Below are 57,671 nucleotides of genomic sequence, written 5' to 3'. Positions count from 1 at the left end.
CGCCGCGGACCTCGGAACGCGTCCGGCTGTCTCCGCAACCACTTGGTCACCGGGACTTTGGTCCGCGATCGCCGAACCGTTCATGGCACTTACGATCGTCGACCGCTCTGATACGGGACCGTCGCCGTGCTGACACGTCCGCTGACACGGCATCGCCTCAGACTTGATGGCTGACGGGACCGGGTCGGGGACGCGTGGTTCGTGGGTTCCGTCACTCCGGTCGAGTGGCTTGAACTGCGGTTATCGGGGAACGGCTGGTACGAGGAGGATGTGTACGGGCAGGAGCGGAGTCCGCCCCCGCCGGGAGCGGGCCGGTCACCGGAGCTCGCGGAAGGCGCGGCCTTGAGGCCGGGCCGTGGTTGCGGCGGGCCGCCGGGGGAGTGGCACGGCGGCGTTTCGTCGCGGGGGCCGGAGTACGGCCGGGGGATGTGATCGCTGTGCTGTGCGCACCGGGTGGGGCGCGGACGACGCAGGCGTTCAAAAGATGTCGGTGGTACGGGCTGCGCCGGGCTGATCTTCGGTGGTGTCCTGGGGGCTGTCCGGCGGCGCGCGTCGCATTCGGCGATCAGGGGGAGGGGTCATGGAGATCGTCGTCGGGGTGGACGGCTCGCCCGCGGGGCTGAACGCGGTGGGCTGGGCGATGGCGGAGGCCGTGGTTCGGCGGCTGCCGGTCCGGCTGGTGCACGTCATGCCGGAGTGGGCCTACTCCATGCCGGAGACGGCGCGGCACGCGGAGATCGGGAAGTGGAAGCGGGACAGCGCCGGCGCGGTGCTGGAGGAGGCGGCGTCGCGGGCGCGGGCCGAGGAGCCGGGCGTGGAGGTCGTCTCCCAGCTGATGCCGGGCGATCCCCGGAGCGCGCTGCTGCTGGTGGCGGAACGGGCGTCGCTGCTGGTGGTGGGGAGCCATGGGCTGGGCGGGTTCCGCGGGCTGCTGCTGGGGTCGGTGGCGCTCGGGGTGTCGGGTCAGGCGGCCTGCCCGGTGGTGGTGGTGCGGACGATTCCGGGGCCGCCGAAGGGCGAGATCGTGGTGGGGGTGGACGGCTCGGATCTGTCGGCGGCGGCGCTGGATCTGGCGTTCGAGGAGGCGTCGCTGCGGGGGAGCACGGTTCGCGCGATGCACGCGTGGATCCGGCTGTCGGCGGGCCCGAAGGACGGAGAAGTGCCTTTGATCTACGATGTAAAGGCCACGGCCGCCCGGAACGCCGAGATGCTCACCGCGACCGTCGCGAAGTGGCGGACCGAGTACCCGGGCGTGCCCTGCGTCGAGCAGGTGGTGCACGACCACCCGGTGGACGCCATCGTCGACGCGTCGGCGAGCGCCGATCTGGTGGTGGTCGGGTCGCGGGGGCGGGGCACCGTCCGCAGCCTCATCCTCGGCTCGGTCAGCCACGGGGTGCTGCACCACGCCCACTCCCCGGTGGCGGTCGTCCCCGTGCCCAAGAAGTGACCGACACTGGGTCCATGGGTCCACGGGTGTTTCTGGTGAAGATCTCGGTGTCGGCCGAGGAGTTCGCGACACGGCTCGACGGGGTACGGGGAGCCCGGTTCGTCCGCGTTCTCCCCGGTGGCCACGTCAGCGTGATCGTGGAGGCGGACGAATCCGGCGGTGGAAAGACCGTGGCGTCGCTCGCCGCCCTCGACGGCGTCGAGTCGGTCCACGAGGATCTGCGCCGACCCATGGACTGAACCGCCGCGTCCGCCTGCCGGATCACGTCAAGGGTGTTCCGGCCTCTGCCACGCCCTGACGGCCGGTCGAAGTTCCGGGCTGCGGCCGTCCCCGTCGTGGGGGTGCCGACGACGGTGCGGGAGTTGCCGGAAGCCGAGCGGGGCATCGGCGACCTGGGCGTGCGGTGCCGACGCGCGGGACGCCGCCGGGGCGCCCGAGGAGGTTCAGCACGGGGCGGGATTTCGGGGGCCGGTGGCGGGCGCTGGACACCAGGGCCGTCGCGAGCTGGGCGGCCGACCGGGAGACGCCGGCCGGTTGAGCCGCCTGACGGCCGTACCGGGCTCAGGCGATCCCCGTGGGACGGCACGGGGATCGCCTGAGGTCAGGCGGCTATTGCACGGTGATCTTGTCGACCTCCACGGTCACGCCGCGGACCAGCGGCGTCGAGGTCGCAGTGCGCACCGTACCGACTCCGGTGGCCACACCCTGCACCTCAAGGGTGTAGGTGTGCGACCCGCCGGGGGTGCCGGGGGTGCTCACCACGACGAGGTCCTGGGTCGGGGGTCCGGCGATCTGGGCGCCGGCCGAACCGTCGTCGTTCTCCGCGCCGACGGTGAGGCCGTAACCGGCCGGGGGCGCGGCCGGCAGGTTCGCCGGGTCGTAGGTGAAGGAGATGTCCTCGGCTCCGTTGACGCCGATCCACTGCTGGAACACGCGTCCGCTCGCCGTACCGTAGACGTTGACCCGCCACTCCACCACGATCCAGGAGCTGACGCCGTCGGTGAGGGTCGCGGCGTAGACGCCGGGCGCCCCGGTTCCGTCGAGGTCGGTCCAGAACGTGGCGAGTTCCCCGTTGGGCGGGCTCGGGTCGGGCAGGTTCTGCGGCAGGTAGCTGATCTGGTCGCCGCTGGCCCCGCCGGCGACGGAGTAGCCGTTGGAGACGATGCCGAGGGAGTTGTACGTCTTCCCGGCGAACCGGAACCCGGGCACGTTGAAGTTGAGCGCCTGCTCGTCCCCGATGGGGACCGGGGTGACGCCGAAGGCGTCGAGCGGCAGGTAGCCCGCCGGGGTCGGCCCGGGGGCGATGGTCGGCCGGTCGGGCTGCCGTCCCGCCAGGGTCGCCTGGGCGACCGCCGTCCGCGGTCCGGCCTGGGTGGCGCCGGTGACCGAGGTGAGCCTGATCCGCGAGTCCAGGACGCTGGTGGCGGTGACGTCGGCGGTGCTGAGCGAGTTGTTCTGGATCTTCACGGTGCAGGTGGATCTGCCGGTGTTCCGGGCGATCGTGCTGGGGACGCAGGTCTGGTCGATCGGGACGACGCCCTCCTGGCGGTAGAACGCGACCGGTAGGTGCAGGTCACGGGGTCCGCCGACCTGGTCCAGGTTGACCTGGCCGAAGTACTGGCCGTCCGGCAGGTCGGTGGCCGTCACGATCACGGTGAGGTCGATGCTCGCGCCCGGCTGGAGCGTGAACACCGGGGGCACGACCACGACGGCGGCGCCGCTCGGCGCGGTGCCCGTCGCGTTGTAGGTGAGCGCCTGGCCCGTGACGTTCTTCGCGGTCCGCTTGGCCGTGATGATGCCGGGCATGGTCGGGGCGTTGATCGACGGCAGGTTGAGGTCGATCCGGTTGAGCGGGTCGGTCGCCGAGGCGGTGAAGTCGGCCGCGGTCTCGTCGAAGGTCAGGCCGGGGTTTCCGGCCTTGGTGAGGTCGACGCGCCCGCCGCCGAAGTCGAACGGGTCCGCGGGGGTGGTGCCGTTCTCCTTGAACACCGCGGTCCTGGCCGTGGTCTCCAGCGCGGACTTCACCTGCCCGGGGGTCCAGGTCGGGTGGAGCGCGAAGAGCAGTGCGGCGGCTCCGGCGTTGTTCGGCGAGGACATGGAGGTCCCGGCGATGGCCTGGTAGTACTGGCCCGTGGGGCCGCCGGAGGCGTCCTCCAGGACGGGGGTCTGGCCGGCGAGGATGTGCAGGCCGGGTGCGGTGACGTCCGGCTTGAGGAAGTCGCCGCCGGGTCCCCGGGAGGAGAACGAGGTCATCCGGTCGCCCTGCCAGGTGGTCTGCGTCCCCTGGGTGAGGGTCGCGGTGGCGGCCGGGTTGGCGGTGAGGAAGTTCAGCAGGGTCGTGGTGGCCGGCTGGTCGATGTGGACCGTCGGTAGCCAGTGGTTGTCGGTCATGACGTCGAGCGGGGTGGTGTTGTACAGGATCATCCCGGCGGCGCCGCCCTGCCGGATGTTGAAGCCCTTGATCACCCGTCCGGGACCCCGCTCACAGGCGACGATCTTACCGGTGAACAGTCCGGGCGGGGCGGGGGTGGTGCAGAGAGCGTTGTTGTACGGCGGTGCGGACGCCCGGACCACCTGCCGCGGCGAGGCCACCCCGGCGGTGACGGAGGCGCCCTTCACCGTGGCGACGGAGCCGCCGGAGCCGTTCAGCGTGACGGTCGACTCATAGGTCCGGGTCTGGGTGGACGCGGCGACGGTGGTCACCCAGGGGCTGCGGTGGGCGACGGTGTCCGGCCCGGGCCCCGAGTTGCCGGCCGACGCCGAGACCAGGACGCCCGCGGCGTAGGCGTCGAGGAACGCCAGCTCCACCGGGTCGCTGTAGGGGTCCTCGCCACCGGAGATGGAGAAGTTGATCACTCGGACCCGGTCCAGGATGGCGCGGGCCACCGCGGCGGCGGAGTCGGACTGGTAGCAGCCCTGCGCGCCGCAGACCTTGTAGACGGCGACGTGCGCCGCGGGGGCGATGCCCTGGATGTTGCCGCGGTTGATGCCGAGCGGGTTGGCCCCGGAGACCGGGCCGCCGGCCGCGGTGGTCGAGGTGTGGGTGCCGTGCCCGTTGGAGTCCCGCGCGCTGTCCGGGAAGACCTCCCCGCCGACCTGGGCGTTGTAGGTGTCCAGGAACGGCTGGCCGGAGATGAGCTTGCCGGTGCAGACGAAGGGGTCGTTCGCCGGGGTCAGCGGGTTGTCCCCGAAGTCGCAGACCCGCGGGGACCCGTCGGCCGTGGGCGGGGGCGCGGGCAGGGTGCCGGGGTCGTTGTAGGAGGGGTGCTCGGGCCAGGAGCCGCTGTCCAGGATGCCGACGATCACGCCCTTGCCGGCGTTGGCGCTCCCGCCGAGCTGGCTGTAGATCGTGGGTGCGCCCATGAACGCCGGGGTGGAGTCGGTGGTGGGCTGCGCCAGCCGGTCTTCCTGGACCGCGGCGACGCCGGGCAGCTTGAGGAGTTCGGCCGCCTTGTTCGCGGGGACGGACAGCGCGATGCCGCCGTACACCAACCGGAGCCGCTGTCCGGCCTTGGCTTCGGGGACGGCCTTGGCGAGCGCCGTCAGGAAGGTGTTCTCCACCGACGCGATGTGGCTCTCGTACCGGCGGACCGGGTCGCTCTTGAGGGTGAAGTCCCTGCCGGTGGCCGCCGGGCTGGTCGCGGCGAAGCCCTTCAGCCCGCCCTTGTAGGCGGCGACGGAGTCGTAGTCCAGTTTGACGACGACGCGGACCGGGGCCTTGGAGGTGCTCCGCAGCAGCGCGGCGTCGCTCTTGGCGAGCCGCCCGCTGGGGGACTTGGCGCCGTTGACCACCTGCGGGGTGCCCAGCGGGGTGGCCTTCCACTTTCCGGACACCGCTCTGACGTCCGGTTTCAGGGTGGTCGAGGACGGGGTGGGTTCGGCGGATACGGGAGTTCCCGGGGCGATCAGCGCCAGGGCACTCAAGGCGGCGACGAGAGCACTTCGTTGTCGTCGTGGGGTCACGACACCTCCCGGAGGCGTTTTCGGACACGGGAGAAGCCGCGCTCGCCCGCATGCCAGGCGGGGCCGAGGACACGACCCTCCCCGCGGGGCGACGGACTGTGCCCACCCGGTTCGGCGGACGCCTCGAAAGCCTAACTTCAGTTATCAAAGTCGCCTAGGACTCAATTTTTAATGATTTAACGAGTTCAAGTCGGACAAAAATGTCAGAAATAGTCAGAAATCAAGGTGAATGGATTGGGGACCGTCGGTGGCGGGTCGGGCCGTGGCCGGGGCTTTACCCGCTCAAGCAGGGACGCTGTCCCCCGCTTCGCCGCCGGGGCCGGACCGCCGTTTTAGGCTGCCCTCAAATCCGATAAGGAGCGTCCATGCGCGTCGGTGACACCGTACCTGAATTCGAACTCCCGGATGAGACGGGAACCCCGCGGCGGCTTTCCGGTTTTCTCGGCGACGGCCCGGTCGTCCTCTTTTTCTACCCGGCCGCGCTGACCGCCGGGTGCACCCTGGAAGCGTGCCATTTCCGCGACCTCGCGGTGGACTTCAAGGAACACGAGGCGCAGCGGGTCGGGATCAGTCCGGACCGGATCGAGCGGCTGCGGCTCTTCGCCGACCGGTACGGGCTCGGCTTCCCGCTGCTCTCCGATCCCGGCAAGGCGGTGGCCGCGGCCTTCGGCGCCCGGCGCAGGTTCGGCTTCGGGGTCCGGCGGATCACCTTCCTGATCGGCCGGGACGGGGTGGTCGCCGACGTCAACGCCAGCGAGGTCAACATGATCACCCACGCCGACCGGGCCCTGTACGTGCTCCGACGCAATTCCGGTCCGTGATCGTTGTGGTGTGTGCTCCCGCCGGGGTGCGTACATCGCGATGATCACCGGTGTCCGCCGGTGCGGTCGGCGATGCCGACGTCGGCGCGGTCGACATGATCGTTCATACGGCTCGGGCGGTCTGCGTGCTCCGGCGCGGTTCCGGTTCGTGATCGTTGTGGTGTGTGCTCCCGCCGGGGTGCGCATTGCGCATCGATCATCAGGGTGGTGGCGTAGGTGTGGGCGCTCCGCGTGCTCCGGTGTGGTTCCGGTTCGTGATCGTTGTGGTCTGCGTCCCTACTGGGGTGCACACCTCGCAATGATCAGGGGGAGCGGGAAACCCGCTGGGTGCGTGCGGGTGACGGGAGCTTTATGATCGCGGCCGGGGGTGGTCGATGAGCAGCGCGCTCGCCGCGGGGGAGACCCCCGCCTATCTCGGACCCATCGTCGTCTTCATCGGCGCGGCGGCGCTGATCGGGTTCCTCAGCATCCGGATGCGCGTGGTGCCGATCGTCGGCTTCCTCCTCGCCGGGGTGGTGATCGGCCCGAACATGCTGGGTCTGGTCGGCAACGAGGAGACCGTGACGGCCGCCGCAGACATCGGGATCATCCTGCTGCTGTTCACGATCGGCATCGAGTTCTCCCTGGAGCGCTTCGCCCGGATGCGGCGCCACGTGCTGCTCGCCGGGGGGATCCAGGTGCTCACCACGGTCGCGGTGACCGCGTCGGCGGTCCTGGTCTTCGGCGCCGGCTGGCAGGACGCGGTGTTCACCGGCTTCCTGGTCTCGCTCTCCTCCACCGCCATCGTGATCAAGATGCTCGCCGCATCCGGCCGTACCAACCTCCCCTCGGGCCAGGCCGTCGTCGGGATCCTGATATTTCAGGATCTGGCGGTGGTGTTGATGGTGCTGCTCGTGCCGAGCCTGAGCATCCGCGGTGGGGCCGGCGGCGGACCGTTGGAGATCCTCAAGGCGCTCGGGATCGCCGCGCTGGTCCTCGTCTTCGTCCTGGTCGTCGCCCGTAAGGTCATGCCGGTCGTGCTGGAGGTGGTGGCGCGGACCTGCTCCCCCGAGGTGTTCCTGCTCGCCGTGGTGGCGATCGGGCTCGGCACCGCCTGGCTGACCTCGCTGGCCGGGGTGAGCGTCTCCCTCGGCGCCTTCCTCGCCGGGCTGGTGGTCAGCGAATCCCGGCACAGCGTGCACGCCCTCGGCGAGATCCTGCCGTTGCAGATCCTGTTCAGCGCCACCTTCTTCGTCTCCATCGGGATGCTGCTCGACCTGCGGTTCGTTCTGGCGAACCTCTGGCTCATCCTGGGCCTGGCCCTCGCCGTGGTGCTGATCAAGGCGGCCACCGGGCTGGTCGCGCTCCGCGTCGCCGGGCTGGGCACGGCGACCGGGATCTGGGGCGCCCTGCTGCTGGCCCAGATCGGCGAGTTCTCGTTCGTGCTCCAGTCCACCGCGGCCGGCACCGGCCTCAGCGTCGCGGGGCTGGGGGAGAAGGGGCCGCAGGCGCTGATCGCGGTGACCGTGCTCCTCATGGCGGGCACCCCGCTCCTGGCCGGCCTCGGTGAGCGGCTGGGACGGCTGACCGGGGTACGGGGCAAGGCGGCCCGGCCCGCGGAGCCCGAACCCGGCGAAGGCGGGGTGAAACGGGGCCCGGTGCTCGTCTCCGGCTGGGGCGGGGTCGCCGCCGAGGTGGGGGCGATGCTCCGGCAGCGCGGCATCCCGGTGACGGTGCTCACCCTCAGCCCGGACCTGGCCGCCGCGGCCGAGCGGGACGGGCACCTGGTCGTCCGGGGCGATTCGACCAAGGAGCACGTGCTGCGGGAGGCGGGGGCGGAGACCGCCCGGCTGATCGTGATCGCCGAGGACGAGGCCGAGCAGGCCGCCCGGATCTCGACGGTGGCCCAGCCGCTCGCCCCCGACGTCCCGATCGTGGTCCGCGCGACCGACGCGCCCGAGCCCGAGCTGCTCACCCGGGCGGGCGCCGACCGGGTCGTGGACGGCACCCGGGCGATCGGCCTGACGCTCGGCGCGGCGGTGCTGCGCGCCCTCGGCCTGCGGGCGGAGGACGCCTCGATCCACCCGGACACCAGCCGGGTCGTCGACTTCCGGCCGGACCCCGACGCGGCCTGCCCACACACCTCCGAGATCAACCTGGTGCTGCCGGCCACCCCGGGGTGCACCGAGTGCCTGCGGCAGGGCCGGCTGGACTGGGTGCATCTGCGGACCTGTCTCAGCTGCGGCCAGGTCGGCTGCTGCGACTCCTCCCCGCAGCGGCACGCCCGGGCCCACGCGGCCGCGGCCGACCATCCGATCGCCGCCTCGGCCGAGCCCGGGGAGTCGTGGGCGTGGTGCTACCTCGACGAGACCCGGATCGACCCGGCCGGACCGGAGGAGTCCGGCTAGAACGACTCGTCGAAGGAGACGCTGCCTTCGACGGCCGTCTGGTACGCCGACACCCTCCGTTCGAAGAAGTTCGCCAGCTCCTGCACGTCCTGGAGCTCCATGAAGGCGAACGGGTTGGCCGAGCCGTACCGGGCGGGCATGCCGAGCCGGGCGAGCCGTTGATCGGCCACGTACTCCAGGTAGCGGCGCATGTCCGCGGTGCTCATCCCGGGGAGCCGCCCGGTCCGGCCGGTCGGCTCGCACAGGTCGTGGGCGAACGCGAGTTCGGCCGCGACGGCCTCCTCCATCATCTGCGTCACCTGGTGGGTCAGCTCGGCGTCGAACAGCTCCGGCTCCTCGGCCCGTACCGTGTCGACGACGCTGAAGGCGAACTCCATATGCAGGGACTCGTCGCGGAACACCCAGTTCGTCCCGGAGGCCAGCCCGTGCAGCAGCCCCCGGGAGCGGAACCAGTAGACGTAGGCGAACGCGCCGTAGAAGAACAGTCCCTCGATGCAGGCGGCGAAGCAGACGAGGTTGAGCAGGAACGCCCGGCGGTCCTCGCGGGTCCGCAGCGAGTCCAGCGAGCCGAGGGAGTCGATCCAGCGGAAGCAGAACTCGGCCTTGGCCCGGATCGAGGGGATGTGCTCGACCGCGGCGAACGCCTGGGCCCGCTCGTCGTGGTCGGGGACGTAGGTGTCGAGCAGGGTCAGGTAGAACTGGACGTGCACCGCCTCCTCGAAGAGCTGCCGGGACAGGTACAGCCGGGCTTCGGGCGCGTTGACGTGCTTGTACAGGTTGAGCACGAGGTTGTTGGCGACGATCGAGTCCCCGGTGGCGAAGAACGCCACGAGCCGGTTGATCAGGTGCCGCTCGCCGTCGCCCAGCCCGGCCAAATCGGCCAGATCCGAGCCGAGGTCGACCTCCTCCACCGTCCAGGTGTTGCGGATGGCGGCCCGGTACCGCTCGTAGAAGTCCGGGTACCGCATCGGGCGCAGGGTCAGGTCCATGCCGGGGTCGAGCAGCATGCGTTTCACGTCCTCAAGAAAGTCGACGGTCGTCCCGGCGAGCCGTGCGGGCTTCGCCGGGGCGCCGGAAAGATGACAGGTGTTCGGTACGGGCCGCCGGGAGCGGCCGATCCGCGCCGGGGAGGTGCCCCGGCTCGCGCCTACTGGCAGGCTTCGCAGATCTCGGGGTTCTCCAGGGAGCAGGCGAGCGCCTCGTCGTCCGTCACGACCTGCGCCGGACGGTCCGGTACGGCCGCCGGGCTCGCCGCCGCAGGCCGTACCGCCTCCGTCAAGGTGGTCTGGGCGATCCGGGTGGCCGGGCGGGAACGCAGGTAGTAGGTGGTCTTGAGGCCCTTGCGCCAGGCGTAGGCGTACATCGAGGAGAGCTTGCCGATCGTCGGCGCCGCCATGAAAAGGTTGAGGGACTGGGACTGGTCGATGTACGGCTGCCGCGCCGCGGCCAGATCGATCAGCGCCTTCTGCGGCAGCTCCCAGGCGGTGCGGTAGAGCAGGCGCAGCTCCGCGGGGATGTCCGCGATCCCCTGCACCGAGCCCTCGTCCCGCTTGATCGCGTCCCGGATCCGCTGAGTCCACAGCCCGAGGCGCTTCAGGTCGGCGACGAGATACCGGTTGACCTGGATGAACTCCCCGGACAGGGTTTCGCGCTTGAAGACGTTGGACACCTGCGGTTCGACGCACTCGTAGCTTCCGGCGATGGAGCCGATCGTCGCGGTCGGCGCGATCGCGATGAGCAGCGAGTTCCGCAGCCCGGTCTCGGCGATCCGGGCGCGCAGCTCGGCCCACTCCCGTGGGTGGACCGGCTCGGCGTCCGGATAGTGGTCGGGGTGGAGCGTCCCGCGGGCCGCCCGGGTCCGGCCGTACGCGGGATGCGCGCCGAACTCGGCCGCCAGGTCGGCGGAGGCGCCGTACGCGGCCAGGGCGATCTCCTCGGCGATCCGGGTGGACAGGGCCAGCGCCCCGGCGGAGTCGAAGGGGAGCCGCAGCCGGAAGAACACGTCGGCCAGCCCCATCACCCCGAGCCCGACCGGCCGCCACTGCCGGTTTCCGGCTCCGGCCTCGGGGGTCGGGTAGTAGGTGCGGTCGATCGTCCGGTCGAGGAAGCGTACGGCGGTCCGTGCGGTCCGCCGGAGCCGGGCGAAGTCGAATTCGGGTGTTCCGTCCCGCTCGGTCAGGTGGGCGGCGAGGTTGATCGAGCCCAGGTTGCAGACCGCGGTCTCCCCGTCCGCGGTGACCTCCAGGATCTCGGTGCACAGGTTCGACAGATGGACGACGTTGCCCGGCTCGGCGGTCTGGTTGCAGGTGCGGTTCGCCGCGTCCTTGAAGGTCATCCAGCCGTTCCCGGTCTGGGCGAGGGTCCGCATCATCCGGCCGTACAGCTGCCGGGCGGGGACCCGGCGGACCTGCCGCCCGGCGGCCTCCGCGGCCCGGTACGCCGCGTCGAACGCCTCGCCGTACAGGTCCACGAGCTCGGGGACCTCCTTGGGGTCGAAGAGCGACCACTCCCGGTCGGCCTCCACCCGGCGCATGAACTCGTCCGGGATCCAGTTGGCCAGATGCAGGTTGTGGGTGCGCAGCGACTCGTCGCCGGTGTTGTCGCGGAGCTCCAGGAACTCCTCCAGGTCGGCGTGCCAGGTCTCCAGGTAGACGCAGGCCGCGCCCTTGCGCCGCCCGCCCTGGTTGACCGCCGCGACCGAGGCGTCCAGGGTGCGCAGCCAGGGCACGATGCCGTTGGAGAAGCCGTTGGTGCCGCGGATCAGCGAGCCGCGGGAGCGGACCCGCGACCAGGAGATCCCGATGCCGCCGGAGTACTTGGACAGGCGTGCGACCTGCGCGTACCGCCGGTAGATGGAGTCGAGCTCGTCCTGCGGCGAGTCCAGGAGGAAGCACGAGGAGAGCTGGGGGTGCCGGGTGGCCGCGTTGAAGAGCGTCGGCGAACTCGGCAGATACGCCAGAGCCGACATGAGTCCGTACAGCTCCGCGGCGTCGGCGGGGGTGTCGGCCAGCCCGCAGGCGACGCGGAGGAAGAAGTACTGCGGGGTCTCCAGCACGGCCCGGGTGGCCGGGTGCCGCAGCAGGTAGCGGTCGTAGACCGTCCGCAGCCCGAAGTACTCGAACCGGTCGTCCGCGGCCGGGTCGACCAGGGCGTTCAGCTCCGCGGCGGCTTCGCGGACGAACGCGGCGGCCCCGCCGGAGAGCAGACCCTGCGCGTGGCAGGCGGCGACGGAGTCGGCGAAGGAGCCGATGCCCTGGGCGGCGACCTCCGCGCCGATGTGCGCGGCGAGCATCCGCGCGGCGACCTTGGAGTACTGCGGCTCGCTCGCGATCAACGCGGCGGCGGCGCCGACGGCGACCATCGGATCCCGGCCGCCCGACCCCATGGCGTCGGTCACCCGCTCGGGGCTTGCCTCGTCCAGACCTGCGTAGAAGGCTGTGGTCACGTGCTCTCTCCTCGCGAGCTCGATCATTGATCCAGGGCTCGCGGGCACGGCACACCCCACCGGCCGGACCCTCCCACGAGGCCCTGGACTACCGGCACGCGACAGGCGCGTGCGCCGTCGGCAGGTCTTCGGACTCGCGGGCGCCGATCGTGTGCCTACTGGCCGTCGCTTCCCGGATCGGCTGGATCCAGTGCTTCAGACGGCGGTCGTTCCCGCTTACCGCTGCGGGGCAGTCCCGGATTCCCACCGGGTTCCCTCTTACGACACCCCGGGGTGTCCCGGGGTGAACCGACAGCGGTCAGATCATACATCTAGTGGGAACCGTCGCAACGACCCCTAGATGTTGGGTGAGGCGGCGCTCCTGTTCCGGCAGGCGAAACTCTGATACATCTTGACTTCCGTGAGCGACTTAGCCGCGCCCTCTCCGGCGCATCCCCCGATCACGGTAGGCCTCGTCGGCGCGGGACCCTGGGCCAGACGGGTGCACGCCCCCATGCTGGCCGCCGGTCCGCACACCCGGCTCGGCGGCGTCTGGTCCCGGCGGCCCGAGGCGGCCAAGGAACTCGCCGTCGCCTTCGGCGCCGACGCCTGCCCCCGGTACGACGACCTGCTGGACACCTGCGACGCGATCGCCTTCGCGGTTCCCCCGCAGGTCCAGGCCGAGCTCGCCGCGATCGCCGCCCGTTCCGGGCGGCCGGTGCTGCTGGAGAAGCCGCTCGCCGCCGACCTGGACGGTGCGCGAGCCCTCGCCGACGTGATCGGCGAGACCGGGGTCGCCTCCCAGATGGTGCTCACCTGGCGCTACTCCGCGGAAGTCCGGGAGTTCCTCGGCCGGGTGGCCGCCCTGGAGCCGTTCGGCGGACGCGCCGCCTACGTCTCCGGCGGGCTGCTCGGCGAGTTCGCCACCCCGTGGCGGCTGGAGCGCGGCGCCGTCCTCGACGTCGGCCCGCACATGGTGGACCTGCTGAGCGCCGCCCTCGGCCCCGTCGCCGGCGCCGTCGCGCACGGTGATCCGCTCCGCTGGACCGGCATGCTCCTGCAGCACGAGGGGGGAGCCGTCAGCGAGCTGTCGCTGTGCATGAACACCCCGCTGCCGGAGCACCGCGCCTGGATCGAGGTGTACGGCCGGCACGGCGGCGAAGCCCTGGACGCGTCACGGCTCGGCCCGGAGATCTTCACCACGCTCGCCGCCGAGTTCGCCGAGACGGTACGGCGCGGCGGCGGCCATCCCCTGGACGCGGCGCACGGACTCCGCCTCCAGGAGACCATCGCCGCCGTGGAGGAAGGGCTGGCGCGTTGACCGTCCCGCCCGCGCCGATCGAGGAGGCCGCCGGGCTCTTCACCCTCGATCCCGGCAAGAGCCACCTCAACAACGGGTCCTTCGGCACGGTGCCCGTCCCGGTCCAGCGCAGGCACGCCGAGCTGCGGGCCGAGATGGAGGCCGACACCGTCGTCTTCTTCCGCGGGCTGACCGACCGGATCGCCGCCGCCCGCGCCGAGGTGGCCGCCTTCCTGGACGCCGACCCGGCGGGCCTGGCGTTCACGGCCAACGTGACCGAGGGGGTCGCCGTCGCGCTCGCCTCCCTGCCGCTGGGCATCCGGGACGAGATCCTGATCACCGATCACTGCTACGGCGCGGTTCAGCTGGCCGTACGGCGCCGCGCGGAGGCCTGCGGTGCCAAGGTCGGCGTGGCCGAGGTGGCCCGCGGCGGGATGTGGACCGGTGACGACGCCGTCCAGGCGATCCTGGACGCGGTCACCCCGCGGACCAGGGTCGCGGTGTTCGACCACGTCACCTCGGCGACCGCGCGGCTCATGCCGGTCCACCGGCTGGTGACCGAGCTGCGGGCCCGGGGCGTGACCACGGTGGTGGACGGTGCGCACGTCCCCGGCATGCTCCCCGTCTCCCTGAACGGGATCGGCGCGGACTTCTGGACCGGGAACCTGCACAAGTGGGGGTTCGCGCCGCGGAGTACAGGGGTGCTCGCGGTTTCGCCGGAGTGGCGGGCCCGGGTCCGCCCGCTGATCGTCTCCTGGTTCGCCGAGGAGGGCTTCCCGGTCGCGATCGAGTCGCAGGGGACGCGGGACCACACGGGCTGGCTTGCGGCGCCGTACGGCCTGCGGCTCATCGGCGAGCTGGGTGCCGGGCGGATTCGCCGGCACAACGCCGAGCTGGCCGAGTACGGGCAGCGGCTGCTGGCCGAGGCCACCGGGCTGGCCGCCTGGCCGGGGGATCCGGAGCTGGCGATGCGGGTGGTACGGCTGCCGCAGGGCATGGCCCGGACGTTTGAGGCGGCGCTGGCTTTGGCGGTGCGCGTCACCGAGGAGCTGGGCTGCCATGTGGCGATCCGGCCCTGGCAGGGGGCGGGGCTGGTCCGGCTCTCGGCACAGATCTACAACAGGCCGGACGAATACCAGCGATTTGCCACAGGATTCGCGGGTATTTTGCGAAATTGGGTGTAGATCGGATAGATGGTGTATGCCGAGGGCAACGGGCTGATAGGGCCGACGGGATGATTTGTCCGCTTTGTGGGGTGCAAATGCCGCAAAGCGGTCGGTCTGCTGATTTCTATATGGTGAAATATCAGAAATGTCCTAAATAACAAGTGTCTCTAGATTCATCGGTCTTTGCTGGCTGTGATGGCTGTTGCTGGGATTGGGAAAGTCGCCCTATGGTCCGGTCATGATCCCCATGCATGGCGGCGACAAGGATTCGCACGACAAAGACCGCGACGAGGACGACTTCGACCTGGATTCCGACAAGATCAAACTCAAGGAGAAGGTGAAGGAGGAGAAAAGCAAGGGCGATCGCAAGGGGAAGAGCAAGGAGGACGACGAAGGCGACGGCGACCACCCGCTCGCGACCGACACCCAGGTCCTCGAGTGCCGGCTCCTGGACCAGCTCCGGGAGCTCGACAAGGCGGCGACCTTGGAGGACCTGATTCTGGAACGTACCATCGGCGCCACGTCGGTGTGCGACTCGCTCAGGGAGACGGCGCGGGGTGCGGCGGACCTCTCGCTCATCAAGAGCATCCTGGCCACGGCCTGGCTGCATCGGAACGGACTGGTGAACCTGATCCAGGAAAGCGGCACGGAGGACCTGGAGGAGAACGAGAAGGAGATTCTCAAGGTCGCGATGGCCGTGTACGGCGACGAGCCGAAGGACGCACTCGTGAAGGCGTACCGGCTCAGCGGCTACGAGGTGCGGGCGCTTGAGGCCTACAGCGACGCCAACAAGTCGAAGGTCACCCTGCACGACGGATCGCGCAACATGTTCTACATGGGGACGGACACCGGGCTGTGGGGGCCGATCTACAAGAACGGCTGGCGCGCACTCGTCGGCGCCATGCAGAAGATCCCCACCCTGCGGCAGCTCGGCATCCGGCTGACCACCTACCGCACGCCGCGGGAGCCGCAGATGCTGGGGGAGCTCTCCGAGCTGCAGATCTTCAAGAAGATCCCGGTGGAGTCGCAGATCAAGCACGGCGTCCATCTGATGGGCATGGGCCAGCGGCACTTCATGTCCACCGCGATCACCTACAACGTCCACTGGACCCGGGCGGCGAAGGTCGGCGGAATCATCGCGGTGACCGGCGGCTCCGGGGTCCTGATCAATCCCTTTGGGAAGCAGGGCTGGATGGACGGCGGAGAGGTCCTCTATCCGCCGCAGTTCGTGAGCGTGTTCGAGGGGATGAACCCCACCGGATACCGGGAGAAGGGGGTCCGCTACCCGGTCGCCCACCTGCGTGAGGTCTTGTATCTGGAGACCCGTCAGGGTACGTACGAGGACTCGCAGTACGTCGTCGTGGCGCCCAAGCATGTCGGCCTCGACGGCGCGAAGATGCGTCTGATCGCCCAGCTGGAGGCCGGATACGACCCCGAGCGGGTGGTCGCGGCCCTCAAGCACTTCGGCCTGCAGGACAAGGGGGTCATGTACCTCACCTACGACGAGCTGCGAAACGTCGTCCACCGGCTCGGTCCACCGTCCTGAGGGGTGCGATCGGCGGAGGTCGGGTGGGTGCCCTCCGCCGATCGACTTTTCCTAACTTAAAGTGATTATTCAGTCACAACACTATGGCCGGAAGGTTTGTTGTTCCGGTCCAAAGGTCCCGTCTACCGTCCACCCCATGGAACCCATGCGGCCCAAGAACGACCACCCGCTCGCCCACGACGAGCAGGTCGTCTCCTCCCGGTTGCTCGACGAGCTCCGGCGGCTCAACCCCCAGGCGACCCTCACCGAGCTCCTGCTGGAGACCACCGGCAACGCCCAGCGGGTGTGCCGGGATTTCGTTCGACGCTGGCTCACCGGAGAGACCGACCTCCTGCTGATGAAGAGCATCCTGGCGACCGCCGAGCTGCACCGCCGGGGCGCCACCGGAAAGATCCAGGCGGGGAAGAGGGACCAGCTCACCACCGAGGAGAACGCCCTCCTGGACGTCGCCTGCAAGCCGTACAACGCGTCCGCCAAGAAGGCGCTGCTCGCCGCCTACAAGATCGACCAATATCAGGCACTCGCGCTGGACGCCTACACCAACGCCAACAAGAGCATCCGCATCCTGGAGACCACCGGGAAGCTCAACCCGCACTACATGGGGGAGGAGCCTCAGCTCTGGGGCCGGTACGGGGACGGGTGGCGCGCGCTCACCTCCGCGCTGTACTGCATCCCCACCCTGGGTCAGCTGGGGATCGTGCTCACCACCTACCGGGCGCCCCGGATCCCCAAGGAGGTGGACGAGGTCCTGGAGATCGTCAACATCGCCAAGCTTCCGGTTGAGACCAACATCCACCACGGCATCGTCACCATGGACATGGGGCAGCTGCACTACATCTCCACCGGGATCAGCTACTGCTACCACTGGCTGAGGGTCGCCGAGGTGGGCGGTCTGGTGGCCATCACCGGCGTGTCCGGCTGCTACATCAACCCCTTCGGGATCCAGGGCTGGATCGACGGCGCCGAGGTTCTCTACCCGCCCAAGCTGATGACCGTCTTCGAGGGGATGAACCCGCGCGGCTACGACGACGGCCGGCAGCAGTTCCCCGTCGCGCATCTGCGCGAGGTTCGGGGGGCTGAGACGGGGCAGCACCGCGTCGACGACCATACGTTCCTGCTGCTGTCCCCCAAGGACGACCGGCTGGACGCCCGCAAGATGCGGCTCATCCGCGACCTGACCCTGCAGGACCCCGCCAAGGTGCGGCAGGCGCTCAGCGGGCTCGGGTACGCCGAGCGGGGAATCATGTACCTCACCCTGGACGAGCTGGAGCGGGTCCGGCTGTGGGTGTCCAAGACCTGATCGACCGGAGACGGAGCCGGCCGGTGGAGGCGTTGGCCACCCTCCGCCGGTCGGTTTTTGCGTACTTATCGTGATTAGTTAGCCACAAGAGTGTGACGAGATGGCCTGTTGTCACGGTCCAACGCCCGGCCTAGCGTCCCCCGCATGGAACCCAATCGGCCCTTGAACGATCATCCACTCGGCCAGGACGAGCAGGTCCTCTCCTGCCGGTTGTTCGACGAGCTCCGGCAGCTCAGCAAGACGGCGACCTTCGTCGAGTTCCTGCTGGAGTCCACCGACCAAGCCCGGCGGGTGTGCCAGCAGTACGCGGGGAGGTCGATCACCGGAGAGACCGACCTCCTGCTGATGAAGAGCGTCCTGGCCACCGCCGAACTGCACCGCCGCGGCGCGACCGGAAAGATGCAGGCGGGAAAGGGCGACCAGCTGTCCGACCTGGAGAAGGCGATCCGGAACGTCGCGCTCAAGGCGTACGGTGACACCGTCAAGCAGCAGCTGCTCGCCGCCTACAAGCTGGACCGGTTCCAGGCGCATGCGCTGGACGCCTACACCACGTCCACCAAGAACATCCAGTTCTTCGACGGCGGAGGCCTGAACCCCCACTTCATGGGGCACGAGCCTCAGCTCTGGGGCGGCTACGGGGACGGGTGGAGCGCCCTCGGCGCCGCGCTGACCCAGATCCCCACCCTGGGCCAGCTGGGGATTGTGCTCACCACCTACCGGGCGCCGCGGATCCCCAAGGAGATCGACGAGGTCCTGGAGATCGTCAAGATCGCCACGCTCCCCGTGGAGACCAACATCCACCACGGCGTCGTGGCGATGGACATGGGGCAGCTGCACTTCATCTCCACCGGGATCAGCTACTGCTACCACTGGCGCCGGGTGGCCGAGGTGGGCGGTCTGGTGGCCATCACCGGGGTGTCCGGCTGCTACATCAACCCGTTCGGCATCCAGGGGTGGATCGACGGCGCCGAGGTCCTGTATCCACCCAAGCTGGTGACCGTCTTCGAGGGAACCAACGGGATCGGTTACAACGACGGCGTGAACAGGCTTCCCGTCGTGCATCTGCGTGAGGTCGCAAGGCCGGAGACCGGGCAGCAGCGCGTCGAGGACAACACCTACCTGCTGCTCTCCCCCAAGGACGACCGGCTGGACGCCCACAAGATGGGGCTCATCCGCGACCTGAGCAGGTACGGCGCCAAGGTGAATCAGGCGATCACCGCGCTCGGATACACCCCGCGAGGGCTCATGTACCTCACCGTGGACGAGCTTCAGCGGGTCCAGCTCTGGGTGTCCAGGAACTGATCTGCGCGATCGTGGAGCCGGCCCCGGGCCGGCTCCACGCCGTCTCAGCCGTCCAGCAGGGTGCGCATCCAGCTCTCCACCTCGTCGGGGTGGCGGGGCAGCCCCGCGGACATGAGCCGCGCGCCGTCCTCGGTGATCACCAGGTCGTCCTCGATCCGGACGCCGATCCCCCGCAGCTCCTCGGGGAGCGTCAGGTCGTCGGGCTGGAGGTAGAGCCCGGGCTCGACCGTGAGCACCTGGCCGGCCTCCAGCACACCGCCTGTATAGGTCTCCACCCGGGCCTTGGCGCAGTCGTGCACGTCCATACCGAGCATGTGACCGCTCCCGCAGAGGGTGTACCTGCGGTAGAGACCGTTCGCCGGATCCATCGCCTGGTCGGCACTGATCTTGAGCACGCCCCACTCGTGCAGGCCTTCGACGATCACCCGCATCGCCGTCTCGTGAAAGTCGAGGAAGCGCACCCCGGGCCGGAGCACCGCGATGGCGGCCGACTGGGCCTCGTAGACCAGCTCGTAGACCTGGCGCTGCAACGAGGTGAACCGGCCCGAGACCGGAATCGTCCGGGTGACGTCGGCGGTGTACAGGTTGTCGGTCTCCACCCCGGCGTCCAGCAGGAGCATGTCCGACTCCCGGAGCGGGCCGTCGTTGTCGATCCAGTGCAGGACGCAGGCGTGCGCGCCGCCCGCGGCGATCGTGTCGTAGCCGACGTCGTTGCCCTCCTGGCGGGCCCGCAGCGCGAACACCCCTTCGACGTGCCGCTCGCCCCGCGGCAGCCGTACGGCCTGCGGCAGCGACCGCACCACGTCCTCGAAGCCGCGGACCGTGGCGTCGACCGCGTGCTGGAGTTCGGCCACCTCCCACTCGTCCTTGATCATGCGCATCTCGGAGAGGAAGACCGCCAGTTCCGCGTCCGCCTCGGCCGCCCGCGGCACCCGGGCGTCCACCACCGGGTCCACCCCGCGCAGCACCCGCGTCGGCGCGGTGCCGCCGAGCGCCACCGGAAGCCGCTCGATGTCGGCGCACTCGATCTGGTAGAGGCGCTCGGCCTCCTCCAGGTCGGGGCGGCGGCCCACCCAGAACTCGCCGTACCGCCGGTCCCGGTAGAAGTCGCCGGTGGTCCGGGGCGACCGGGGCCGGATGAAGAGGGTCGCCGTCCCCGACGGGTCGATCACGAGCACGTCGTCGGGCTCCTGGTGCCCGGTGAGGTAGGCGAACGCGCTGTGCGCGCGGAACCGGTAGTCGCAGTCGTTGCTCCGGACCTTCAACCCGCCTGAGGGGACGACCAGCCGCTCACCCGGAAACCGGCTCGCCAGGACGGCCCGGCGTTTGGCAGTGTAGACACTGACCGGTTGCCGTTCGACGTCCGCCCGCCGAGTGTCGGCCCACCCCTGCGCCATGAAGTCGGCCAACGCCTCGGAAACGGGCAGGTCATAGCTGTTCTCATTCAGCTTCTTCGGCGACTCGGTCATCGGCGGCCTCTCATCCAGGCTCTGGAATGTGACATTCCACTCTAGAGCCAATCCCGGCACGTGATCCGCAGGCCCCTGCCAGCAGTGCGGGTACGGCCGCCGAGGCGGGGAGCACCGTCCGGACGCGAGTGCGGCGGCCCGGCCGCGCGGGGTCACAGAGCCGAGGGCCGCTCGCCGGTGAGGCCGCCGATCCGCTTGAGCTCCTCGAGGGCGTCGCCGAGGTAACGGACCAGGCTCCACAGCTCGGGGGTCGACTCCCGGCACGCCACGACGCCCACGTCCACCCGGTCCTCGCCGGAGAAGACGGTGATGTTGAGGCCGCCGGTCACATCGCTGATCACCGAGACCGGGTAGTGCGCGAGGACCCTGGCCCCGCCGATGTAGAGGGGGACCTGCGGCCCGGCCACGTTGGAGACGATCAGGTTCACCGGCGGTACGGCGGCGGCCGCGAGCCGCAGCGCCGTACGCATCGCCACTCCGGTGACGGCGGCGGGCAGGAGCTGCGCCAGGTCGGCGAGCCAGTTGGCCGGCGCGGTGGCGAAGCGGCGCTTGACCAGGTGCATCGTGTCCCGTACCGACTCAAGGCGGGCGACGGGGTCGGCGAGGTGGGTGGGGAGCGGGGTGAGCATCGCGGAGAGCCGGTTCCCGGGGGTCGCGTCTCCGGCCGTCTGCCGGGTGGAGACCGGCACGGCGGCGATCAGCGGCTCGCCGGGGACGGCGTCCTGGTCGCCCAGCCATTGCCGGAGCGCGCTCGCGCACAGGGCCATGACGACGTCGTTGACCGTGATGCCGAAGGCGTTCTTCACCTTCTTGACCTCGTCGAGGGGGAGGGTGCCGAACGCGAACCGGCGGTGGGCGCTGATCGGCCGGTTGAACGGGGTCTCGGGGACCGGCATGGGCGGCAGCTCGGGCACGCTCCGGTCGGTCCCGACGGCGATCTGCCGTACGGTCCGGCTGAGGTCGGCGAGCTCCCGCATCCCGGGGATCCGGCCGGCGAGGGGGATGGCGTCCAGGTCGGGCAGGAGCGCGCCGAGGGTTTTCAGGGTGCGGATCGGCTGTTTCAGGCTCCGGGTGAGGCCTTCGACGAGGGTGTCCACCGGGGACGGCACGGGTTCGGGTTGCCAGGGGTCCGGGTCGGGTGGGGGCGGCGAGCCGGGTGCGAGGTCGACGATGGCGGCCAGGATGTTGGCTCCGGTCACCCCGTCGACGACGGCGTGGTGCATCTTGCAGTAGAGGGCGACCCGTCCGGCGGAGAGCCCGTGGATGAGGTACATCTCCCACAGGGGCCGGCTCCGGTCCAGCGGGAGCCCGTGCAGCCAGGCCACCTGGTCGGCGAGGAGCCGGTCGCCCCCGTACGCGGGGAGCGCGATCTCGCGGACGTGGTTCTCCAGGTCGAAGTCGGGGTCTTCGATCCAGTACGGATAGTCCAGGTCGAACGGGACCTGGACCAGCCGGTGCCGGAGCGGGGGCGCAAGGTGGAGCCGGCCGCGCAACAGGGTGATCAGGTCGGTGCGGGTGAGGGTGCCGCTGGGTGTGGTGATGGGGTCGAGGACGGCCAGGACCGCCATGTGTGCGAGGTTGGTTTCGGTCTCGATGTTCAGAAACTGCGCATCCAGAGCGGTCATCTGGCGCATGGGTGGCGTCCCCCTTTCGAACGCTCTGAATGGCATGTCAATACATGAAGTATCTCGACCTTATTTCATTGGTATAAACAACTCGGCGCCGGGGTGATTTCTGTGGCACGACCGGGGCCCCAGTGCGCGTCGAGCCGTCCGGCTGAGGATGGGCGCGGTCGTCGTACAGCCTTGGTGGAGGTCGGGTGAACGAGCGCAGCGCACAGCGGACGTCGAAAGTGGCGACCCCATGACGGCGGAGGCCCGGTTCGCCCGCCCCCCGGCGGACCGCGACCGGGACCGGGAGGAGGAGCCGGGTACGGCCCGCGGGCGCCGGCTGCTCGTGGGGCTGGTGCGTGCCTGCCGGCCCCGGCAGTGGGTGAAGAACGGGCTGGTGTTCGTCGCCCCGGCGGTCGCGGGCGCGCTGACCCACGCCGGGGGCGCGGCTCGGGCGGCGGCGGCCTTCGCGGTGTTCTGCCTGGCGGCCGGCGGGGTCTACCTGCTCAACGACGCCCGTGACGTGGAGGCGGACCGGCGGCATCCCCGGAAGCGGTTCCGGCCGCTCGCGGCCGGGGTGGTACCCGTGCGCGCGGCGGTGGCGCTCGGGGTGGCGCTGATCCTCGCCTCCGGTGCGATCGCGGCCGCGGTGACCTGGCGGCTCGCGGTGGTGGTCGTGGTCTATCTCGTCCTCACCACGGCGTACACGCTCTGGCTGAAGCATCTGGCGATCCTCGATCTGGCGGCCGTGGCGGGCTGTCATGTGATCCGCGCGGTGGCCGGCGCGACCGCGGTCTCGGTGCCGGTGACGCCGTGGTTCCTGGCCGTGGTCTCGCTGGGGGCGCTCCTGCTGGTGACCGGCAAGCGGGAGGCGGAGCTGCGGGGGGAGTCGGGGAGCGCGGGGCGGGCCACGCTGGAGGTCTACTCGGCGAGCTATCTGGCGCAGGTCCGGGTGATGGTGTCCGGCGCGATGATCGTGACCTACTCCCTGTGGGCGGTGCAGACGGGGTCGGCGGCGATGTCGTTGCAGGCGGCGAGTGTGGTGCCGTTCGTGCTGGTGGTGCTCCGGCTCAATCTGCTGGTCCACGCGGGGGCGGGTGAGGAGCCGGAGGAGCTGGCCCTCCGGGACCGGCCTATTCAACTGCTTTGTCTGCTTCTTGTGGGATTTCACGCGCTCGGCGGCTACCTCGGCTGAGGCGAGGACGTAGAGTGGCTACATATAGGCCGTCTACATACGAGGGATGTTCCATGACCAGGCCGCGCAGACAGTTCCTCGCCCTCGCCGGAGGGCTGAGCCTGGCCGGAGCGGGCTTCTCCGGATGCTCGGACAACTCCGGCGGCCGTTCCGGCACCCGGCCGGGCGGTAGCACCGGGAGCGGGAGCGGAAGCCAGGAGGAGGACGAGGACAACGAGATGGGCGCGCTGGTCAAGAGCCGCACGGCGCTGCCCCGCCCTTTCCAGGTCCCGCTGCCGATCCCGCCCGTGCTCCGGCCGGTCCGCACCGACGGCACGACCGACCACTACGAGTTGACCCAGCAGGTGAAGGGGTCGAGGATCATCCCCGGCCACACCACCATGGTCTGGGGCTACAACGGCGTCTTCCCCGGGCCCACGATCGAGAGCCGCAGCGGGCGGACCACCGTGGTCCGGCACCGCAACACCCTGCCCCGGCCGGTCTCGGTGCACCTGCACGGCGGCCGGACCCCGGCCGAGCACGACGGATACCCGCTGGACCTGGTGGCGCCGGTGGGCGGCTCGATCCCCCGCGGGCACGGGCACGCCGCCATGACGCCGACCAGTGTCACCCAGGGCCAGAAGGACTACGTCTACCCGATGGACCAGCGGGCGGCGACCCTGTGGTACCACGACCACCGGATGGACTTCACCGGTCCCCAGGTCTACAAGGGCCTGGCCGGGTTCCACCTCGTCCGCGACGACGTCGAGGACGCCCTGCCGCTCCCCAAGGGCGACAAGGACATCCCGCTGATGATCGTCGATCGTTCCTTCGACGAGGACGGGCAGTTCCTCTACCCCTCCCTCGACCCCAAGCTCGCCTCCCGGCCCGGGGTCAAGCAGGGGTTCATGGACGGGGTCCTCGGTGACGTGGTCCTGGTGAACGGCGCCCCGTGGCCGGTGCTCGAGGTGGAGGCCACCCGCTACCGGTTCCGGCTGCTCAACGCCTCCAACGCGCGGATCTACCGGCTGACGCTGAGCCCCCAGCCCTCCGGAGGGGACGCCTTCGTCCAGATCGGCGGGGACGGCGGGCTGCTGGAGGCGCCGGTCCGCCACGACCAGGTGGAGCTCGCCCCCGGGGAGCGCTACGACGTGGTCGTCGACTTCTCCCGGTACCCGGTCGGCACGAAGGTCACGATGGGCAACTCCCTCGGCACCGGGGAGACGGTCCGGGTGATGCGGTTCGACGTGGCCCGCAAAGCCCGCGAGGAGAGCACCGTGCCGAGTCGGCTGTCCCGGATCGAGCGGCTGGACCCGGCCAAGGCGGTCACCCGGCGCAGGTTCGAGTTCGTCCGCGGCGACGTGGGCGGCATGCGCGGCTGGACGGTGAACGGGGAGGCGTTCCACCCCGACAAGGTGCTGGCCCGGCCGAAGCTGAACTCCGTCGAGGTGTGGGAGTTCCGGGCGAGCGCGATCAGCCACCCCGTCCACCTGCACCTGGCGCACTTCCAGGTGGTCTCCCGCCGCGGTCGCAGACCCGGCCCGTACGACTCGGGGTGGAAGGACACGCTCAACCTCAAGCAGAGCGACACCGCCGAGGTGGTGGTGCGGTTCACCGGGTACCGCGGCAGGTTCGTCTTCCACTGCCACAACCTGGAGCACGAGGACATGGCGATGATGGCGAACTTCGACGTGGTCTAAGGGCCTTTCAGCTGTCCTCGATCTGGGGTCGAGCCGGTGCCGTGACGATGACGGCACCGACATCGATCCCGCGATGGGAGACCGCATATGGAAGGTCCGCAGGGCCCGGCCAGACGGCCGGACGTGACGGTGGTCCTCGCCACCGGTGAGGGCGTCGACGTCCGCACCGAGGTGTGCGGGCGTTCGCTGATCCGGCACACGCTCGACACGGTGGCCGCGCCGGGACTGCCTCCCGTGGTCGTCCTCGTCTCCGACCCAGGCGTCGTCGACCACATCCGCGCGTCCCACCCACAGGCCGGGTTCGCCGATCCGCGCGGCGAGGGCGGCCTTTCCGGCGGAGTACGCCGGGGCCTGGCGAACCTCGGCCGCGACGACGCCGCGGGCGCCGTACGGGCTGAGAGCCTGGTCGCGCTGGTGGTCGACCCGGTGGCTCCCCTGCCCACCCGGCCGGGCCTGGAGCGGCTGGCGGAACGGCACGCGGCGTCGGACGGCGCGGTGAGCACGCTCGCCACCGGGGACGGGCATCTCCCCGTCGCCGGTGTCCTCGATCTGGCGGCGTTGCCGGATGCCGCGACGCCACCGGACCTCGCCGGGTTGGTCAAGGCCGCCACGGTGCAGGGGCCGGTCGGCGCGGGGGCGGTCGCCGAGCCGGAGTGGGCGCTCAGGGCCGACGACCCGGTGGAGCTCGCGGAGATCCGGCGGGTGATCCGGGACCGGATCGTGCGCCGCTGGATGCGGGCGGGGGTCGTGGTGGTCGATCCGGCCACCACCTGGATCGACGCCGAGGTCGTGCTGGAGCCGGGGGTGCGGATCCTGCGCAACGTCGAGCTGTCGGGGTCCACCCGGGTCGGCGCGGACTGCGTCCTGGGCCCGGACACCACCTTGGCCGACACCGTGGTGGGGCCGGGCAGCCGGGTGCGGCACTCGGTGTGCGAGCGGGCCGAGCTGGGGCCGGGGAACAACGTCGGCCCGTACTCCTACCTGCGGCCGGGGACCAGGACGGCGGCCGGGGTGACGATGGGGTCGTTCGTCCACATCAAGGAGACCGAGCTGGGGGAGGGCACGATGGTGCCGCACTTCGCCTTCCTCGGGGACGGGGTCATCGGGGCACGCTGCAACATCTCCGGCTTCACCGGTTTCGTGAACTGGGACGGCGTACGCAAGCACCGGACGGTGCTGGGGGACGACGTCCTGCTCGGCGCCGGCTCGGCGGTGGTCGCGCCGGTGGTCGTCGGCGCCGGTGCGTTCACCGCGGCGGGCACGATCGTCACCAAGGACGTGCCGCCGGGCGCGCTCGCGCTGACCCGGGTACGCCAGGAGCACATCGAGGGCTGGGCGGAGACGACCATGCCGGGGAGCCACGCGGCCGAGTCGGCGCGGCGGGCCAGAGCCCGGGACGCCGCGGCACGCGAGGCCGGGGGCGACGCGGGGAGGGAGGAGCGGTGACCGCGCAGAGCGTACTCGCGATCTTCGCGCATCCGGACGACGCCGAGCTGGCCTGCGGCGGCACCCTCACCGGGTTTCGTCACGCGGGCTACGACGTGCACATCCTGGCCATGACCGACGGCCGGAACAGCTCCTCGCCGTACGCCGCGGACCGGATCCGCGAGGCGTCGGCGTCGGCCGCGGTGATCGGGGCGAGCGTGACCGTGGAGGGCCTGCCGGACGGGGACGTCCGGGTGACCGGCTCGACCTACGCCGTGATCGAGGCGCATCTGCGCCGGGTGGCGCCCACCGTGGTCATCACGCACTTCGCCAGCCCGATGCTCATGGACGACCATCAGGACCACCAGGCCACCGGGTTGGTGGCGACGACCCTGGCCAAGCGGATGCCGTCCCCACAGCTGATCATGCAGGGGGAGCCGCCCGTGCTCAACGGAGGGTTCATCCCCAACCTCTACGTGGACGTCTCGGAGTTCATCGACAAGAAGATCGCCGCGGTGGCCCAGTACCAGTCCGAGGCGGGCAAGCCGTACATGCGCGAGGAGACCATCCGGGCCCGCGGCCAGTGGTGGGCGCGGCAGGCCGAGGTGCACGAGGCCTCCGCCGAGGTCTACTACGAGGCGTTCACCCTGGTGAAGTGCCGGTCGACCGATCCTCGGGTCCTGCTGGGCGGCAGTAGGACCGCCTTCCCCGCCCCGGTCTAGCCCGTCTCCAGAGAGCCACCAACGGCGGTCGCGACGATCGGCGTCGGCACCTGAGCAACCATGAGGAAGGAATCCCAAATGATCGCTGGAACCTTCGGCAGGCTGAAGGCCTGCGCCGCGGCGGCCGTACTCGCCGCAGGGGTGTTCGTCCCGGCGGGCACCGCGCAGGCCGCGGGCGACGATCGGCCCCCGGTCCTGGAGATCACGGTGGACGCCCAGGGGTTCACCTTCCCCGGGCCGAACCCCCGACCGGCCGGACCGGTGACGCTCAAGGTGAGCACGCCCGACCAGGAGGGCCGGTTCCTCGGGCTGGGGCAGCTCCGCAACGGCATCGGCCTGCAGGAAGCCATGGGCCTGTTCTGGAACAGCCAGTCACCCGATCCGGCCGTGGCCATCCCGGCGCTGCGCCGCCTCTACCGGGACGTCGAGTTCTTCGGCGGCGCCGGCGTGTTCCCGGCCACCAGCCCGCTCTCGGTGACGCTCAACCTGCGCCCGGGGACCTACTACGGCATGGAGGGGGCGACGATCCGGGAGCTCCAGGTGACCCGCCCGTACCACCACGTCCGCAAGCCGCGGGTGGACGGGGTCATCCGCATGGTGCGGTACGGGGACAAGACCCGCTTCGTCCTGCCGGCGCGGATGAAGGCGAAGGGGTCCTACCTGGTGGTCAACCAGACCGACCAGCCGCAGGAAGCCGTGTTCGTGCAGGTGCCGGAGGGGACGACCACAGCCGACGTGCAGGCTTTCCTCGACGCGGAGCGGAACGGGCAGAACCCGCCGCCGCTGCTCGGCACCCAGGTCGGCGGGCTGATGGCGATCTCGCCCGGGCACTCGGCGGTCCTGGAGTTCGACTTCCCCGCCGCGACGTACAGCATGCTGTCCTTCTACCGGAACCCCGACACCGCGGTGAAGCGCGCCTACGAGGGCATGCACCGCGTGACCAGGCTGGGCTGAGGGGCGCCGCGATGCGTGTGATGCTGGCCACCTGGGCCACCGCCTCCCACTACTTCTCCACGGTGATCCTGGCGTGGGCGCTGCGCGCGGCCGGGCACGAGGTGCGGGTCGTCGCCTCCCCCGGCGTCGAGGACGCGGTGCTCCGCTCGGGTCTTCCGCTGACCGTGATCGGCCCGCCGCTGGACCTGGCCTCGGTCTGGAAGGGGTTCGGGATGCTCCCGGACACCGGCGGCGACGCGGCGGCGCACGAGCGGGCGCGGTCGGCCCGGGCGCTGTCGATGTTCACCATGGGCGCGGAGCAGACGGTCGACGAACTGACGGGGTTCGCCCGGGCCTTCCGGCCGGACGTCGTCGTCTACGAGCCCCGGATGTACGCGGCGATCAAGGCGGCGCGGGAGGTGGGCGCCCCCGCCGTACGGCTCCTGCCCGGTCCGGACTACACCGGTACCCGGCGGGAGGCGGAGCGGGAGGCACTGGACGAGCTGTGGGAGCGGCTGAAGCTCGGTGACGCCGACCCGCTCGGGGATCTGACCCTCGACCCGTGCCCGCCCGGCCTCCAGGTCGACCTGCCGGTCGTCCGGCAGCGGATGCGGTTCGTCCCGTACAACGGGCCCGCGATCGTGCCCCCGTGGACGGCCGAGCCGCCGTCCGCGCGCCGGGTCTTCATCAGCCTGGGCACCCTGGTGGCCACGTTGACCGGGCAGATGTCCTACGTCCGCGACGTGATCGAGGCGGCGGCGAGCCTGGACGACGTGGAGGTGGTGCTGGGGGTGTTCGGCGACCAGACGGCGCTGCTCGGGCCGCTTGACCCCCGGGTGCGGGTGGTGGAGGACATGCCGCTCCACCTGCTGCTCCCGACCTGCTCGGCGGTCGTCCACCACGGCGGATCGGGCACCCTGCTCACCACGATGTCGGCGGGCGTGCCGCAGCTCGTGCTCTCCTCGGTGGGCGACACCCTGCTCAACGGCCGGCAGATCACCGCGAGCGGCGCGGGGCTGGCGACCGTGGGCCTGGCCGGGGCCGCCCCGGAGCGGATCCGGGAGGCCCTCGGCTCCCTGCTGGCGGAGCCGTCGTACGGGCTCGCCGCGCGGGCGCTCGCGGCGGAGAACACGGCGCAGCCCGCCGTGGGGGACGTGGTCCGCGAGCTGGAACGGCTGGCCGCGTCGTGACCGGGACCCGGACCGCGCTGGTCACCGGGGCTTCGGGTGGGCTCGGGGCGGCGTTCGCCGCCGAGCTCGCCGCCCGAGGGTACGCGCTGGTGCTGACGGCGCGCGGCCGGGACCGGCTGGAGGCGCTCGCCGCCGGGCTGCGGGAGCGGCACGGCGGCGAGGTGGCGGTGCTGCCCGCCGATCTGACCGAGCCGGCCGGGCTCGCCGCGGTGGAGGAGCGGCTGGCCGCCGGAACGGACCTGCTGGTCAACAATGCCGGGACCTTCGGCGGGGTGGCCCCGTTCGCCGTCGGCGCCGTCGCCGCGGAGGAGCACAAGATCGCCCTCAACGTCGTGGCGACCGTACGGCTCACGCGGGCCGCGCTGCCGCCGATGGTCGGGCGCGGCTCGGGCGGCATCCTCAACGTCTCCTCGGTCGCGGGGTTCCTGAACGCCCCCGGCGGCGCCGTGTACTGCGCGACGAAGGCGTTCGTCACCTCGTTCACCGAGACCGTCCGGGCGGAGACGACCGGGCTCGGCGTATCGGTCACCGTGCTCTGCCCCGGCGCGACCCGGACGGATGCGCGTCCGGGGCGGCGCAGCCGGCTCGGCCCGCTGCTCGACCCGGCTTTCGTGGTCCGCGCGGGGCTGGACGCGCTCGCCGCGGGCCGGCCGCTCTGCGTCCCGGGGCTGGAGTACAAGTCCCGGGTCCTGCTCGCCCGGCACATGCCCCGGGGACTCACCAGGACGATTTTCCATCGCGGCTGGGGCAGGTCCCAGGCGTCGGTCGCCAAGGAGGCGAATTCGTGAACGCACCCGTCGTCACCGGGATCGGCGTGGTGGCCCCCAACGGCCTCGACACCGAGGAGTACTGGTCGGCCACGCTGGCGGGCCGGAGCGGCATATCCGAGATCACCAGGTTCGACCCGGCGTCCTATCCGGTGCGGTTCGCCGGTGAGGCGACCGGCTTCGGCCTGGACCGGGTGCCGGGGCGGCTCGTGCCGCAGACCGACCACTGGACGCACATGGGGCTCGCCGCGGCCGAGGCGGCCCTCGACGACGCCGGGGTGGTGCCGGCCGAGCTGCCGGAGTACGAGATGGCGGTGGTGACCGCGAGCTCGTCGGGCGGGACCGAGTTCGGCCAGCGCGAGATCGAGCGGTTGTGGAGCAAGGGCCCCGGCTGGGTGGGTGCCTACCAGTCCATCGCGTGGTTCTACGCGGCGACCACGGGCCAGATCTCCATCCGGCACGGGATGCGCGGGCCGTGCGGGGTGATCGCCGCCGAGCAGGCGGGCTCGCTGGACGCCCTGGCCCAGGCGCGGCGGCTGATCGGGGCCGGGTCGGGGCTGGTGGTGGCGGGCGGCACGGACGCGTCGCTGTGCCCGTACGGCCTCACGGCGCAGCTGAGCAACGGCCTGCTCAGCCGGGAGGAGGAGCTCGGCCGCGCCTACGTCCCCTTCGACGAGGGGGCGTGCGGCTACCTGCCCGGGGAGGGCGGCGCGATGCTCATCGTGGAGGACGCGGAGCGGGCCGGTGCGAGAGGGGCGTCCCGCCCGTACGGCGAGATCGCCGGGCACGGCGCCACGTTCGACCCGCCCCCCGGGTCGGACCGCCCGCCGACCCTGCACCGGGCGGTGGGCAAGGCTCTCGCCGACGCGGGGGTGACACCCGCGGAGGTCGACGTGGTCTTCGCCGACGCGATGGGCGTCCCCGAGCCGGACCGGGTGGAGGCCGAGACGATCGCCGCGGTCTTCGGGCCGTACGGGGTCCCGGTGACCGCGCCCAAGACGATGACGGGCCGGCTCTACGCCGGGGCGGCGCTGGATGCGGCGACGGCGCTGCTGGCGATCCGGGACGGGGTGATCCCGCCGACGATCGGGGTACGGCGTCCCGCCCCCGGCCTGCTGATCGATCTGGTGACCGAGCCGCGCCGGCGCGCCGTACGGACGGCTCTGGTGATCGCCAGGGGGTTCGGCGGCTTCAACTCGGCGCTGGTGCTGCGCGCGTGTGAAGGAGGAAGGTCGTGACGTCCGGGGTTTCCGTGAGTGTGGCCCGGCTGGAGTCCCTGTTGAGCCGGGCGATCGCCGCCGAGACCGACGCCGCCGGCGTCGAGGTCGAGGCGACCTTCGCCGAGCTGGGACTCGACTCGCTGGGTGCGGTATCCGTCGCGAAATGTGTAGGAAAAGAGATTGGTGTGGAGATTGCACCAATATTGCTGTACGAGTTCCCGACGGTGAACGCGCTCGCCCGCCACCTCGCCGAAGAACTCCTCCCGTCCCGGGATTCGGGTTAGCGGCCTTTCGCAGGAGATTGCCGTTTAGGTAAGCCCAATAAGATATGCGAATGAGTCCGATAATCCGTTCGTCTTCTATCGTCGTGCCGATTGAGCGATGATGGGTCAAGGGAAGCTTGCGGGGGGTTCCGAAGGGAACGATGTGCGACTTCTTGAACGCGGCGGCCGGTGGAAGACGGGGGAGACGCGCGGATCCCACGTCACCCGATACATGTTCGAGCTGAACCATGCCCTGCGCGGGCCCGCCCGGGTCAAGAACGACATGCTCGACGAGCTGTACGACGGCTTGAACGACGAGGTCGAGGCCCACCGCGCGGCCGGGCTCCCGCACCGGGAGGCCGAACGGCTCGCGGTGGAGTCCTGCGGCAGCGTGCGGGAGGTCGCCCCCGATCTGCAGAAGGAGCTCAGCTTCGTCGACTGCCGGCGGACCGCCTGGCTCCTGTTCTTCCTCGTCGCCCTGCACATCCTCATCGCCGAGTTCGCCTGGCAGCAGGACCCGGTGGCGGCGGCCGACGGCGGGAACCGGCTCGGCGCGGGCTACCTCGTCTTCGCCGAGATCGTGGACTACTTCCAGTTCGTGGTGGTCGTCGTGGCGCTCGGCGCCGCCGTCGTGTTCGGCAAGGGCGGGCGCTACATCCGGATGACGGCGCGGATCTCCCGGTTCACCGGCGCCTTCACGCTCTTCGCGCTGCTGCTGAAGAGCGCGAGCGCCGTCATGCTGGTCTCCCTGGTGCCCGGCATGCTCCAAGGGCTCATGAGCCTGCCCGGCCTCGCCCAGCAGCTCATCCTCTGGGTGATCCCCACCTGCTACGTGATGCGCCTGGCCTGGCGCTGCCTCACCGTCCGGATGTTCCCCGTCACCGCCGCCCCGGTCCTCTGCACCGACTCCTGAACAGCTCTGCCCGCCCCCGGGAGAGCGGGGCTCTATGGGCGCTCTAGGCATCCATATGTAGCTTGCCGATAGGTAGTCTGCCTATGGATGACGGAGGAGTGGCATGCGATTAGGAGTGTGGCCGGATCGGGGCGGCAGGCGGGCCGCCGTGGTCGTGGCAGGGGCGCTGACCCTCGTGGCCGCCCTGGTCTCGGGTCCGGCGACGCCGACCCGGGCCGGAACGACCCAAGGGGCGGGCGCCGTCCCGGAGGACGCGCGGTCGTCGCGGACCGCGTCGCCGACCCCGCCCGGGATCCGGGCCGGTGACTGGCCGACCTGGCAGCAGAGCGCCAAGGGGAACCGGCACAACGCAGGCGAGCGGCGGATCACCCCGAAAACCGTCAAGAACCTCAAGCTCAAGTGGGCCTACGTCTTCGAGAACCACTACGGCAACATCGCGAGCCAGCCGGCGGTGGTCGGCGGGACCCTCTACGCGGGCGGCCCGGACTCCCGGTTCTACGCGCTCGACGCCAAGACCGGACGGCAGAAGTGGGTCTTCGACCTGCGCCCGCACGCCGGACCGGTGGCCCCGCCGGAAGGAGAGTTGATCGAGAAGAACCCGGTGCGGGACGGCCCCACGGTCGCCGGGGACAAGGTGTACTTCGGGGACTCCCGCGGCAATCTGTTCGCGCTCAACCGGTTCACCGGGCGGCTGGCGTGGATGACCGAGGTCGACGCGCATCCGGCGGCGCTGCTCACCGGATCCCCGCTGTACTTCGACGGACGCGTCTACATCGGGGTGTCGAGCTACGAGTACCTGCTCGCGGGCAACGACCAGTATCCCTGCTGCACCTTCAGCGGCAAGGTCGTCTCGGTGGACGCGGAGACCGGCAAGATCACGTGGACCTACCGGACGATGCCGGAGCCGAAACGGGACGGCACGTGGCCGAGCGGCGCGCCGAAGTACGTCTCCTCCGGCGGATCGGTCTGGTCCAGCCCCGCGATCGACCCGGTCACCCGCACCCTGTACGCGGGCTCGGGCAACAACTACAGCGGTGACCGCGGCTACTCCGACTCGATGCTCGCCCTCGACATCGACACCGGCAAACCCCGCTGGGTACGGCAGATGACGCATCCGGACACCTGGACCGTCCGCTGCCTCATGCCGATCCCGCCCGGCGGCTCCTGCCCGGGGCTGAACGACGAGCTCAAGGACGAGCTCGACTACGACGTCGGCTCGCCCGGCCTGTTCACCGTGAACGGCCGCACCCTCGTCGGCTTCGGGCAGAAATCCGGGATCTACCACGCGCTGGACGCCCGGACCGGCGAGATCGTCTGGCAGACCCAGCTGTCGGTCCAGGCGCACAACGAACCGTGGCGCGGTGTCGAATGGGGCGCCAGCCACGACGGCAAACGGATCTACGTGGCCACCTGGCGGCCCCACCCCACCGGCACCCTGCACGCGCTCGACCCGGCCACCGGGGCCATCCTGTGGAAGAACCCCCTGCCGGAGAACGCGTGCTCGACCGGCGGAGCGGCCAACCCGATCCGGATCACGCCGCCGGACGACCCGCCCAAGTGCGTGGCGGGTCTGAACGCGGCGGTCTCCAGCACCCCCGGCCTCGTCTACGAAGGCGGTGAGGACGGAAAGATGCGCATCTACTCGGCCAAGACCGGCAAGGTCGTGTGGACCTACGACGCGGTTCGCATGTTCCAGGGAGTGAACGGCCGATCCGGGCCCGGCGGCTCCATCTCCGGCAACGGCGGAGCGGTGATCTCGGACGGGATGCTCTACGTCAACGCCGGATACCAGATGCACCTCGGCATCCCCGGCCAGGTCATGCTCGCCTTCGGTCTCTGACCTGATCGGATACGGCCACTGCGGACGACGGGCCCGCGGGGGGACACCCACGCTCCCCGCGGGCCCCCGCGCTCCGGGCCCGGACGGCCGTACCGGAGCAGACCGGGAAGCGGCCCGGCTCACTCCAGCGGGACTCCAGTTCGGCGCCAGCCCGGTCTTCGACGATCGGGGGGTGAATCACAGACCAGACGGAAAACGGGTCCTCGTCACCGGGGGGACCCGGGGTATCGGGCGGGCGCTCGTCACCGCGTTCACGCAGGCCGGGGCGAAGGTCGTCACCTGCTACCACCGGGACGCGACGGCGGCGGAAGGGCTCGATCCCGCGCTCGTGGTCCGGGCCGACGTCACCGACCAGGCGGACGTACGGCGGCTCGCCGAAGAATGCGGGAAACACCTCGGCGGGCTCGACGTCGTGGTGAACAACGCGGGCGTGGACGGCGGCGCCCCGCTCGGGGAACTGCCCCTGGCGGAGTGGCGCCGGGTCGTCGACGTCGACCTCACCGCCTGCTTCCTCGTCCTGCGCGAAGTCTCCCCACTGCTCGCCGACGGCGCCTCAGTGATCAACATCGGCGCTTCGGGGGCGCTGCGCGGACGCCCGGGCGCGGCGCACCACGGCGCGGCGAAAGCGGCGCTCATCGGGCTCACCGCCTCCCTCGCCAAGGAGTACGGCGCCCGCGGGATCCGGGTGAACACCGTCGCCCCCGGTGTCGTCCCGGACGGGGACGGGCTCCCGCCGCAGGTACGCGACGGCCTGATCGCGCGGACCGCGCTGCGCAGGCTCGGCACCCCCGAGGACGTGGTCGGCCCGGTGCTCTTCCTCGCCGGGGACGCCGCGCGCTTCATCACCGGAACCACTCTGAACGTCGACGGAGGAATCTAATGGCATTCGCCGCTATCACCTACCGCGTCAAGCCGGGGCACGAGGAGGAGATCGCCGAGATCTTCGCCGGCTTCACCCGGGTGGACACCCCTCGGCTCACCGACGACGACGGGAACGAGGCCGGGCGGCTGCTCGGCACCGCCGTCTTCATCAAGGACGACGTCATGGTGCGGGTCATCCACTACGAGGGGGACTTTCCCTCCATCGCCAGGAAGATGGCGACCCAGAAGGGCGTGCACGTCATCGAGGAGAAGCTCGCCCCCTACCTCGCCGTGCAGCGGGACACCGGCAGCCCCGAGGCGTTCGGCGCCTACTTCCGGGACGCCACCATGCGCTGCGTCTCCCAGCTGTCCGCCGACACCCACCCGAACGGCTGACCGCGATGGAACAGCGACACAGGAAGCTCGCCGTCGTCGGGCTCGGCGGCATCGGCGGGGGAGTGGCCCGGCGGCTGCTCGACGCCGGATACCCGACCACCGTCTACAACCGCACCGCGGAGAAGGCGAAAAGCCTGGTCCAAGCCGGCGCGACCGGCGCGGCCACCGCCGAGGAGGCGGCCGCCAGCGCCGACGTGGTGCTGCTCAGCCTGAGCGACGAGGACGCCGTCGAGGAGATCCTGTTCGGGCGGATGGCGCGGGTCCTCAAACCCGGGACCGTGATCGTGGAACTCTCCACCGTCTCACCCACCTACGCGCGCCGCGCCGCGCAGCGGCTCGCCGCGATCGGCGTCCGCCGGGTCGAGGCCTGCGTCATCGGCAACCCGCAGATGGCCCGCCTCGGCGAACTCCGCATTTTCGCCGCCGGGGAGTCCGGCGACGTGGCCGACGTCGCGGACGTGCTCGCCGCGATGGGCCGGCACGGCACCCTGCACCTGGGCCCGACCGGCCGCGCCACCGCGATGAAACTCTCCTTCAACCTCCTGCTCGGCCTGCAGACCGCCGGCCTGGCCGAAGCCGTCGCCTACGCCGAGCAGGCCGGGATCGACCGTGAGCTGCTGCTCACCGCGGTGGAGAAGAGCGGCTGGCGGTCGCCCGTACTCAACTTCCGCGCCGAGTTCATGCGGACCCGCAGATACGAACCGGCCGGGTTCCGGGCCAGGCTCATGGCCAAAGACCTGGGGCTCGCCGTCGCCGACGCCGAACTCGGCGGGCTGAGCCTGCCGCTGACCGAGCGGGCCGCCCGCCGCTTCGGCGACGCGGTCGCCGCGGGCCGGGGCGACAAGGACGCCGCGGTCGTCGTCGAGATCCCCCCCGGGTCACCGCGATGACCGTGCAGACCGAACCCGCCCCCGAGTGGCTCCGCTGCGCCGGCTGCGGCGGAACCGTGTACGGGAAGCGGTACCGGCGTGACCTCAACGTGTGCCCCGACTGCGGGCTGCACGGTCGGCTCACCGCGCCGGAGCGGATCGAACGGCTCCTCGACGAGGGGGCGGTGCCGCTGACCGGCGGCGCCGCCGTCGCCGAGGATCCGCTCGCGTTCCTGGACCGGCGGCCGTACCCGGAGAGCCTGGCGGCGGCGCGGCGGGCCACCGGCCTGGAGGACGCGGTGGTCGGCGTCCGGGGGACCGTACACGGGCATCCGGTGGTCGCGGCGGTGATGGACTTCCGCTTCTTCGGCGGCAGCATGGGCAGCCTGGCCGGGGAGCGGCTCACCGAGGCGATGGAGACCTCGCTCCGGGAACGGATCCCGCTGCTGCTGGTGACCGCCTCGGGCGGCGCCCGGATGCAGGAGGGCGCGCTCGCCCTGCTGCAGATGGCCAAGACCAGCCAGGCGATGGGCCGCCTGGACGAGGCCGGGATCCTCACGATCTCGCTGATCACCGATCCGACGTACGGCGGCGTCGCCGCCTCGTTCGCCACCCTCTCCGACGTCATCCTGGCCGAGCCGGGCGCGCGGCTGGGTTTCGCCGGGCGGCGGGTGATCGAGCAGACGATCCGGCAGCGGCTGCCCGAGGGTTTCCAGACCGCCGAGTTCCTCGCCGCCCGCGGTCTCGTCGACGGGGTGGTGTCCCGGGGCGCGCTCCGCGGCACCCTGTCCCGGCTGCTCGCCGCGACGGTTCCGGCGACCCCGCCGGAACGGCCGTACACGCTGATCAGGACCGGTGACGAGCTGCCGCCCCGAGACGCCTGGGAGACGGTCCGGCTGGCCCGGCACGTCGACCGGCCGACGACCCTGGACTACATCGGCTACCTGCTGGAAGGCTTCCAGGAGCTGCACGGCGACCGGCTGGCGGCCGACTGCCCGGCGATCGTCGGCGGCCTCGGCCGGCTCGGCGGGGTGCCCGTCATGCTCATCGGGCACGAGAAGGGGCACCGTACGGCCGACCGGGCGAAACGGAACTTCGGCATGGCGACCCCTGCCGGATACCGCAAATCGGCACGGCTGATGCGGCTCGCCGCCAAACTCGGCGTCCCCGTCGTCACGCTGATCGACACCCCCGGCGCCTACCCCGGCATCGAGGCCGAGGAGAACGGGCAGGCCGTCGCGATCGCCGAGAGCATCCGGCTCATGTCGGCGCTGCCCGTACCCATCGTCTCGGTGATCACCGGCGAGGGCGGCAGCGGTGGCGCGCTCGCGCTCGGCGTCGCCGACCGGGTGCTGGCGCTCAGCGGCGCCGTCTACTCGGTGATCAGCCCCGAAGGCTGCGCGGCCATCCTGTGGAAGGACGCGGCCGCGGCCCCCCAGGCGGCCGGCGCGCTCCGCCTCACCACCCGCGACCTGCTCGCCCTCGGGGTGATCGACGCCGTCGTGCCCGAGCCGCCCGGCGGCGCCCACGAGGACCCCGGCGGTACGGCGGAGCTGCTCCGGGACGCGCTCATCGGAATCCTCGGCGAGCTCACGCCCCTGCGGGGGACCGAACTGGTCGAGGCACGCAGAGACAGGTTCCGCCGGTACGGCCTCGCACCGGCCTGATCTTTTGAGGAGGCGCGGTGGCCGCGCGATCGAAATGGTTCTCCACGCTCTTCCTGACCGACCTGTGGGAACGCTTCGGCTTCTACGGCCTGCTGGCGATCCTCGTCCTCTACGCGGCCGCCCCCGTCTCCGAAGGCGGCCTCGGCCTGCCGCGGGCCGAGGCCGCCGCCCTGCTCGGCGTCTACCTCGCGGTCACCTTCATGCTCTCCATGGCCGGGGGCTGGGCGGGGGACCGCCTGTTCGGGCCCCGCCTGGCCACCCTGTGGGGCGGGATCACGGTCACCCTCGGCTACACCCTCATGGCCCTGCCCACCACGGTGACCACCTTCCCCGGCCTGCTCGGCGTCTCGATCGGCACCGCGCTGATCAAGCCGAACATGACCACGATGCTCAACCTGCACTACGGCACCGACCGGGCCGGCCGCGAAGCCGGGATCTCCATGTTCTACGTCGGCATCCAGGTCAGCGCGCTCATCTCCCCGCTGGTTGTCGGCTTCCTCGGCGAACGCGTCGACTGGCACCTGGGCTTCGCGGCCGCCGCGTGCGCCATGGCTTTCGGGGTCCTCCAGTACTGGGCCGGGAGCCGTCACTTCGCCCCCGGCATCGGGCGGGTCGTCCGCCCCGCGACACCCCGGCAGCGGCGCGTCGCCGCCACGGCGGCCGTTCTCGGCCTTGTTCTGGTGGTGTCGGCCGGGATCGCCCTCACCGCCCAGCATGCCATCGTCCTGGTCGGGCTGATCTCGTTGATCGTGCCGTTCACGGCTTTCACGTTTGTGCGACGAGCTCAGGCTGAAACCGACCGCAGGCGGATCACCGTGTTCCTGTGGCTGCTGCTCGGCGCGAGCGTCTTCTGGATGATCGCCGGGCAGGACGGCTCACTGCTCAACCTGTTCGCCCTGCACTCCACCGAACGCGACCTGTTCGGCTTCGCCGTCCCCGCCAGCTGGCTCCAATCCGCCACCCCGCTGTTCATCCTGGCGATCGCCCCGATCTTCGCCCTCCGCTGGCGCCGGTACGGGGAACGGCTCGGTGTCCCCGCCAAGTTCGCCGCCGGACTCCTCCTCGTCGGCGCCAGCTTCCTGGTGATGGCCGGCGCGGCGGCGTTGGCGGCGGACGGGGCCAAGGTCTCCCCGCTCTGGCTGCTCACCGTCTACTTCATGCACGCCTGCGCCGAACTCATCATCGCCGCGGTCGGCATCAGCGCCGCCGCCGAAGTCGCCCCACCCGCCTACCAGGCTCAGATCATCGGCCTCTGGTGGCTGTTCTGCGCCCTCGGGGCCGGCCTGGCCAGCCAAGCCGTCCGGCTCACCACCGTCCTCCCCGACCAGGTCTACTACCTCGCCCTCGGCACCCTGGCCCTCGCCTTCGCGTTCGCCTTCATCGCCACCCGCCACCGCATCACCCGTGGCCTGACCCCGGCCCCCGATCCCCAAGGCCACGAAGCGACGCAGGCCGTCCGTCAGCTTTCGCACCCCGGCGCATGACGCCCACCGACGTACGGCGAAGCCCGCGATGCCGTACGGATTCCCCGGGACGCCGTCGCCGAGCTCCGGCCCGGCGTGATCGGGTACGGCCTCATCCTTCGTCGGCTCCGACGACTCGCACTGCGGGACGGTTGCCGGCTTAGGGGAGTGGGTGGCGTGTGGTTGGTACGGCGGTTCGCGATTGCACGGGCTCCTCGGGGCCGCCTGCGGAGGTACGGCCGACCGGGCTCGTCCGACCGCATCCTTCGCCGCCTCTGACAACTCGCCCCCAGGGGCGGTCTCCGGCTTTGGGGGGTTCCCGGTGGCGGCGGTCAGGCGGTCTCGGCTGCCGGGCGGCGGAGGAACACCAGGGCGAGAGCGGCGCCGACCAGGCAGACGATCCCCGCGGTGAGCATCGCCGTGTGGAGTCCGCCCAGCATGGTGGCCGTGGAGGTCGTCGTCCCGGAGAGGGCCTCGGTGCGCATGGTGGCGACGGCCGCCAGCCCTGCGGTTCCGACCCCGGCGACGAACTGCGGCAGCTGCGACAGTCCGGCGGCGACACCCTGCTCGTCGTCCCGCAGCCCCGACGTCATCGTGGTGATGAACGCGACCACGGTCAGCACATGCCCGAAACCCATGGCACCGGAGGTCGTCAGCAGCAGCGCCAAGCCGCCCTCCTCGGGCAGCAGGACCATCGCAGCGGTACTCAGCCCCTGCACCACCAGGCCGACGGTCATGGTGCCCACCGTGCCCCACATGGTGATCAGCCGGGCGGCGAGCATGCCGGCGATTAGCGCCATGACGCCTTCGGCGAGGAAACCCGCGCCGGTCGCCAGCGGTGAGTAGCGCAGGACATCCTGCATGTACAGGCTGAGCAGAACCGTGGTGCCGCCGCACATGCCGAGCGTGATGAACCCGATCAGCCCACCCCATTTCACCGTCGGCCGGTTCAGTACTCGGAGTGGGATCAGCGGAGCGGCATGCCGCCGCTCCACCTGCAGGAACACACCGACGCACACCACGGCCAGGGCCAGGGAGCCCAAGGTGACCGGGTTGCCCCACCCGGCCTCGGCACCGGTGGAGATCCCGTACACCAGGGCGAAGAGGCCGACACCGGACAGCAGGGCGCCCGGGATGTCGAGCCGGGCGGCCGAGCGCGTGCCGGTCCTGGGCAGCGTGATTGTGCCGAGCAGCACCAGTGCGCCGATGAAGACCAGGATGAGCATGGTCCAGCGCCAGTTCAGGCCACTGGTGATCACGCCGCCGCCGAGGGTGCCGAGCACGAACCCCAGCGACAGCACCGCGCCGTTGACGCCCAGCGCCTTCGTCCGCCGCGGCCCCTCCGGGAACACCGTCGTCATCAGCGCGATGGCGGTCGGTGCGATCATGGCGGCCGCCACGCCCTGACCGACCCGGGCCGCGATCAACATTGCCGGACCCGTCGCCAGCCCCGCGATCAGCGAGAACACGGTGAACAGGGCGACACCGGCGATGAACAGCCGACGTCGGCCGACGATATCGGCGACCCGGCTGAACAGGGGCAGCAGGCTCGCCGTCGGCAGCAGGCAGGCCGTGGCCACCCACTGCAGCGACCCGGTGCTCGCGAAACCCAGATCGCGCCCGATCTCCGGCAGCGCCACGGTCACGATCGAGAAGTCCAGGCCGGCCATGAACGTGGCGCCGCACAGTGTGGCCAGGATCAGCCACCCGCTGAGCCCGAGCCTGTTTCCGTCCGCGGGCCGGATATCGGTTGCGACCATGGGATACGCCTCACAAGGAATCGATGGACGTACGCGAGGTTGCGGCGCGTACGGCACCAACTGTGTGGCGTACGGCCGATGCCACCCAGCCCTCTGCCGGAGGTATCCCTGCCGTGCCTACACCTGACAGGTGCAGGAAGAATGTGATGAAACACGGCATTCTTGCTTCCATGGAGCGGCGTACCGAACTCGGTGAATTCCTGCGCACCCGGCGTGCCCGGTTACGGCCCGAAGACGTCGGCCTGCCCGACTACGGCAGCCGGCGGCGCGTCCCCGGCCTGCGCCGGGAAGAACTGGCCCACCTCGCCGGGGTCAGCGCCGGATACTACACACGCCTCGAACAAGGCCAGAGCCCCAACGCCTCCGACGCCGTACTCAACGCGATCGCGGCCGTTCTCCGGCTCGACGAAGCCGAACGGATCCACCTGCACAGCCTCGCCCGCCACCAGCAGAGAGCCCCTCGGCGCCCCCGCCCTGAACGGTTGCGCGCCGGGATACGGCTGGTGATCGACGCGTTCGGCGACACCCCCGCGGTGGCCCTCGGCAGAAGCTGCGACATTCTCGCCTGGAACCGTACGGCCCACGTGCTCCTCGCCGGGCACCTGCCGTACGAGGCTCCCGAACAGCCCCGCATGCGGCCCAACGTCGCGCGCCTGGTCTTCCTCGACCCGCACACCCGCGAGCTGTACCCCGACTGGCGGGGCAAAGCCCGCGACACCGTCGCCGACCTGCGGATCACCGCCGCCCGCCGCCCCGACGACCCCGAACTGACCGAACTCATCGGCGAACTCACCCTGAAAAGCCCCGAGTTCGCCGCGCTGTGGGCCGCCCACCCCGTCCACACCTGCGTCACCCACTACACCCGCGACTTCCAGCACCCGGTGGTGGGTGCCCTGACCCTGAACAACGAGATCATGGACCTGTCCGCCGACGAAGGCCAGCGCCTGGCGGTGTTCACCGCGACCCCGGACTCCCCGTCCGCGGCGGCTCTGCAACTCCTCGCCGACCTCAGCGCCGAGCAGCCCACCCTGCGGCGGGAACACTCCGCCCTGGACGAGTGCCGCTGACCCGCTCCGGCCACCAACGCCGACCACCCGTCCGGACCTGGTGTGTTCCAGGCACGATGCTTGCGCCAACTCATTCCTCACCGACGTCAGTGGCGAGGGTCGCGGTCGGGATCGTCGCCGTGGCGCGAACGGGGTCGGCGAACGGGTCGGTCGATCAGGGTGACGATCAGGTTCAGTACGGCGACCGCCAACGGAATCCACTCGGCGAACTCCTGCATCTCGGCATCTCCTCGGGGCAGGCCAGGCGATTGCCCGGCGAATACCCCAATGGCACGCCGGAGGGACGGGGTCCGGCAGCTGATCCGGACCAATCCGGAGAAGCTCATGCGTATGCCATCGAGGTAGGGCAGGCCGGTCCCCTAGCGGGTTGGTGACTCAACGGCCTGTCCGGAGGAGTCCGGCACCCCACCGGACACCGTCGGCCTGCCGCCATGGGCGGGCGCATCGATGGCCGCCACCGCGAAACCGCGCTCGGCCCCGAAGCGCGTGCCACGATGCCGGGGCTCTTCCGGTGTCGGCCGCCGCTGTGCCCTATGAGGGTGACCCCTTCGTGAATTTCTCCGACGCCTCCCTGCCGCCCGTACCCCGGGTCGCGCGTAGGGCACGTTCGCCCAGGGCTTGGATGTAGGCCACCAGTTCCGGCGGCTCGTGCACCTCGAACTCGGCGCCGAGCATCAACAGGCGGGACGCCGAGAACGGCACCGTGTCGGGGTGTCCTCGCAGCACGCACACGTCGGGGCCGAGTACTTCCACCTCCTCGGGGTTCGCGCCCAGCCGCCTCACCACCTCCTCGGCGGAAAGGTGCACGGTCACCGTGATCTCGGGGGTGGGCATCGACGAGTACATCTTCCGCCGTACGAACGCCGCCGCGTCGGGCTCCGGGGTGTCGCGCTCGGGGAAGCGGGCCCCGGTGAGGCGGGGTTCCTCGATCCGGTCGACCCGGAAGATCCGCCAGTCGTCGCGGTCGACGTCGAAGGCGAGGAGATACCAGAGCCGCCCGCTCGCCACCAGCCGGTACGGCTCGGCCAGGCGTCTGGACCGGGCCCCGTCCCAGCCCTGGTAAGCGAACCGCAGCCGCTCGCGGCCGGTTACCGCGCCGGCGATGAGGACGAGAGCCTCAGGGGCGACGCCGGGCCCCTCGGCCGTCGCCACCGACACCGTGGCCGCCCCCACGGACCTGACTCGCTGCCGCAGCCGGGCCGGCAACACCTGCTCAAGTTTGGCGAGCGCGCGTACGGAGGCGTCCTCGATGCCCTCGACGGGGCTGCCCGCCGCCGCGCGCAGCCCGACCGCGATGGCCACGGCCTCCTCGTCGTCGAGCAGCAGCGGCGGCATGGCTTTGCCCGCGACCAGCCGGTAGCCGCCCACGGCCCCCATGGTGGCCTCCACCGGGTAGCCGAGGTCGCGGAGGCGGTCGATGTCGCGGCGGATCGTGCGCGGGCTGACGCCCAGGCGCTGGGCGAGTTCGCTGCCGGGCCATTCGCGCGGGGTCTGCAGGAAGGACAGCAGCGCGAGCAGCCGGGCTGAGGTGTCACCACTCATGGTCCCATCATGCCTGGTTAACTAGGACAGGATCCGACCTACATGGTGCCTAGTGTCGGAGGCGACGCACCGCACATAGGCATCACCTGTGAGGACACCTGTGAACACCGACATCCGTCCCTTCCGCCTCGACATCCCCCAGACCGACCTGGACGACCTGCGCGAGCGGCTGAGCCGTACCCGCTGGCCCCACCAACTCCCCGGCGAGGGCTGGAGCCGCGGCGTGCCGGTCGCCTACCTCAAGGAACTGGCTGACTATTGGCGCGACGGCTACGACTGGCGGGCGCAGGAGGCGCGGCTGAACGAGTTCCCGCAGTTCATGACGGAGATCGACGGCCTGGATGTGCACTTCCTCCACGTGCGCTCCGCCGTACCGGACGCCCTGCCGCTGCTGCTCACCCATGGCTGGCCGAACTCGTTCGTCGAGTTCACCGAGCTCGTCGGCCGCCTCACCGCACCCGCCGACCCCGCACGGGCCTTCCATGTGATCGTGCCCTCCGTGCCGGGCTACGGCTTCTCCGAGCCTGCTCGCGAGGAGGGACTCACCGTCGCCGGCGTCGCCCGGATGTGGGCCGAGCTGATGCGCCGCCTCGGCTACGGGAAGTACGGCGTGCAGGGCGGTGACCTCGGCGCCTACGTCACCCCCGAGGTGGCGAAGGCCGACCCCGGGCACGTCGTCGGCGTGCACATCACCGGCGGCATCGGCTTTCCCACCGAGAAGGACGTGCCCGACCTCACGCCCGAGGAACTCCAGGTCTACGAGATGATGCAGCAGTGGATGGGCGGCGTCGACCACCACGCCCTCCTGCGGGCCGCGCCCCAGACCTTCTCCTACGGGTGGAACGACTCGCCGGTCGCGCAGCTCGCATGGATGATGCAGAAGTTCAGGGAGTTCTCGGTCACCGAGGACCTGCCGGAGGAGGTCATCGACCGGGACCTGATCCTGACCAACGTCATGATCTACTGGCTGACCGGCACCTCGGGCACCTCCTCCTGGCCGATGTTCAACTCCACCGAGTTCGGCTGGCCCGTCGGCCAGCCGGCGGTCCCGACCGGCGTCTACAGCGGCGAGGGCGCCATCCGCCGTCTCGCCGACCGCCACAACACCATCGTCCACTGGCCCGAGAGCAACCCCGGCAGCCACCACTTCCTCGCCATGTCGGACCCCGACGCCCTCGCGGCCGACATCGCGGACTTCTTCGCCAAGGTGAGGTGAGCGCCATTACGGGTGCAGGTCGCCCTGACCCCCGTTCCTCCGGAGATCAGGGCGACCTGTCGTTCACTTGACGGCCGTTGAGCTGCGACGTTCTCGCTAGTCGGCTGTACGGCGCGGCAGCCGTACGGAGACTCATGGCATGGCGGAGGGGTGGGGATCGGCAGCCGATCCGGACCAATAGGGAGAAGTCCATGCGTATGCCATCGAGGTGGGGCAAGCTGGGTCCGTAGTGGGTCGGTGACCGAACGGTGTGTCCGGAGGAGTCCGCCACTCCCACCGGACACCGTCGGCCTGTACCTGAAACGGAACGGTATGCATGCACCCACTTCACCCGCTTCGTCGTCCTCGGGCGTATCCGTATCCCCCGACCCGAGCCAGGTACACACCACGGCCGAGTTGACGGTGGCGCTTAGGGATTTGAAGGGCGGTCGTTCGTATGCGACTTTAGACAGGGCGGTACGGCCGGAGCGGCTGCCGAGCAGTACTCTGGCCGACCTGCTGAACATTGGCCGCTGCACCGTCGAGACGTTCGAGCTGTTCCTACGCGCCTGCGACGTCCCGCGCGACCAGTGGCAGTGCTGGCAGGCTGCCCGGGATCGAGCGTCGGTGGCTTCACCTGGGTTGAATGGATTGACCAGAGTCACCCAGACCGATCCACGGAGACTGGGCGTTCACGCCGCGATCGACGCCCCCGGAGCGGTCGGCGACCTGCCGGTCTACGTCCCACGGGACACCGACACCGATCCGCGCGGTGTCCGCGCCCTGATCAGCCGGGCCGCTGAGCGCGGCGGCATGGTCGTACTGGTCGGCGACTCGTCGGTGGGCAAGACTCGCAGCGCCTACGAGGCGATCCATGCGCTGCTGCCCGAGTGGTGGCTGCTGCACCCTGCCGACCCCACCCAGATCCGTCAGGCTGCAGCGACACCCCCGCCTCGGCTGGTGGTGTGGCTTGATGAGCTACAGAACCACTTCGGCGGGCAGAGTGGGCTTGACGCCCCCACCGTCCGGGCCCTCCTGCAGGCCGGTGCGGTGCTGGTCGCCACGCTCTGGCCCAACCGCCACGCCGCTTACACGGCCTTACCCGCAGTGGGCCAGGCAGATACGTATCGAACTGAACGAGAAGCACTGGGGTTGGCCGATGTCGTCCATCTGGGTTCGAGTCTCAGCCCGGCTGAACAGGGCCGAGCCCGTGCTGTGGCAGGCGGAGACCCGCGAATCGAACTGGCGCTGCAGTCAGGAGACTACGGAATGACCCAGGTCATCGCCGCAGCCCCGCAACTCGTCAGCCGCTGGCGTGGCGCCGACCCCTATGCCGCCGCTGTCCTCAACGCCGCAATCGACGCCACTCGCCTTGGCGTCGAGTCGCCGCTAAGCGCGGACCTTCTTCAGGCAGCGGCACCGGGATACTGCGATGCGCGACAGCGGGCATCCGCTCCGGCCAACTGGTTCGAGGCGGGGATGGCCTATGTCACCGAATTACTGCATGGTGCCACAGCGGCACTGGCCCCAGTCGCCGCCCCTGGTGCCATGGGGAAGACCGCCGGATATGTGGTTGCCGACTATCTCCGGCAGCATGCTGGACGTCAACGCCGAACCGTCAAAGTGCCCGCCACCGTTTGGCAAGCCTTGTGCGATTATCCGATCAGTCCCGCAGATCGATTTCGCACCGGTCGGGCCGCGATGGACAGGCTCCTGTACTGCTACGCCGAACCACTACTCATGCAGGCTCTCGATGCCGGTGCTGACTCTGCTGCTCTCCCGTTGACCGATCTACTGGAGGATCAGGGCCGGGTGGAAGAGGCGATCAAGGTTCTCCGGGTTCCTGCGAATCGCGGTGACCGGTTTGCAGCTGACAGGTTGGTGGATTTATTGGTGGGGCATGGCAGCGTGGAGGCAGCTATTGGATTTCTGCGGGTTCGTGCGGATTGTGGTGATGGATTCGCTGCATTGGGATTGGCATGGCTATTACAGGGGCAGGGGCAGATTGAGGAGGCTTTGAATATTCTACGAATTCTCGCGGATGGTGGAGACCGGTTTTCTGTTGATTTTTTGGCGGAGCTTCTATGGAAGCATGGTTTGGTGGATGAGTTGCGGGTTCGTGCGGACGCCGGTGACAAGTCGTCTGCTTTTCAGTTGGCAGATCAAGGGCTTGAGAAGGACAGAATGCAGGCCATGCGGGTTCTCGCGAATGATGGGCACGAGCCTGCCGCAGTGAGGTTGGCGGAGCTGTTGGTTGAGCATGACTTGGTGGATGAGTTGCGGGTTCGTGCGGATACTGGTGATAGGCCTGCTAAATTGCGATTGTCAAAGCTGTTGAGGAAGCATGGTTTGGCGGATGAGTTGCGGGTTCGTGCGGATCGTGGTGATGGGCCTGCTGCTGCTCAATTGGCGGAGCTGTTGGTTGAGCATGGCTTAGTGGGTGAGCTGCGGGTTCGTTCGGATGCTGGGAACGTGTTTGCGGCTTGGCAGTTGGCGGAGCTATTGGTGGAGCAGGGTCGAACAGATGAGGCTATTGAGGTCTGGAGAGTACATGCGGATGTCGGCGAGGGGCTTGCGGTTGAGCGGTTGGCGGACCTGCTGAGGGAGCAGGGGCGGGAAGATGAGCTGCGAGCTTGTACCGAGATCGGCTACCGGCACGCTGCCGGTGAGTTGATCAACCTTATGGAGGATCAAGGGCGGGTGGAGGAAGTGGAGCGGCTTCGGCGGTTCGGGCTTTCGTTGGAGGAGTAAGGACTGGGTGGTTCACGGGAATTACTCGGGTGGTATAGAGCGCTGCGGTGGTTCTTTCGGCGCTAGATCGTGAAGGCGGCTGGGCAGACTAATGGCCGTGTAGGAAGTTCCCTTGGTGGGCGATGTTCTTGTAGTCATCAAAATCGGGCGTGGGGAAATGGCTTAGAAGAGTAGCGTTCTCCGTCTAGCGGTGAGGGAATTGTCTAATCATTCATCCGCTAGATGGCGTGTGGCACTCATATGGGTTCTGTGAGCCTTGGTGGGATTTGTATCGTTATCAGGCTGGCGTTTTGGTAAGTGGTTTGTTGGGGTGCGGATTCGGCTCGGGAATTGTCGGTGGCGGGTGGCAGGGTGGGTGTCGTGAGCGTTCCCGTGACCCAGCAGGTGCCCGCCGGGCTGGCGCAGATGCCGCCCGGCCCGGAGCTCGCCCTGGTGCTGTCGCGGATCGACGAGGCCGCGGTGTCGGCGGCGGACGCGGTCGAGGTGCTGAAGGCCTGGCACCGGCAGCGCGCCCACGACGAGGCGCGCTTCATGGCCGTGACGGTGGAGGTGGGTCTGCGTTCCCCCGGCCCGGATTCGCGGGTGTGCCGGATGGAGGCGCCGGACGAGTTCTCCGCCGACGAGCTTCGCCCGGCGCTGGCCTGGTCCCGCGGCCGGGCCTCGTCCCGTCTTTCCGAGGCGTGGGATCTGATGTCGCGGCTGCCGATGGTGCACGCGGCGCTGGAGCGGGGTGTGATCGACGAGGTCAAGGCCCGGGCGTTCGCCTCCTGGACGCGGGGGCTGACCGTCGATCAGGCCCGGTCGGTGTGCGGGCGGCTGCTGGCGGTGGCCGGGGTGCTTACGGTGGGCGAGCTGATCGAGGCGATCAGGCGGGCCGCGCTGATGATCGATCCGGGGTGGGCGGACCGCCGGTACGCGGCGGGGGTGCGGGAGCGCCGGGTGGTGGGGTCGCGCAACCCGGACGGGACGGCGAACCTTTCGGGGCTGGACCAGCCGCTGGACCGGGTGGCCGCCGCCTGCAACCGGGTGGACGCGCTGGCACGCCGGGCGAAGGCGGCGGGGGACCGCCGGCTGACCCGGCACGTCCGGTCCGAGCTGTTCCTGGGCCTGTTGGACGGGGGTTTCCAGGGTTGGACCGAGGAGGAGATCGTCGCCTTCCTGGTCGGCCAGTCCCGGGCCGCTCGGATGGAGGCCGAAGGCGGTGCAGGGCCGGAGTCCGCGCCGCTCCTTGGGGCGGACTCGCCGTCAGGTGGAGGTGGTGCTCGTCGGTGGCCTGATGCCGGGGGGCTGGACCGGCCGGAGCCCGGTGGGGTCTCCGGAGCGCCCGCAAGGTCGGATGGTCTGAACGCATCTGAGGTCTCGGGTGGAGTCGGCGGGCAGGGTGCATCCGGTCTGAACGGGTTCGAAGCAGGTACGGGCGACGCCCGGGGCAACCGCCGTGCGGTGGTTGTCGGGAAGGGCGGTTCAGCCGGCCACGATGATGCCGGAGGGCGCGACGGTTCGAGGTCGCCGGCGGGAGCACGAGGAACGCTCGATTCCCAGTCAGGTGTGACTCGGGGAGGCCGCGGTTCCGGCCCTGTTGAATCGGCCGACAGGGGAACCGAACCCGGAGACGGTACGGGCGTGGCCCTGGTTGAGCCGGGTGGTGTCCACCTGGACGCGGGCAGGGGGAAGCACGGTGGTGCTGAACTCGGCATCGTTGCTCGGAGGGACTCACTCTCGGGGGATGGTGGGGAGCGACGTCACGAGGGTGCCGGTGAGTCGGCTTGGCTGGGTGAAGCCGGATCGTCGAGCATGACTGAAGGGGTAAGGAGCCCAGGTGAAGTTCCCCGGGCCGAGGTCCCCGGCGATATCGCCACCGCTGGTCGGCAGGCTGGTGAGAGCGGACCAGCCACCGGCGGTCAAAGCGGGAGTCCACAGCGGTGGGCGGCGGGTGAACTCCGGGTCGAGGTGACCACGCTGCTTGGTTTGGACGAGCATCCGGGTGAGCTGGCCGGGTGGGGGCCGATTTCTCCGGGGCTGGCTCGGCAAATCGCCCATCGGCAAGGCGACGCCATTTGGCGGTGGGTGCTCACCGACGAGGAAGGCCGCCTGGCCGGCTGCGGGGTCACCCGTCACCGCCCCGCGGCCGGTGGCGAGGGGCAGTCCGTACCTGCGAACGGCATAAGCGCCGACATCGCAAGACGGATCGACGACAAGTCTCGTCAGACTTTGATCGGAACCTCTGCGGCGAGTGCCGGAGCATGCACCTCTGAAGCCGTGCCCGTTTCTGGGGCTGAGCGGCGAACAGAACGGCCTGATGCTGGGAGCACAGCTCTGAACAGCTTGGACGGTGGGAAGCGGAAGGAGACCGGCGCTGCGGTCAAGGGTCCGGCGGACAACGCAGCCCGATCCGAAACAAAGATCACGAACTCCGTCAGAGCCCGGGGCATCGTCGAGATCCAGATCGCTGCGGCCGACCTGCCCCGGCTCACCGGCCTGCCCGGGCTCCCGGACGGCTGGCGAAAGATCCTCGGCGACATCGCGCGCCGGGTCTCCAACCGCACGAACTCCCCGCCGGGTAGCCAGGCTCCTGGAAACCAGGACCCGAAACGCGGTCCCACCCCCAAGGAGCCCGGCAAGCCACCGGCCGCCGCGCACCGCTTGGACGATCGCCCCGGCACAGCTGACCCCGGTGACGATCTCGGGCGCAGGCTCCCCGGTGCCGCGCTGCGCCGTTACGTCCAGGTGCGTGACCGGGTCTGTACCGCGCCCGGCTGTCAGGTTCCGGCATCGCGCACCGACCAGGACCACATCCGCGAGTGGGGTAAGGACGGGCCGACCGTCGCCGCCAACCTGCACAGCGTCTGCCGCCACGACCACCGGCTCCGCCACGAGGGAGGCTGGCGGGTCGCGATGACCCCGGCCGGCGCCGTCGTCTGGATCACCCGCCTGAGCCAGGTCTGCCCGGTCTCCCCGCCGCCGGCCGTGGTCCCGCTCCCCGACCCTGCACCCTGTAGGGCCGACCCACCGGACTATCCGATTCGGGACGATGACACCCCGACCTTCACCTCCTTCGCAGCGCATCGGGGCTCTGCGGCTGCTGGGGCGTCGTGGCTTACATCGGCGGATGGCGTCGGCGTTGACGACCTGGAGATACCACCCTTCTAGGGCATGTATCGGGAGTGGATCCGCGACATGAGGCGATCTTGATTCGGCATACGCCGATGGATCACACCGGGGCGCCGTGGCGGGACGTGGTACAGACCCCTGAGGCTTGGTGTACGCGCCAGGCGACCTCAGCACCGAGCGGGACGGCCACGCCTCGGGTACTCGGTCGCGGCTGTCGACGAGTGGCTACGACGCGCAGGTCACCGCTGTGGCAAGGCAGTTCATAGCGGCTGACCCAGGGTTCCGGCGCTTGCTGCGACACACCTGATCATGAAGAACGTGCTGGCGGGCGGGGGAGGTGGAGTGATTGCGGCGGTTTGGGCTGTCGCTGGAGGAGCGACGGAGCAGCGGTCCACGGCGCTGACCAGGACACCGTGGACCGCTATGAGTGTTGTGCTCGCGTGCTGGACCGACTACCGAAGGGATCCCGCCTGGCCGCGGGGCGGCAGCCCTACCGGGCCTCACCGCGATGTAAGCGGTGACCGGTTGGGTGGGCGCGGTCGTCGTACAGGGTGCCGGGGTCAGACCGGGTGGGTGAGGCGGTCGGATTCCATAAGGGCGAGGTAGCCGTCTTCGAGGCCCGGGTCGGTGGGGCGGGCGGTGGGGTCGGGTGGGGAGGCGGCGATCACACGGTAGCGGACGCCGGTGCCTTCGGGGAGGGCGGAGACGACCCTGCCCCAGGTGGGGGCGGGACCGGAGGTGGTCACCGTCCAGACCTGGTGGGCGGCGCGGGAGACAAGCGCGCCGACGTCGCCGTGGAAGACGAGGCGACCCTTGGCGAGTACGGCGAGGGATCGGCAGGTTTGGGCGACGTCGTCGACGATGTGGGTGCTGAGCAGGACGGTACGGTCGCCGGCGAGCTGGGAGAGAAGGTTGCGGAACCGGATGCGTTCCTCGGGGTCGAGGCCGGTGGTGGGTTCGTCGACGACGAGGAGCCGGGGGTCGGTGAGGAGGGCTTGGGCGATGCCGACCCGCTGGACCATACCGCCGGAGAACCCTTTGAGTTTGCGGTCGGCTTCCTCGGTCAACGCGACGACTTCGAGGAGTTCGTTGATTCTGCGGCGGCGTTCGGTGCGGGAGTCGAGGCCTTTGAGCAGGGCGATGTAGTCGAGGAAACGGCGTGCGGTGAGGTCGGGGTAGACGCCGAGGTTTTGCGGAAGGTAGCCGAGGGTCCGCTGGACGGCGAGCTTACCTTCGCCGCTGGCGATGTCGTGCCCGCCGATTCGGACGGTGCCGGAGGTGGGCTTGATGAGTCCGACGAGGATGCGCATCAGGGTGGTTTTGCCGGCCCCGTTGGAGCCGAGTAGTCCGTACATGCCGGTGGGGATGTCGAGGTTGAGCCCCCTCAGCGCGTGAACGTTGCCCTTGTAGGTTTTCGTCAGGTCGGTGAGTTCGATGCGCATGTCAGGTTGCTTTCCGGGCGAGATGGAGTCGGGCGAGGGCGAGTACGGCTACCGCGAGCGCGAGCATGGTGCCGAGCCACAGGAAGGCGACGGTGGGGCTCGCCACGGGGCGGAGGAAGTTGAGCGCCGCGCCGGGGTAGGGGCCGTAGGGGATCACGTTCGGGTCCCGCTCCGGACTCAGGAGGCCGAACTCCATGTAGCCGCCGGTGGCGTCGAAGATGGAACCGGAGATGGTCGGCATCATGGCCGGATAGATGAGGTTGCCCCAGAACCAGTAGACGACGAAGAGGACCCGGAAGATCATCGGCGAAATGAGCAGTGGCCCCGTGAGGGTGAGCGCGCCGATGAAGATCAATCCTGGCGTGATGGTGAGGAGGAAGGTCGTCGAAGCCCAGCCGAGTGCGGTCGGCTCCCCTTCGGCAACGGCGAAGACGATCGCACGGCCGAAGAAGACGAGTGCGATGGGCGCCGCGGTGGCGGCGCAGACACCGAGGTACTTGCCGATGAGCCGGCTGCCTTGCCCGGTGGGGGTGGTGTCCAGGACGCCCGCGACGCCGAGGCGGGTGTCCCGGACGAGGCGATCGGCGACCATGCATCCGTAGGCGACGGGCATGAGCGCGCCGACCATGGTGCCGAGCGCCAGCATCGCCGTCTTCGGCTCGCCTTCGACCCCCCTCCCCAGGTAAAGGGTGAAGAAGCTCCGGTCGACGGCGACATACACGGTGAACACCAGAGCGTAGACGACCCACATGGCCCGGCTCCGCAGCTGCATGTGGAACTCGTACCGCATGGTCGCGATCATTCGGACCCACCGCCCTTGACCCACTCGGTGTCGCCGAGGAGGTACCACGCAACAGCCAGAAGCGGCAGCGCGGTGGCCAGCAGGGTGAAGCGGTTCCACAGCCAATCCTCGGGCACCGTGCCCCGTGTGGTGTCGAAAAGATAGAGCAGTCGGGTCACATGGTTCTCCTGGAGGATCGCGGTGGTCAGCTGCTGGAGGCCCCAGACGAACGCGACCACGGTGGTGGCGCCGGCCGTGCTCCGCAGGACGGCCGCGGCGAACAGGCCGAGGGCGGCCAGCCAGAGTGTGGGGGCGAGCCAGGTGAGCTGCCCGGTGAGACTCGCCGGGTAGTCGGGCGACAGGTTCCGCCACCCTGCGGCGAGCAGCACCGCCGAACAGATCAGGGATGAACCGGCAACGGCGCCGAACGCGACGGTCAGCCGGCGTAGCACGGTCCCGCGGTATCGCCTGGGGAAGGTGAGCTGGAGTTCCAGCGCCCGGTCCTGGCCGAGCAGCGACGCCGCGGCCATCCCCGCCACCAGGGGGATCCCCATCTCCACGGCACCCAGGAGAAACCACTCGGTGACGCCGTCCCGGGTGCCGAGCTCGGTGCTGAAGACGGCGAACAGGCTGGTGAGCGTGGCGAGGATCGGGGCCGCCAGCAGCGCCGCGGGACCGGCCCGGCGGAGCTCGTGCGACCAGAGCGCGAGAGGTTTCATGATCGGTGAGTAGCGCGCCGACGTCGGATCGGTTCACCTCGGCCCGCGGCGATGATCGCCGCGGTGGTGAGAATGAGGGCGAGCGCGATCGTATGGGGGTCGGTCGTCCACAGGGTACGGATGCCATCAGGGACTGGCAGCTCCGTAAATGTCAGGACATAGCACCCCCACACCGCGACGGCGACGCTGATCGCACCCTCCGGATTCCACCACACCGAAAGCAGCAGACTCAGCCCCGCGAGGGCCGCCATCGGGCCGAACCAGGTTCCCACCAGCGGCCCCAAGTCGGCCACACCGAACCCGGACAGGACCATCGAGGCGAGCAGCGCGAGGACGAAGTCGTACCCGAACACCAGGGCGACCCGCGCCAGCAGGAGCACCCTGGGCGAGGTCGGCGTGACGGCGACCAGCTCGAACGCCGCATCCCGCTCCGGCCCGTAGGAACCGGCGATTCCGGTCGCGGCCAGGAGCGGGACAAGGAATGCCAGAACCAACTCGGTGTGCTCCTGGCTCGCCAGGACGAACACCACGCCCGTCACCATGATCAGCGCGGAGACCGGCCAGAACGCCGGGCGACGGTTCCTGGCTTCCGTGACCAGTAGGGCCAACGCCCGGTACGGCCATGGTCCGATTCTCGGCGGACCGTCGCTTAGGGCCGACCTCAGCAACACCGTACGGACCAGATCCGGGCCGGGTGCCGGCGGAATCCCGTCCCTGATTCCCGAAATTTCATGCCATTCGTTCATCTAGGCACCCCCTCAGCGTGGCGCGGGCATGATGCAGCCGGCTCTTGACCGTCCCGACCGGGATCCCGAGCACCTCGGCGATCTCCTGGTGACTCAGATCGTTGAGGAACGCGAGCACGACGACTTCCCGCTGCGGCAGCGGCAGCCGTACCAGCGCCGCCTGCACCCGATCCCCGGACACCGCCAGCTCCTCCGGCCCCGGCATCGGATCGAGATCGTCGTACGGCTCCGCCGCCACCGGCGGCGGCACCCCGCGCAACCGGTTGTGTGCCTGCCGCCGCGCCACCCCGAACAGCCAGGTACTCACGCTCGACCGCTTCTGAAAACTCCCCGCGGACCGCCACACCGCGAGCAGCGTGTCCTGCAAGATCTCCTCAGCGGTGCCGCGATCGCCGGACAAGCGGAACAGGAACGAGAAGAGCGGCCCGCCGTACCGTGCGTAGATCTCGTTCAGCGCGGTCGTGTCCCCCTGGGCCACGCGCGCGAGAAGCGACCCGTCGTCCTCCCGCGCCCGCCGCCGCACCCCGCCTCCCGCGTCCATGCCAGGTAGGTAGCGTCGTACGCCCTCCGGGGTTCAAACAAGTCGGGACGATGTGGGGTGGATCGCATTCTCTACGGGGAGGGCGCGTCGTCTGGGGGGTTCGTCTTGCGGGACCGTCCGTGTCTGTGCTCCTGCGAAATCCAGGCCTTTCCTCTGCGGCGATCCCTTCAAGAACATGCAGCGTGTCACGAATGCCTGCGAAGTCCGGCGTCACCTCGACTGAACCGCTCCGGCCTTCTTGGAGGTCCCAAAGCCAGCATGATCGTGATAGGGGAAGGGAGAATCACACGCGATGCCGGCACCCGGAAAGTACTCGCAGGAACTGCGTGAGCGCTGGAGTGGGAGGCGGCTGAACTGCGGCGGGCACCAAGTCAGCCGCCAACGAATGTTGTCGACTGCCGCACACGATGCGGCCGATGCCGGAACTCGGAAAGGGATCTGTGTTGAGACCCGCGGTAGGGGCACCACTAAGCCGGTGCGAGCAGTGCGGTGGATACGCCTACGGCGGGGCGCCGTCGTGTCCTGCGTGCCGGGACCTGGTGGACGGCATCGTGGAGGCGGAATGGCGATCCTTCCTACGCAGCTGGGATGTCGGTGGCGACCAGGAAACCATCCTCGCCGAACTGGTCGTGGATGAACCAAACCGACACGATTGGCGCGTGGTGGACGCGGCGCTGGACCGGCTGGTCTGCCCCGACTGCGGTGACCGGCTCAGCCGCGGCCCCACCGACTGCGCCGCCTGCAACCTGGCCCACGGCTTCCGCTACGTGGCGATCGAGACCGACCGGCCCGGTGTCCCGCCGGGCAACGAGCACGCGATCCGCGTCAACGTCTCGGTCGTTCGTCGGCCACAGATCACCTCGGAACAGGAAGTCCTCGCACGGCGCCTCGCGCTGCCCTTCTTCCTGATAGGACTCCTCCCGACCAGGCAGGAGGCCCAGCGGATGAGCGCGTTGATCAAGAGGAGCGCCCCGGGACAGGTTCGGCTTATTGAGCAGGCCATGGAGGAACTGTTCCTTGGCTGATTTGCCGAGTATGCCGCCTTGCCACGACGCGGTGGTTGTCCTACGACCGCTCGTGATACGTGTCATGTTCGAAAGCGAGTGAGGTGACGAGCACCGCCGGGGGTCAGCCTGGACCACCCACCGGCCGTTACTTCATCCCGTCCGGGTGAACTCCTAGCCCGGCTGCTTGATGCTTTCGATGATGCGGGCGAAGCCTTCCTTTCCGTGGCCCGCGTCGATCTGCCGCTGGATGAGCCGTTGCACCATTGAGACCACCTCGGTGCCGATGCCCTGGGCGGAACTGGCGGTCAGGAGGCCGTCGAGGTTGGAGAACTCCAGGCTCTGCTGCCCTTCGACGGTGTAGTCCCCGCCGTCGATGACCGCGGCGAACCCTTCGAAGGCGCCGGTCATGGCGGTCAGCCACGGTGCTGCCATGGTCGCGAACTCGCCCGCCGTCACGCCGGCCGGTGAGACCATGGCGGCGCCGTGCATGAATCCGGCGAACATCACGTACATGCCCGCGAGCAGGGCGAGGTCGTACAGAGACGCCAACCCGGCGTCCTCCCCGAAGTAGGTGGAGGTTCCCCACTGATCGAGGAGCGGCTTGTACCGATCGAAGACATCGGCCGATCCGCTGTAGAGGATCGACGCCCCAGGCCGGCCGATCATGTTCGGTACGGCCATGATGCCGCCGTCCAGGTACGCGACCCCGGCCTGGGCGGCCCAGGCGGCCAACTCTCGTGACTGAGCCGGAGACGTCGTGGTCACGTTGATCAGGGTCCGTCCGGCCAGTTCGGTGGAGAGCGGATCGAGCACCTCGTGGACCGAGGTGTGGTCCAGCAGGCATACGATCACCAGCCCGCCGGACCGGACCGCGTCACCGGCCGTCGCGGCGGCCTTGGCACCCTGCGCGACGAGGTCGTCCGCCTTCCCCGGTGTGCGGTTCCAGACCGTTGTCGTATATCCGGCTCTCACCAGGGCGCCTGCGAGGGCGCCACCCATCGCCCCCAGCCCGAGCACGCTCACCTGGACGTTGTTGTCGGTTGTCATTGTTGGGTTCCCCCTTGTGTCCATCGTTCGCCTGAATCCTCTCTGCTGCCCCTAAAGTTGACTAGTACGGACTAATTAGTCAGGTACTTACCTGTGGGTAAGTAAGCTTTGGAGGGGCGGATGGCGAAGTCAGCGCGACGTGGTCCCTACTTCTGCGGCATCGACGCGGCGATGGACGTGGTCACCGGCAAGTGGAAGTCGCTGATCCTCTGGGAGCTGCACCACCACGGGACCCGCCGGTTCGCCGAACTCCGACGCGGTCTGCCGGGGGTCAGCGAGAAGATGCTGATCCAGCATCTGCGGGAGATGGAGGAAGACGGGCTCGTGCATCGTGAGGTGTACCGCGAGGTGCCGCCGAAGGTCGAGTACTCCCTGACGGAGTACGGCGTTTCACTCAACGCGGTCTTGGCACCCTTGGGGGAATGGGGCACCGAGCGGATGCGGCGGATCGGGGCCGAGAAGGTCTCCGTCAACGCTGTCACGACATAGCGGCGACGACAGCGGGCGGGGCCGACCGGATCGTCGACGGGGCGCGCTGCGGACGCAGCACCACGAACCGGTCCCACAGTCCTGATGGCAGAACATATGGGCCTGTCGGCCGTACGGCATCAGCGAAGACGGGCCGCTCTCAAGAGCGGCCCGTCTGCCGATAGGCGATCTATGTGGTTGTTCACGGGTGTACGGGTCAGCGGCGGGGGCGGGCTCGGGTGAAGAAGATGTCCTGCTTGTTGTCGGCTTCGTCGGTGGTGGCGGTGAAGGCGGCCACGAAGTCGGTGGGGGTGTGGGTGAGGGAGTAGTAGCCGCCGAGGTAGGGGCCGCCGTAC

Annotated in this window: 46 protein-coding genes and 1 riboswitch (1 of these 47 only partly in view); of the genes, 31 read left to right on the top strand and 15 right to left on the bottom strand. The window is 70.1% G+C overall.

Going from position 1 to position 57,671, the window contains the following annotated elements:
- The first annotated feature begins 580 nt into the window (after nucleotides 1-580).
- The gene (locus RUR_RS03950) at nucleotides 581-1,447 is read left to right on the top strand and encodes a universal stress protein (protein ID WP_283133470.1); all 867 of its coding nucleotides are present in this window, start codon (nucleotides 581-583) and stop codon (nucleotides 1,445-1,447) included.
- Nucleotides 1,448-1,461: 14 nt separating this feature from the next.
- Entirely contained in the window at nucleotides 1,462-1,686 is a 225-nt protein-coding gene (locus tag RUR_RS03945; protein ID WP_283133469.1) for a hypothetical protein, read from the top strand.
- 370 nt (nucleotides 1,687-2,056) lie between these two features.
- Here RUR_RS03945 and RUR_RS03940 read toward each other — a convergent pair whose 3' ends face one another.
- On the bottom strand, nucleotides 2,057-5,410 hold the full coding sequence (locus tag RUR_RS03940; protein WP_283133468.1) for a S8 family serine peptidase: 3,354 nt from the start codon (nucleotides 5,408-5,410) through the stop codon (nucleotides 2,057-2,059).
- A gap of 365 nt (nucleotides 5,411-5,775) precedes the next feature.
- Between RUR_RS03940 and RUR_RS03935 the strand changes: the two genes are divergently transcribed.
- On the top strand, nucleotides 5,776-6,231 hold the full coding sequence (locus RUR_RS03935; protein ID WP_283133467.1) for a peroxiredoxin: 456 nt from the start codon (nucleotides 5,776-5,778) through the stop codon (nucleotides 6,229-6,231).
- A gap of 374 nt (nucleotides 6,232-6,605) precedes the next feature.
- Nucleotides 6,606-8,618 carry a cation:proton antiporter domain-containing protein gene (locus RUR_RS03930; protein WP_283133466.1) on the top strand — a complete coding sequence of 671 codons (2,013 nt, stop codon included), beginning with the start codon at nucleotides 6,606-6,608 and terminating at the stop codon, nucleotides 8,616-8,618.
- On the opposite strand, the gene RUR_RS03925 is transcribed toward RUR_RS03930, so the two are convergent.
- The gene (locus tag RUR_RS03925) at nucleotides 8,615-9,625 is read right to left on the bottom strand and encodes a ribonucleotide-diphosphate reductase subunit beta (protein ID WP_283133999.1); all 1,011 of its coding nucleotides are present in this window, start codon (nucleotides 9,623-9,625) and stop codon (nucleotides 8,615-8,617) included. The two genes, RUR_RS03930 and RUR_RS03925, sit on opposite strands and share 4 nt — an antisense overlap.
- A gap of 140 nt (nucleotides 9,626-9,765) precedes the next feature.
- The gene (locus RUR_RS03920; RefSeq protein WP_283133465.1) at nucleotides 9,766-12,063 is read right to left on the bottom strand and encodes a ribonucleoside-diphosphate reductase subunit alpha; all 2,298 of its coding nucleotides are present in this window, start codon (nucleotides 12,061-12,063) and stop codon (nucleotides 9,766-9,768) included.
- A 102-nt stretch (nucleotides 12,064-12,165) separates the two neighbouring features.
- A riboswitch (cobalamin riboswitch) is annotated at nucleotides 12,166-12,371 on the bottom strand.
- Nucleotides 12,372-12,463: 92 nt separating this feature from the next.
- Between RUR_RS03920 and RUR_RS03915 the strand changes: the two genes are divergently transcribed.
- From RUR_RS03915 to RUR_RS03895, 5 genes are all read left to right on the top strand, one after another.
- Nucleotides 12,464-13,363 carry a Gfo/Idh/MocA family protein gene (locus tag RUR_RS03915; RefSeq protein ID WP_283133464.1) on the top strand — a complete coding sequence of 300 codons (900 nt, stop codon included), beginning with the start codon at nucleotides 12,464-12,466 and terminating at the stop codon, nucleotides 13,361-13,363.
- Complete coding sequence (locus RUR_RS03910; RefSeq protein ID WP_283133463.1) at nucleotides 13,360-14,526, top strand: aminotransferase class V-fold PLP-dependent enzyme; 1,167 nt, start codon at nucleotides 13,360-13,362, stop codon at nucleotides 14,524-14,526. Before RUR_RS03915 ends, RUR_RS03910 begins: the two co-directional genes overlap by 4 nt.
- Before the next feature lie 220 nt (nucleotides 14,527-14,746).
- On the top strand, nucleotides 14,747-16,054 hold the full coding sequence (locus RUR_RS03905) for a hypothetical protein (protein WP_283133462.1): 1,308 nt from the start codon (nucleotides 14,747-14,749) through the stop codon (nucleotides 16,052-16,054).
- 136 nt (nucleotides 16,055-16,190) lie between these two features.
- Complete coding sequence (locus RUR_RS03900; protein ID WP_283133461.1) at nucleotides 16,191-17,354, top strand: hypothetical protein; 1,164 nt, start codon at nucleotides 16,191-16,193, stop codon at nucleotides 17,352-17,354.
- Nucleotides 17,355-17,516: 162 nt separating this feature from the next.
- Nucleotides 17,517-18,656: a hypothetical protein gene (locus tag RUR_RS03895; protein WP_283133460.1), complete on the top strand. Its 1,140-nt coding sequence runs from the start codon at nucleotides 17,517-17,519 to the stop codon at nucleotides 18,654-18,656.
- Between the two features lie 44 nt (nucleotides 18,657-18,700).
- Here the strand turns inward: RUR_RS03895 and RUR_RS03890 are convergent, their stop codons facing one another.
- Nucleotides 18,701-20,125, bottom strand: a complete 1,425-nt coding sequence (locus tag RUR_RS03890) for an aminopeptidase P family protein (RefSeq protein ID WP_283133459.1) — start codon at nucleotides 20,123-20,125, stop codon at nucleotides 18,701-18,703.
- A 152-nt stretch (nucleotides 20,126-20,277) separates the two neighbouring features.
- Nucleotides 20,278-21,750 carry a WS/DGAT/MGAT family O-acyltransferase gene (locus RUR_RS03885; protein WP_346349010.1) on the bottom strand — a complete coding sequence of 491 codons (1,473 nt, stop codon included), beginning with the start codon at nucleotides 21,748-21,750 and terminating at the stop codon, nucleotides 20,278-20,280.
- Between the two features lie 238 nt (nucleotides 21,751-21,988).
- Between RUR_RS03885 and RUR_RS03880 the strand changes: the two genes are divergently transcribed.
- The 16 genes from RUR_RS03880 to RUR_RS03805 all read left to right on the top strand — a co-directional run bounded on the left by RUR_RS03880 (nucleotide 21,989) and on the right by RUR_RS03805 (nucleotide 39,159).
- The gene (locus RUR_RS03880) at nucleotides 21,989-22,930 is read left to right on the top strand and encodes a decaprenyl-phosphate phosphoribosyltransferase (RefSeq protein WP_283133457.1); all 942 of its coding nucleotides are present in this window, start codon (nucleotides 21,989-21,991) and stop codon (nucleotides 22,928-22,930) included.
- 53 nt (nucleotides 22,931-22,983) lie between these two features.
- Entirely contained in the window at nucleotides 22,984-24,609 is a 1,626-nt protein-coding gene (locus tag RUR_RS03875; protein WP_283133456.1) for a multicopper oxidase family protein, read from the top strand.
- Nucleotides 24,610-24,696: 87 nt separating this feature from the next.
- Nucleotides 24,697-26,055, top strand: a complete 1,359-nt coding sequence (locus tag RUR_RS03870; RefSeq protein WP_283133455.1) for an NTP transferase domain-containing protein — start codon at nucleotides 24,697-24,699, stop codon at nucleotides 26,053-26,055.
- Complete coding sequence (locus RUR_RS03865; protein ID WP_283133454.1) at nucleotides 26,052-26,756, top strand: PIG-L deacetylase family protein; 705 nt, start codon at nucleotides 26,052-26,054, stop codon at nucleotides 26,754-26,756. Before RUR_RS03870 ends, RUR_RS03865 begins: the two co-directional genes overlap by 4 nt.
- Nucleotides 26,757-26,834: 78 nt before the next feature.
- On the top strand, nucleotides 26,835-27,710 hold the full coding sequence (locus RUR_RS03860; RefSeq protein WP_283133453.1) for a hypothetical protein: 876 nt from the start codon (nucleotides 26,835-26,837) through the stop codon (nucleotides 27,708-27,710).
- Between the two features lie 11 nt (nucleotides 27,711-27,721).
- The gene (locus RUR_RS03855) at nucleotides 27,722-28,879 is read left to right on the top strand and encodes a nucleotide disphospho-sugar-binding domain-containing protein (protein WP_283133452.1); all 1,158 of its coding nucleotides are present in this window, start codon (nucleotides 27,722-27,724) and stop codon (nucleotides 28,877-28,879) included.
- Entirely contained in the window at nucleotides 28,876-29,667 is a 792-nt protein-coding gene (locus tag RUR_RS03850; RefSeq protein WP_283133451.1) for an SDR family NAD(P)-dependent oxidoreductase, read from the top strand. Before RUR_RS03855 ends, RUR_RS03850 begins: the two co-directional genes overlap by 4 nt.
- Nucleotides 29,664-30,884: a ketosynthase chain-length factor gene (locus tag RUR_RS03845; protein WP_283133450.1), complete on the top strand. Its 1,221-nt coding sequence runs from the start codon at nucleotides 29,664-29,666 to the stop codon at nucleotides 30,882-30,884. Before RUR_RS03850 ends, RUR_RS03845 begins: the two co-directional genes overlap by 4 nt.
- Nucleotides 30,881-31,150: an acyl carrier protein gene (locus RUR_RS03840; protein ID WP_283133449.1), complete on the top strand. Its 270-nt coding sequence runs from the start codon at nucleotides 30,881-30,883 to the stop codon at nucleotides 31,148-31,150. Before RUR_RS03845 ends, RUR_RS03840 begins: the two co-directional genes overlap by 4 nt.
- A gap of 142 nt (nucleotides 31,151-31,292) precedes the next feature.
- A complete protein-coding gene (locus tag RUR_RS03835; protein WP_283133448.1) occupies nucleotides 31,293-32,042 on the top strand; it encodes a permease prefix domain 1-containing protein in 750 nt (249 codons plus the stop codon).
- A gap of 103 nt (nucleotides 32,043-32,145) precedes the next feature.
- Nucleotides 32,146-33,882 (top strand): outer membrane protein assembly factor BamB family protein, encoded by a 1,737-nt coding sequence (locus tag RUR_RS03830; protein ID WP_283133447.1) that lies wholly within the window; start codon nucleotides 32,146-32,148, stop codon nucleotides 33,880-33,882.
- A gap of 172 nt (nucleotides 33,883-34,054) precedes the next feature.
- Nucleotides 34,055-34,762 carry an SDR family NAD(P)-dependent oxidoreductase gene (locus RUR_RS03825; RefSeq protein WP_283133446.1) on the top strand — a complete coding sequence of 236 codons (708 nt, stop codon included), beginning with the start codon at nucleotides 34,055-34,057 and terminating at the stop codon, nucleotides 34,760-34,762.
- The gene (locus RUR_RS03820; protein ID WP_283133445.1) at nucleotides 34,762-35,139 is read left to right on the top strand and encodes a SchA/CurD-like domain-containing protein; all 378 of its coding nucleotides are present in this window, start codon (nucleotides 34,762-34,764) and stop codon (nucleotides 35,137-35,139) included. Before RUR_RS03825 ends, RUR_RS03820 begins: the two co-directional genes overlap by 1 nt.
- Before the next feature lie 5 nt (nucleotides 35,140-35,144).
- On the top strand, nucleotides 35,145-36,029 hold the full coding sequence (locus tag RUR_RS03815; protein WP_283133444.1) for an NAD(P)-dependent oxidoreductase: 885 nt from the start codon (nucleotides 35,145-35,147) through the stop codon (nucleotides 36,027-36,029).
- On the top strand, nucleotides 36,026-37,675 hold the full coding sequence (locus tag RUR_RS03810; RefSeq protein ID WP_283133443.1) for an acetyl-CoA carboxylase carboxyltransferase subunit alpha: 1,650 nt from the start codon (nucleotides 36,026-36,028) through the stop codon (nucleotides 37,673-37,675). The genes RUR_RS03815 and RUR_RS03810 overlap by 4 nt, the downstream gene beginning before the upstream one ends.
- A 17-nt stretch (nucleotides 37,676-37,692) precedes the next feature.
- Nucleotides 37,693-39,159 (top strand): peptide MFS transporter, encoded by a 1,467-nt coding sequence (locus RUR_RS03805; RefSeq protein ID WP_283133442.1) that lies wholly within the window; start codon nucleotides 37,693-37,695, stop codon nucleotides 39,157-39,159.
- Nucleotides 39,160-39,470: 311 nt separating this feature from the next.
- Here the strand turns inward: RUR_RS03805 and RUR_RS03800 are convergent, their stop codons facing one another.
- Nucleotides 39,471-40,898: an MFS transporter gene (locus RUR_RS03800; protein WP_283133441.1), complete on the bottom strand. Its 1,428-nt coding sequence runs from the start codon at nucleotides 40,896-40,898 to the stop codon at nucleotides 39,471-39,473.
- 170 nt (nucleotides 40,899-41,068) lie between these two features.
- On the opposite strand from RUR_RS03800, the gene RUR_RS03795 reads away from it, so the two are divergent.
- A complete protein-coding gene (locus tag RUR_RS03795; protein WP_283133440.1) occupies nucleotides 41,069-41,965 on the top strand; it encodes a helix-turn-helix transcriptional regulator in 897 nt (298 codons plus the stop codon).
- A gap of 86 nt (nucleotides 41,966-42,051) precedes the next feature.
- Here RUR_RS03795 and RUR_RS03790 read toward each other — a convergent pair whose 3' ends face one another.
- Together RUR_RS03790 and RUR_RS03785 are read right to left on the bottom strand one after the other, a co-directional pair.
- Nucleotides 42,052-42,183 (bottom strand): hypothetical protein, encoded by a 132-nt coding sequence (locus tag RUR_RS03790; protein WP_283133439.1) that lies wholly within the window; start codon nucleotides 42,181-42,183, stop codon nucleotides 42,052-42,054.
- A gap of 313 nt (nucleotides 42,184-42,496) precedes the next feature.
- Nucleotides 42,497-43,507 (bottom strand): helix-turn-helix transcriptional regulator, encoded by a 1,011-nt coding sequence (locus tag RUR_RS03785; RefSeq protein WP_283133438.1) that lies wholly within the window; start codon nucleotides 43,505-43,507, stop codon nucleotides 42,497-42,499.
- Nucleotides 43,508-43,607: 100 nt separating this feature from the next.
- On the opposite strand from RUR_RS03785, the gene RUR_RS03780 reads away from it, so the two are divergent.
- The 3 genes from RUR_RS03780 to RUR_RS03770 all read left to right on the top strand — a co-directional run bounded on the left by RUR_RS03780 (nucleotide 43,608) and on the right by RUR_RS03770 (nucleotide 50,603).
- A complete protein-coding gene (locus RUR_RS03780) occupies nucleotides 43,608-44,723 on the top strand; it encodes an epoxide hydrolase family protein (RefSeq protein WP_283133437.1) in 1,116 nt (371 codons plus the stop codon).
- A gap of 396 nt (nucleotides 44,724-45,119) precedes the next feature.
- Nucleotides 45,120-47,453, top strand: a complete 2,334-nt coding sequence (locus tag RUR_RS03775; RefSeq protein WP_283133436.1) for a hypothetical protein — start codon at nucleotides 45,120-45,122, stop codon at nucleotides 47,451-47,453.
- A gap of 360 nt (nucleotides 47,454-47,813) precedes the next feature.
- Complete coding sequence (locus RUR_RS03770; protein WP_283133435.1) at nucleotides 47,814-50,603, top strand: HNH endonuclease signature motif containing protein; 2,790 nt, start codon at nucleotides 47,814-47,816, stop codon at nucleotides 50,601-50,603.
- A gap of 521 nt (nucleotides 50,604-51,124) precedes the next feature.
- Here the strand turns inward: RUR_RS03770 and RUR_RS03765 are convergent.
- The 5 genes from RUR_RS03765 to RUR_RS03745 form a co-directional block, all read right to left on the bottom strand.
- On the bottom strand, nucleotides 51,125-52,006 hold the full coding sequence (locus RUR_RS03765; protein ID WP_283133434.1) for an ABC transporter ATP-binding protein: 882 nt from the start codon (nucleotides 52,004-52,006) through the stop codon (nucleotides 51,125-51,127).
- Between the two features lies 1 nt (nucleotide 52,007).
- The gene (locus tag RUR_RS03760; protein ID WP_283133433.1) at nucleotides 52,008-52,808 is read right to left on the bottom strand and encodes a hypothetical protein; all 801 of its coding nucleotides are present in this window, start codon (nucleotides 52,806-52,808) and stop codon (nucleotides 52,008-52,010) included.
- Nucleotides 52,805-53,506: a hypothetical protein gene (locus RUR_RS03755; RefSeq protein ID WP_283133432.1), complete on the bottom strand. Its 702-nt coding sequence runs from the start codon at nucleotides 53,504-53,506 to the stop codon at nucleotides 52,805-52,807. The genes RUR_RS03760 and RUR_RS03755 overlap by 4 nt, the downstream gene beginning before the upstream one ends.
- Entirely contained in the window at nucleotides 53,503-54,114 is a 612-nt protein-coding gene (locus RUR_RS03750; RefSeq protein ID WP_283133431.1) for a hypothetical protein, read from the bottom strand. Before RUR_RS03750 ends, RUR_RS03755 begins: the two co-directional genes overlap by 4 nt.
- 121 nt (nucleotides 54,115-54,235) lie before the next feature.
- Entirely contained in the window at nucleotides 54,236-54,793 is a 558-nt protein-coding gene (locus tag RUR_RS03745; protein ID WP_283133430.1) for an RNA polymerase sigma factor, read from the bottom strand.
- Between the two features lie 539 nt (nucleotides 54,794-55,332).
- Between RUR_RS03745 and RUR_RS03740 the strand changes: the two genes are divergently transcribed.
- Nucleotides 55,333-55,818, top strand: a complete 486-nt coding sequence (locus RUR_RS03740) for a hypothetical protein (RefSeq protein ID WP_283133429.1) — start codon at nucleotides 55,333-55,335, stop codon at nucleotides 55,816-55,818.
- A gap of 153 nt (nucleotides 55,819-55,971) precedes the next feature.
- On the opposite strand, the gene RUR_RS03735 is transcribed toward RUR_RS03740, so the two are convergent.
- Complete coding sequence (locus tag RUR_RS03735; RefSeq protein ID WP_283133428.1) at nucleotides 55,972-56,847, bottom strand: NAD(P)-dependent oxidoreductase; 876 nt, start codon at nucleotides 56,845-56,847, stop codon at nucleotides 55,972-55,974.
- Nucleotides 56,848-56,967: 120 nt separating this feature from the next.
- On the opposite strand from RUR_RS03735, the gene RUR_RS03730 reads away from it, so the two are divergent.
- Nucleotides 56,968-57,336 (top strand): winged helix-turn-helix transcriptional regulator, encoded by a 369-nt coding sequence (locus tag RUR_RS03730; RefSeq protein ID WP_283133427.1) that lies wholly within the window; start codon nucleotides 56,968-56,970, stop codon nucleotides 57,334-57,336.
- Nucleotides 57,337-57,532: 196 nt separating this feature from the next.
- Here the strand turns inward: RUR_RS03730 and RUR_RS03725 are convergent, their stop codons facing one another.
- A protein-coding gene (locus tag RUR_RS03725; protein WP_283133426.1) for a sialidase family protein crosses the window boundary here: on the bottom strand, nucleotides 57,533-57,671 show its 3' portion. The gene runs 1,328 nt beyond the window's last position; only the last 139 of its 1,467 coding nucleotides appear in the window; its start codon lies beyond the right edge, outside the window; its stop codon occupies nucleotides 57,533-57,535.

This window comes from Rhizohabitans arisaemae, assembly GCF_025996515.1.
Classification (GTDB): Bacteria; Actinomycetota; Actinomycetes; order Streptosporangiales; family Streptosporangiaceae; genus Rhizohabitans; species Rhizohabitans arisaemae.
Note: the sequence above shows the minus strand (reverse complement) of the source record. Positions and strands in the feature narration are given on the sequence as shown.

What these genes read in the sequence shown, in the direction of transcription:
- RUR_RS03900 (WP_283133461.1), top strand. Translation starts at nt 16,191, where the DNA reads ATGGAACCCATGCGGCCCAAGAACGACCACCCGCTCGCCCACGACGAG.
- RUR_RS03905 (WP_283133462.1), top strand. Translation starts at nt 14,747, where the DNA reads ATGATCCCCATGCATGGCGGCGACAAGGATTCGCACGACAAAGACCGC.
- RUR_RS03860 (WP_283133453.1), top strand. Translation starts at nt 26,835, where the DNA reads ATGATCGCTGGAACCTTCGGCAGGCTGAAGGCCTGCGCCGCGGCGGCC.
- RUR_RS03930 (WP_283133466.1), top strand. Translation starts at nt 6,606, where the DNA reads ATGAGCAGCGCGCTCGCCGCGGGGGAGACCCCCGCCTATCTCGGACCC.
- RUR_RS03950 (WP_283133470.1), top strand. Translation starts at nt 581, where the DNA reads ATGGAGATCGTCGTCGGGGTGGACGGCTCGCCCGCGGGGCTGAACGCG.
- RUR_RS03870 (WP_283133455.1), top strand. Translation starts at nt 24,697, where the DNA reads ATGGAAGGTCCGCAGGGCCCGGCCAGACGGCCGGACGTGACGGTGGTC.
- RUR_RS03935 (WP_283133467.1), top strand. Translation starts at nt 5,776, where the DNA reads ATGCGCGTCGGTGACACCGTACCTGAATTCGAACTCCCGGATGAGACG.
- RUR_RS03810 (WP_283133443.1), top strand. Translation starts at nt 36,026, where the DNA reads ATGACCGTGCAGACCGAACCCGCCCCCGAGTGGCTCCGCTGCGCCGGC.
- RUR_RS03735 (WP_283133428.1), bottom strand. Translation starts at nt 56,847, where the DNA reads ATGACAACCGACAACAACGTCCAGGTGAGCGTGCTCGGGCTGGGGGCG.
- RUR_RS03755 (WP_283133432.1), bottom strand. Translation starts at nt 53,506, where the DNA reads ATGAAACCTCTCGCGCTCTGGTCGCACGAGCTCCGCCGGGCCGGTCCC.
- RUR_RS03855 (WP_283133452.1), top strand. Translation starts at nt 27,722, where the DNA reads ATGCGTGTGATGCTGGCCACCTGGGCCACCGCCTCCCACTACTTCTCC.
- RUR_RS03875 (WP_283133456.1), top strand. Translation starts at nt 22,984, where the DNA reads ATGACCAGGCCGCGCAGACAGTTCCTCGCCCTCGCCGGAGGGCTGAGC.
- RUR_RS03815 (WP_283133444.1), top strand. Translation starts at nt 35,145, where the DNA reads ATGGAACAGCGACACAGGAAGCTCGCCGTCGTCGGGCTCGGCGGCATC.
- RUR_RS03800 (WP_283133441.1), bottom strand. Translation starts at nt 40,898, where the DNA reads ATGGTCGCAACCGATATCCGGCCCGCGGACGGAAACAGGCTCGGGCTC.
- RUR_RS03880 (WP_283133457.1), top strand. Translation starts at nt 21,989, where the DNA reads ATGACGGCGGAGGCCCGGTTCGCCCGCCCCCCGGCGGACCGCGACCGG.
- RUR_RS03795 (WP_283133440.1), top strand. Translation starts at nt 41,069, where the DNA reads ATGGAGCGGCGTACCGAACTCGGTGAATTCCTGCGCACCCGGCGTGCC.
- RUR_RS03730 (WP_283133427.1), top strand. Translation starts at nt 56,968, where the DNA reads ATGGCGAAGTCAGCGCGACGTGGTCCCTACTTCTGCGGCATCGACGCG.
- RUR_RS03885 (WP_346349010.1), bottom strand. Translation starts at nt 21,750, where the DNA reads ATGACCGCTCTGGATGCGCAGTTTCTGAACATCGAGACCGAAACCAAC.
- RUR_RS03890 (WP_283133459.1), bottom strand. Translation starts at nt 20,125, where the DNA reads ATGACCGAGTCGCCGAAGAAGCTGAATGAGAACAGCTATGACCTGCCC.
- RUR_RS03745 (WP_283133430.1), bottom strand. Translation starts at nt 54,793, where the DNA reads ATGGACGCGGGAGGCGGGGTGCGGCGGCGGGCGCGGGAGGACGACGGG.
- RUR_RS03820 (WP_283133445.1), top strand. Translation starts at nt 34,762, where the DNA reads ATGGCATTCGCCGCTATCACCTACCGCGTCAAGCCGGGGCACGAGGAG.
- RUR_RS03790 (WP_283133439.1), bottom strand. Translation starts at nt 42,183, where the DNA reads ATGCAGGAGTTCGCCGAGTGGATTCCGTTGGCGGTCGCCGTACTGAAC.
- RUR_RS03925 (WP_283133999.1), bottom strand. Translation starts at nt 9,625, where the DNA reads ATGCTGCTCGACCCCGGCATGGACCTGACCCTGCGCCCGATGCGGTAC.
- RUR_RS03765 (WP_283133434.1), bottom strand. Translation starts at nt 52,006, where the DNA reads ATGCGCATCGAACTCACCGACCTGACGAAAACCTACAAGGGCAACGTT.
- RUR_RS03760 (WP_283133433.1), bottom strand. Translation starts at nt 52,808, where the DNA reads ATGATCGCGACCATGCGGTACGAGTTCCACATGCAGCTGCGGAGCCGG.
- RUR_RS03830 (WP_283133447.1), top strand. Translation starts at nt 32,146, where the DNA reads ATGCGATTAGGAGTGTGGCCGGATCGGGGCGGCAGGCGGGCCGCCGTG.
- RUR_RS03945 (WP_283133469.1), top strand. Translation starts at nt 1,462, where the DNA reads ATGGGTCCACGGGTGTTTCTGGTGAAGATCTCGGTGTCGGCCGAGGAG.
- RUR_RS03785 (WP_283133438.1), bottom strand. Translation starts at nt 43,507, where the DNA reads ATGAGTGGTGACACCTCAGCCCGGCTGCTCGCGCTGCTGTCCTTCCTG.